The sequence below is a fragment of the Thermobifida alba genome (assembly GCF_023208015.1).
In the GTDB taxonomy this organism is placed as follows: domain Bacteria; phylum Actinomycetota; class Actinomycetes; order Streptosporangiales; family Streptosporangiaceae; genus Thermobifida; species Thermobifida alba.
This window is the reverse complement of sequence record NZ_CP051627.1, coordinates 454,724-511,326: the sequence shown is the minus strand read 5'-3', so window position 1 is coordinate 511,326 and position 56,603 is coordinate 454,724. Positions and strand designations below refer to the sequence as shown.

Annotated in this window: 58 protein-coding genes and 1 riboswitch (2 of these 59 running past the window's edge); of the genes, 17 read left to right on the top strand and 41 right to left on the bottom strand. The window is 73.7% G+C overall.

The annotated features are described in order from the left end of the window. From murD to mraZ, 8 genes are all read right to left on the bottom strand, one after another. Positions 1–365, bottom strand: partial view of a UDP-N-acetylmuramoyl-L-alanine--D-glutamate ligase gene (gene murD / locus FOF52_RS02330; protein WP_248592182.1) — the beginning only. 1,045 nt of this gene lie to the left of the window's left edge; the window shows 365 of its 1,410 coding nt (coding positions 1–365); its start codon is at positions 363–365; its stop codon lies off the left edge, out of view. A gap of 3 nt (positions 366–368) precedes the next feature. Beyond that, positions 369–1,424, bottom strand: a complete 1,056-nt coding sequence (gene mraY, locus FOF52_RS02325) for a phospho-N-acetylmuramoyl-pentapeptide-transferase (protein ID WP_248592181.1) — start codon at positions 1,422–1,424, stop codon at positions 369–371. Continuing rightward, entirely contained in the window at positions 1,421–2,833 is a 1,413-nt protein-coding gene (locus tag FOF52_RS02320; protein WP_248592180.1) for a UDP-N-acetylmuramoyl-tripeptide--D-alanyl-D-alanine ligase, read from the bottom strand. The genes mraY and FOF52_RS02320 overlap by 4 nt, the downstream gene beginning before the upstream one ends. A 394-nt stretch (positions 2,834–3,227) precedes the next feature. Then, positions 3,228–4,832 (bottom strand): UDP-N-acetylmuramoyl-L-alanyl-D-glutamate--2,6-diaminopimelate ligase, encoded by a 1,605-nt coding sequence (locus FOF52_RS02315; protein WP_248592179.1) that lies wholly within the window; start codon positions 4,830–4,832, stop codon positions 3,228–3,230. A 245-nt stretch (positions 4,833–5,077) separates the two neighbouring features. Continuing rightward, complete coding sequence (locus tag FOF52_RS02310) at positions 5,078–6,778, bottom strand: peptidoglycan D,D-transpeptidase FtsI family protein (RefSeq protein WP_482258126.1); 1,701 nt, start codon at positions 6,776–6,778, stop codon at positions 5,078–5,080. A 319-nt stretch (positions 6,779–7,097) separates the two neighbouring features. Further along, entirely contained in the window at positions 7,098–7,517 is a 420-nt protein-coding gene (gene ftsL, locus FOF52_RS02305; RefSeq protein WP_248592177.1) for a cell division protein FtsL, read from the bottom strand. Positions 7,518–7,595: 78 nt separating this feature from the next. Beyond that, positions 7,596–8,588: a 16S rRNA (cytosine(1402)-N(4))-methyltransferase RsmH gene (gene rsmH / locus FOF52_RS02300; RefSeq protein ID WP_248592176.1), complete on the bottom strand. Its 993-nt coding sequence runs from the start codon at positions 8,586–8,588 to the stop codon at positions 7,596–7,598. Between the two features lie 250 nt (positions 8,589–8,838). Beyond that, positions 8,839–9,270 (bottom strand): division/cell wall cluster transcriptional repressor MraZ, encoded by a 432-nt coding sequence (mraZ, locus tag FOF52_RS02295; RefSeq protein ID WP_248592175.1) that lies wholly within the window; start codon positions 9,268–9,270, stop codon positions 8,839–8,841. 315 nt (positions 9,271–9,585) lie between these two features. Here mraZ and FOF52_RS02290 point away from each other — a divergent pair, with 315 nt between their 5' ends. The 3 genes from FOF52_RS02290 (at position 9,586) to FOF52_RS02280 (ending at position 14,192) form a co-directional block, all read left to right on the top strand. Next, positions 9,586–10,572, top strand: coding sequence for an AAA family ATPase (locus FOF52_RS02290; RefSeq protein WP_425265519.1), 987 nt, complete (start codon positions 9,586–9,588; stop codon positions 10,570–10,572). A 78-nt stretch (positions 10,573–10,650) separates the two neighbouring features. Next, positions 10,651–11,808, top strand: a complete 1,158-nt coding sequence (locus tag FOF52_RS02285; RefSeq protein ID WP_248592174.1) for a DUF58 domain-containing protein — start codon at positions 10,651–10,653, stop codon at positions 11,806–11,808. Further along, the gene (locus FOF52_RS02280) at positions 11,805–14,192 is read left to right on the top strand and encodes a transglutaminase TgpA family protein (protein ID WP_282573799.1); all 2,388 of its coding nucleotides are present in this window, start codon (positions 11,805–11,807) and stop codon (positions 14,190–14,192) included. Before FOF52_RS02285 ends, FOF52_RS02280 begins: the two co-directional genes overlap by 4 nt. A gap of 35 nt (positions 14,193–14,227) precedes the next feature. On the opposite strand, the gene FOF52_RS02275 is transcribed toward FOF52_RS02280, so the two are convergent. From FOF52_RS02275 to FOF52_RS02225, 11 genes are all read right to left on the bottom strand, one after another. Further along, the gene (locus FOF52_RS02275; RefSeq protein ID WP_248592173.1) at positions 14,228–14,602 is read right to left on the bottom strand and encodes a DUF3040 domain-containing protein; all 375 of its coding nucleotides are present in this window, start codon (positions 14,600–14,602) and stop codon (positions 14,228–14,230) included. A 272-nt stretch (positions 14,603–14,874) separates the two neighbouring features. Continuing rightward, positions 14,875–16,149, bottom strand: a complete 1,275-nt coding sequence (locus FOF52_RS02270; RefSeq protein WP_248592172.1) for a DNA polymerase IV — start codon at positions 16,147–16,149, stop codon at positions 14,875–14,877. A 69-nt stretch (positions 16,150–16,218) separates the two neighbouring features. After that, complete coding sequence (locus FOF52_RS02265) at positions 16,219–16,977, bottom strand: methyltransferase domain-containing protein (protein WP_248592171.1); 759 nt, start codon at positions 16,975–16,977, stop codon at positions 16,219–16,221. Positions 16,978–17,017: 40 nt separating this feature from the next. After that, positions 17,018–17,431 carry a transcription antitermination factor NusB gene (gene nusB, locus FOF52_RS02260; RefSeq protein ID WP_248592170.1) on the bottom strand — a complete coding sequence of 138 codons (414 nt, stop codon included), beginning with the start codon at positions 17,429–17,431 and terminating at the stop codon, positions 17,018–17,020. Then, the gene (gene efp / locus FOF52_RS02255; RefSeq protein WP_248592169.1) at positions 17,431–17,994 is read right to left on the bottom strand and encodes an elongation factor P; all 564 of its coding nucleotides are present in this window, start codon (positions 17,992–17,994) and stop codon (positions 17,431–17,433) included. Before efp ends, nusB begins: the two co-directional genes overlap by 1 nt. 163 nt (positions 17,995–18,157) lie before the next feature. Next, positions 18,158–19,264 carry a 3-dehydroquinate synthase gene (gene aroB / locus FOF52_RS02250; RefSeq protein ID WP_248592168.1) on the bottom strand — a complete coding sequence of 369 codons (1,107 nt, stop codon included), beginning with the start codon at positions 19,262–19,264 and terminating at the stop codon, positions 18,158–18,160. A gap of 105 nt (positions 19,265–19,369) precedes the next feature. After that, complete coding sequence (locus tag FOF52_RS02245; protein ID WP_248592167.1) at positions 19,370–19,885, bottom strand: shikimate kinase; 516 nt, start codon at positions 19,883–19,885, stop codon at positions 19,370–19,372. A gap of 35 nt (positions 19,886–19,920) precedes the next feature. Continuing rightward, complete coding sequence (gene aroC / locus FOF52_RS02240; RefSeq protein WP_248592166.1) at positions 19,921–21,102, bottom strand: chorismate synthase; 1,182 nt, start codon at positions 21,100–21,102, stop codon at positions 19,921–19,923. Between the two features lie 92 nt (positions 21,103–21,194). Further along, on the bottom strand, positions 21,195–21,989 hold the full coding sequence (locus FOF52_RS02235; protein ID WP_248592165.1) for a prepilin peptidase: 795 nt from the start codon (positions 21,987–21,989) through the stop codon (positions 21,195–21,197). 104 nt (positions 21,990–22,093) lie between these two features. Then, a complete protein-coding gene (locus FOF52_RS02230; RefSeq protein ID WP_248592164.1) occupies positions 22,094–22,798 on the bottom strand; it encodes an SseB family protein in 705 nt (234 codons plus the stop codon). A gap of 72 nt (positions 22,799–22,870) precedes the next feature. Continuing rightward, positions 22,871–23,347 (bottom strand): MarR family winged helix-turn-helix transcriptional regulator, encoded by a 477-nt coding sequence (locus FOF52_RS02225; RefSeq protein ID WP_248592163.1) that lies wholly within the window; start codon positions 23,345–23,347, stop codon positions 22,871–22,873. 123 nt (positions 23,348–23,470) lie between these two features. Here FOF52_RS02225 and FOF52_RS02220 point away from each other — a divergent pair, with 123 nt between their 5' ends. From FOF52_RS02220 to FOF52_RS02205, 4 genes are all read left to right on the top strand, one after another. Beyond that, positions 23,471–24,016 (top strand): YceI family protein, encoded by a 546-nt coding sequence (locus FOF52_RS02220; protein WP_248592162.1) that lies wholly within the window; start codon positions 23,471–23,473, stop codon positions 24,014–24,016. A gap of 105 nt (positions 24,017–24,121) precedes the next feature. After that, positions 24,122–24,442, top strand: coding sequence for a DUF2470 domain-containing protein (locus tag FOF52_RS02215; protein WP_248592161.1), 321 nt, complete (start codon positions 24,122–24,124; stop codon positions 24,440–24,442). Between the two features lie 170 nt (positions 24,443–24,612). Continuing rightward, the gene (locus FOF52_RS02210) at positions 24,613–27,126 is read left to right on the top strand and encodes a protein kinase domain-containing protein (protein WP_248592160.1); all 2,514 of its coding nucleotides are present in this window, start codon (positions 24,613–24,615) and stop codon (positions 27,124–27,126) included. Between the two features lie 210 nt (positions 27,127–27,336). Further along, entirely contained in the window at positions 27,337–28,221 is an 885-nt protein-coding gene (locus FOF52_RS02205) for an aldose 1-epimerase family protein (protein ID WP_248592159.1), read from the top strand. A gap of 51 nt (positions 28,222–28,272) precedes the next feature. Here FOF52_RS02205 and FOF52_RS02200 read toward each other — a convergent pair whose 3' ends face one another. From FOF52_RS02200 to fmt, 9 genes are all read right to left on the bottom strand, one after another. Continuing rightward, positions 28,273–28,410, bottom strand: coding sequence for a hypothetical protein (locus FOF52_RS02200; protein WP_248592158.1), 138 nt, complete (start codon positions 28,408–28,410; stop codon positions 28,273–28,275). A 96-nt stretch (positions 28,411–28,506) separates the two neighbouring features. Then, positions 28,507–29,007, bottom strand: coding sequence for a PH domain-containing protein (locus FOF52_RS02195; RefSeq protein WP_248592157.1), 501 nt, complete (start codon positions 29,005–29,007; stop codon positions 28,507–28,509). A gap of 26 nt (positions 29,008–29,033) precedes the next feature. Continuing rightward, positions 29,034–29,522, bottom strand: a complete 489-nt coding sequence (gene ribH, locus FOF52_RS02190; protein ID WP_248592156.1) for a 6,7-dimethyl-8-ribityllumazine synthase — start codon at positions 29,520–29,522, stop codon at positions 29,034–29,036. A gap of 19 nt (positions 29,523–29,541) precedes the next feature. Beyond that, complete coding sequence (locus tag FOF52_RS02185; protein WP_248592155.1) at positions 29,542–30,780, bottom strand: bifunctional 3,4-dihydroxy-2-butanone-4-phosphate synthase/GTP cyclohydrolase II; 1,239 nt, start codon at positions 30,778–30,780, stop codon at positions 29,542–29,544. A 50-nt stretch (positions 30,781–30,830) separates the two neighbouring features. Further along, a complete protein-coding gene (gene pnuC, locus FOF52_RS02180) occupies positions 30,831–31,493 on the bottom strand; it encodes a nicotinamide riboside transporter PnuC (RefSeq protein ID WP_248592154.1) in 663 nt (220 codons plus the stop codon). Beyond that, positions 31,490–32,107 (bottom strand): riboflavin synthase, encoded by a 618-nt coding sequence (locus FOF52_RS02175; protein ID WP_248592153.1) that lies wholly within the window; start codon positions 32,105–32,107, stop codon positions 31,490–31,492. The genes pnuC and FOF52_RS02175 overlap by 4 nt, the downstream gene beginning before the upstream one ends. A gap of 100 nt (positions 32,108–32,207) precedes the next feature. Continuing rightward, positions 32,208–32,338, bottom strand: a riboswitch (FMN riboswitch). 155 nt (positions 32,339–32,493) lie between these two features. Beyond that, the gene (rpe, locus tag FOF52_RS02170) at positions 32,494–33,162 is read right to left on the bottom strand and encodes a ribulose-phosphate 3-epimerase (protein ID WP_248592152.1); all 669 of its coding nucleotides are present in this window, start codon (positions 33,160–33,162) and stop codon (positions 32,494–32,496) included. Between the two features lie 43 nt (positions 33,163–33,205). Next, the gene (locus FOF52_RS02165) at positions 33,206–34,639 is read right to left on the bottom strand and encodes an RsmB/NOP family class I SAM-dependent RNA methyltransferase (protein WP_248592151.1); all 1,434 of its coding nucleotides are present in this window, start codon (positions 34,637–34,639) and stop codon (positions 33,206–33,208) included. A gap of 87 nt (positions 34,640–34,726) precedes the next feature. Then, on the bottom strand, positions 34,727–35,659 hold the full coding sequence (gene fmt / locus FOF52_RS02160; protein WP_248592150.1) for a methionyl-tRNA formyltransferase: 933 nt from the start codon (positions 35,657–35,659) through the stop codon (positions 34,727–34,729). 553 nt (positions 35,660–36,212) lie between these two features. Here fmt and FOF52_RS02155 point away from each other — a divergent pair. Continuing rightward, entirely contained in the window at positions 36,213–37,559 is a 1,347-nt protein-coding gene (locus tag FOF52_RS02155) for a glycoside hydrolase family 6 protein (protein WP_248592149.1), read from the top strand. 94 nt (positions 37,560–37,653) lie between these two features. On the opposite strand, the gene FOF52_RS02150 is transcribed toward FOF52_RS02155, so the two are convergent. Then, complete coding sequence (locus FOF52_RS02150; protein WP_248592148.1) at positions 37,654–38,187, bottom strand: hypothetical protein; 534 nt, start codon at positions 38,185–38,187, stop codon at positions 37,654–37,656. A 141-nt stretch (positions 38,188–38,328) separates the two neighbouring features. Here FOF52_RS02150 and FOF52_RS02145 point away from each other — a divergent pair, with 141 nt between their 5' ends. After that, entirely contained in the window at positions 38,329–40,356 is a 2,028-nt protein-coding gene (locus FOF52_RS02145; RefSeq protein ID WP_248592147.1) for a primosomal protein N', read from the top strand. A 76-nt stretch (positions 40,357–40,432) separates the two neighbouring features. Next, positions 40,433–41,227, top strand: a complete 795-nt coding sequence (locus tag FOF52_RS02140) for a nucleotidyltransferase domain-containing protein (RefSeq protein ID WP_248592146.1) — start codon at positions 40,433–40,435, stop codon at positions 41,225–41,227. 23 nt (positions 41,228–41,250) lie between these two features. On the opposite strand, the gene FOF52_RS02135 is transcribed toward FOF52_RS02140, so the two are convergent. Then, positions 41,251–41,973 (bottom strand): SAM-dependent methyltransferase, encoded by a 723-nt coding sequence (locus FOF52_RS02135; RefSeq protein WP_248592145.1) that lies wholly within the window; start codon positions 41,971–41,973, stop codon positions 41,251–41,253. Between the two features lie 386 nt (positions 41,974–42,359). On the opposite strand from FOF52_RS02135, the gene FOF52_RS02130 reads away from it, so the two are divergent. The 7 genes from FOF52_RS02130 to FOF52_RS02100 all read left to right on the top strand — a co-directional run bounded on the left by FOF52_RS02130 (position 42,360) and on the right by FOF52_RS02100 (position 48,029). Continuing rightward, the gene (locus FOF52_RS02130; RefSeq protein ID WP_248592144.1) at positions 42,360–42,728 is read left to right on the top strand and encodes a DUF3870 domain-containing protein; all 369 of its coding nucleotides are present in this window, start codon (positions 42,360–42,362) and stop codon (positions 42,726–42,728) included. Further along, positions 42,725–43,963, top strand: coding sequence for a CaiB/BaiF CoA transferase family protein (locus FOF52_RS02125; RefSeq protein ID WP_248592143.1), 1,239 nt, complete (start codon positions 42,725–42,727; stop codon positions 43,961–43,963). Before FOF52_RS02130 ends, FOF52_RS02125 begins: the two co-directional genes overlap by 4 nt. A 69-nt stretch (positions 43,964–44,032) precedes the next feature. Continuing rightward, the gene (locus FOF52_RS02120; RefSeq protein ID WP_248592142.1) at positions 44,033–45,223 is read left to right on the top strand and encodes an acyl-CoA dehydrogenase family protein; all 1,191 of its coding nucleotides are present in this window, start codon (positions 44,033–44,035) and stop codon (positions 45,221–45,223) included. Between the two features lie 76 nt (positions 45,224–45,299). Then, positions 45,300–45,764 (top strand): nitroreductase/quinone reductase family protein, encoded by a 465-nt coding sequence (locus FOF52_RS02115; protein ID WP_248592141.1) that lies wholly within the window; start codon positions 45,300–45,302, stop codon positions 45,762–45,764. Between the two features lie 133 nt (positions 45,765–45,897). Further along, entirely contained in the window at positions 45,898–46,149 is a 252-nt protein-coding gene (locus FOF52_RS02110) for a hypothetical protein (protein WP_248592140.1), read from the top strand. Then, entirely contained in the window at positions 46,146–46,538 is a 393-nt protein-coding gene (locus FOF52_RS02105; RefSeq protein WP_248592139.1) for a type II toxin-antitoxin system VapC family toxin, read from the top strand. Before FOF52_RS02110 ends, FOF52_RS02105 begins: the two co-directional genes overlap by 4 nt. 276 nt (positions 46,539–46,814) lie before the next feature. After that, positions 46,815–48,029: a DUF418 domain-containing protein gene (locus tag FOF52_RS02100; RefSeq protein ID WP_248592138.1), complete on the top strand. Its 1,215-nt coding sequence runs from the start codon at positions 46,815–46,817 to the stop codon at positions 48,027–48,029. 132 nt (positions 48,030–48,161) lie between these two features. Here FOF52_RS02100 and FOF52_RS02095 read toward each other — a convergent pair whose 3' ends face one another. The 11 genes from FOF52_RS02095 to carB form a co-directional block, all read right to left on the bottom strand. Continuing rightward, positions 48,162–48,383 carry a type II toxin-antitoxin system RelE family toxin gene (locus FOF52_RS02095; RefSeq protein ID WP_341849820.1) on the bottom strand — a complete coding sequence of 74 codons (222 nt, stop codon included), beginning with the start codon at positions 48,381–48,383 and terminating at the stop codon, positions 48,162–48,164. Between the two features lie 51 nt (positions 48,384–48,434). Then, on the bottom strand, positions 48,435–48,698 hold the full coding sequence (locus FOF52_RS02090; protein ID WP_248592136.1) for a type II toxin-antitoxin system Phd/YefM family antitoxin: 264 nt from the start codon (positions 48,696–48,698) through the stop codon (positions 48,435–48,437). Between the two features lie 144 nt (positions 48,699–48,842). Then, positions 48,843–50,036, bottom strand: a complete 1,194-nt coding sequence (gene metK, locus FOF52_RS02085) for a methionine adenosyltransferase (protein ID WP_248592135.1) — start codon at positions 50,034–50,036, stop codon at positions 48,843–48,845. Positions 50,037–50,252: 216 nt separating this feature from the next. Beyond that, positions 50,253–51,491 carry a bifunctional phosphopantothenoylcysteine decarboxylase/phosphopantothenate--cysteine ligase CoaBC gene (gene coaBC, locus FOF52_RS02080; RefSeq protein WP_248592134.1) on the bottom strand — a complete coding sequence of 413 codons (1,239 nt, stop codon included), beginning with the start codon at positions 51,489–51,491 and terminating at the stop codon, positions 50,253–50,255. Between the two features lie 130 nt (positions 51,492–51,621). Further along, positions 51,622–51,888 carry a DNA-directed RNA polymerase subunit omega gene (gene rpoZ / locus FOF52_RS02075; protein ID WP_248592133.1) on the bottom strand — a complete coding sequence of 89 codons (267 nt, stop codon included), beginning with the start codon at positions 51,886–51,888 and terminating at the stop codon, positions 51,622–51,624. 145 nt (positions 51,889–52,033) lie between these two features. Then, positions 52,034–52,621: a guanylate kinase gene (gmk, locus tag FOF52_RS02070; RefSeq protein ID WP_248592132.1), complete on the bottom strand. Its 588-nt coding sequence runs from the start codon at positions 52,619–52,621 to the stop codon at positions 52,034–52,036. A 184-nt stretch (positions 52,622–52,805) separates the two neighbouring features. Then, the gene (mihF, locus tag FOF52_RS02065; RefSeq protein ID WP_068756992.1) at positions 52,806–53,123 is read right to left on the bottom strand and encodes an integration host factor, actinobacterial type; all 318 of its coding nucleotides are present in this window, start codon (positions 53,121–53,123) and stop codon (positions 52,806–52,808) included. 307 nt (positions 53,124–53,430) lie between these two features. Next, positions 53,431–54,132: an orotidine-5'-phosphate decarboxylase gene (gene pyrF, locus FOF52_RS02060; protein ID WP_248592131.1), complete on the bottom strand. Its 702-nt coding sequence runs from the start codon at positions 54,130–54,132 to the stop codon at positions 53,431–53,433. Between the two features lie 320 nt (positions 54,133–54,452). Further along, positions 54,453–55,406 (bottom strand): dihydroorotate dehydrogenase, encoded by a 954-nt coding sequence (locus FOF52_RS02055; protein WP_248593728.1) that lies wholly within the window; start codon positions 55,404–55,406, stop codon positions 54,453–54,455. A gap of 45 nt (positions 55,407–55,451) precedes the next feature. Next, positions 55,452–56,342 carry a dihydroorotate dehydrogenase electron transfer subunit gene (locus FOF52_RS02050; RefSeq protein ID WP_248592130.1) on the bottom strand — a complete coding sequence of 297 codons (891 nt, stop codon included), beginning with the start codon at positions 56,340–56,342 and terminating at the stop codon, positions 55,452–55,454. A gap of 174 nt (positions 56,343–56,516) precedes the next feature. After that, a protein-coding gene (gene carB / locus FOF52_RS02045) for a carbamoyl-phosphate synthase large subunit (RefSeq protein WP_248592129.1) crosses the window boundary here: on the bottom strand, positions 56,517–56,603 show its 3' end. The gene runs 3,231 nt beyond the window's last position; 87 of the gene's 3,318 nt are visible here — the last part of the coding sequence; the start codon falls outside the window, past its right edge — the gene reads right to left on this strand; its stop codon occupies positions 56,517–56,519.

Below are 56,603 nucleotides of genomic sequence, written 5' to 3'. Positions count from 1 at the left end.
TTGGTGCCGGTGACGGCCAGCCAGACCTGGTCGGCGGGCCGCAGCCGCCAGGCCAGCTCGACGTCGCCGATCACCTCGATCCCGGCGTCGGCCGCCGCGGCCAGCACGGGCGCGTCGGGCCGCCAGCCGGGGGAGGTGACCACGAGTTCGGTGCCCGCGGGCAGACCGGCCTCGCCGAGCTCCACGGTGGCGCCGAGGTCCCGCAGCCGCCGGGCGCGTTCCCGGTTCGCCTCGTCGTCGCGGCCCTCCACGACCGTGACGCGGGCTCCCCGCTCCAGCAGCGCCCGCGCGACCGGGGGCCCGGAGACCCCCAGCCCGGTCACGCAGACCCGGCGTCCGCTCAGCTCCGTCGCGGTGTCACTCATCGCTTATCGAGGCATCCATTCCAGGTAGAACAGGGCGATCGCGGCGGCCACGAACAGCCCCTGGATGATCCAGAAGCGGATCACGATGGTGGTCTCGGCCCACCCTTTCAGCTCGAAGTGGTGCTGCAGGGGGGCCATGCGGAACACCCGCTTGCCGGTGAGGCGGAACGAGCCGACCTGGATGATCACCGATGCGGTGATGAGGACGAACAGTCCGCCGATGACCAGCAGCAGCAGCTGGGTGCGCGTGGTGATGGCCAGGCCCACCAGCAGGCCGCCCAGGGCCAGGGAGCCGGTGTCGCCCATGAAGATCTTGGCGGGGGGTGCGTTGAACCAGAGGAAGGCGATGCAGCCGCCGAGCGCGGCCGCGGCCACGACGGCCAGGTCCAGGGGGTCGCGCACGGTGTAGCAGTTGGGCTCCAGCGCGTTGACGCAGCTCTGCCGCAGCTGCCAGTTGCCGATGATGACGTAGGCGACGAGGGAGAGGATGGTCGCCCCGGTGGCGAGCCCGTCGAGTCCGTCGGTGAGGTTGACCGCGTTGGAGGTGGCCACGATCAGCAGCAGCGCCCAGATGACGAACAGCCACACCGCCATGGGCGGGCCGAAGTCGCGCAGCAGCGACAGGTGGGTGGAGCCCGGCGTGTAGGTGTAGGAGTTGGGGAACATCGTGACGCCGATGGCGAAGCCCACGCCCACGATGACCTGGCCGAGCATCTTCGCGCCGCTGCGCAGGCCCAGGCTGCGGCGCTTGTAGATCTTGATGAAGTCGTCGAGGAAGCCGACGCAGCCCAGTCCGACGAACAGGAAGATCACCAGCACGCCGGAGACGGTCGGGGGCGTCATCGTCACCGCGTGCGCGCCGAAGTAGCCGACGACCGACCCGAAGATGATGGCGATGCCGCCCATGGTGGGCGTGCCCTGCTTGGTCTTGTGGCCCTGCGGGCCGTCGTCGCGGATCTCCTGCCCGAACTTGAACCGGTACAGGATCTTGATCAGCGGGGGCATGAGGGCGAAGGAGACCAGCAGGGAGATCCCCGCGGCCGCGATGATGCCGGTCATTCGGCGGCCTCCACACCGATCAGCTGCTCGGCTACCTGCTCCAGCCCGGCCACTCGTGATCCCTTCAGCATGACGATGTCCTTGGGTCTCAGACGCTCCCTGAGCACCGCGACCGCCTCGGCCACGTCGGCGACCGCCACGGTCTGCCCTGTCCAGTCGGCGACGGAGGCGGCCCCGTCCGCGATACCGGCGGCCTGCTCGCCGACGGTGACGAGGACGTCGACTCCGCTCTCGGCCGCCAGCCGCCCGACCCGCTCGTGCTCGCTCCGGTGGGCGGAGCCGAGTTCGGCCATGTGTCCCAGCACCGCGAAGGATCGGCGGCTCGCGGCCAGTGTGGCCAGCGTGCGCAGGGCCGCGCTCATGGATTCGGGGTTGGCGTTGTAGGCGTCATTGACGATGGTCACCCCGTCCGGCCGTTCGGTGACCTCCATGCGCCAGCGGCTCACCGGCCCGGCCTCGCCCAGGGCCGCGGCGATGTCGGTGGCGTCCCGGCCCAGTTCGTGCAGGACCGCGGCGACGGCCAGGGCGTTGTGCACCTGGTGGACGCCGACCAGCCGCAGCCGCACCGGGGCGGTGTCCCCGCCGACGGCGAGGGTGAAGCGGGGGCGCCCCTGTTCGTCGAGTTCGACCTCGTCGGCCCGCACGTCGGCACTCTCGGCCAGGCCGTAGCTGAGCACCCGGGCCGGGGTGCGCGCGGCCATGCCGATCACCGCGTCGTCGTCGGCGTTGAGGACGGCCACGCCGCCCTGCTCTGCCGGGGGCAGGGCCTCGACGAGTTCGCCCTTGGCCCGGACGATGGCCGCCCGGTCGCCGAACTCGCCCATGTGGGCGCTGCCGACGTTGAGCACGACCCCGATGCGCGGCGGCGCGATCCGGCACAGGTGCGCGATGTGTCCCACACCGCGCGCGGCGACCTCCAGCGCGATGAAGCGGGTGGTCTCGTCCGCGCGCAGGACGGTGAGCGGATGGCCGATCTCGTTGTTGAACGACCCCGGGGGCGCGACGGTGGGGCCGATCCGCCGCAGCACCTGGGCCAGCAGGTCCTTCGTCGTGGTCTTCCCCGACGAGCCGGTGACGCCGATGACGTCGGCGCCGGGGAGTTGTGCCACGACCGCACGCGCCAGCCTGGCCAGGGCCGCCACGACCTCGTCGTCGCCGCCCTCGACCAGCAGGTGGGGTGCGTCCACCGGGCGGGAGCACAGGACGGCTGCCGCTCCGGCCGCGACCGCGGCCTCGGCGAAGTCGTGGCCGTCGACCCGGGCGCCGCGCAGGGCGACGAACAGCGAACCGGGAGCGGCCTCCCGCGAGTCGATGACCACCGGGCCGTCAACAGTGTCCGTGGGCTGCGCCGATCCGCGTAGTCGTGATCGGGTGATCTCGGCGATCCGATCGAGCGTCAGCGCGATCAAATCCACTCCTCATGTCGGGCCCGGTCCACCACGCTCGAAGCGCCGTGATTGACAGTGAACAGCGTGCGAGAAACGGGGATGCTGTACAAAAGCCGCGAAGCGGCGTGCGGACGCCACGGTGCCGGGCTGAGATTGCCGCACCTAACCTTAGAACAAGATCGACGGCCCGGGTTGCGCTCAGACCCGAATGTGGCACGAGTGAGACCCGTTTCGGGCCCGGCGCCCGAAAACCGGGTGGTCGGGCGGTGTGCGGGGAAACGTCCGCGGCGAACCGCCGCCGAACAGGCGGTTCGGCCCGTGCCGCACCCGGCGCCGCGGCCGCCGCCCCCCGTGCTCGCGGCGCACCGGAGGGCGCCGGTCGCCGGGGGCCGCCCTCCCGGGCGCGGACGGCCGGTCAGTCCCCGTCCATCTGCCAGCGCAGCGCGTCGCGCAGCACCTCGCGGTCGTCGAACGGCAGGACGCGCTCCCCCACCTGCTGGCCGCGTTCGTGTCCCTTTCCGGCCACGACCACCACGTCGCCGGCCCCGGCGCGCTCCACCGCCAACTCGATCGCACTGCGCCGGTCGGGTTCGACCGTGATACGGGCGCGCTGCTCCACGGGAACCTTCGCCACTCCCTCCAGCATGCTGGTGACGATCGTGATCGGGTCCTCGCTGCGGGGGTTGTCGTCGGTGAGGATGACCGCGTCGGCGAGACGGGCCGCGGCCTCCCCCATGAGGGGGCGTTTGCCCCGGTCTCGGTCGCCGCCGCAGCCGACGACGATGGTCAGGCTGCCCTCGGTGACGGACCGCAGCGCGGTGAGGACCGCCTCGATCGCCCCGGGTTTGTGCGAGTAGTCGACGACGGCGGTGAAGTTCTGCCCCTCGTCGACCCGCTCCATCCGGCCGGGCACGCCCCGCGCCGCCGCGACCCCCTCCAGGGCGGTGGGCAGCGGCACCCCCGCCTCGATGAGGGCGACGATCGCGGCCATGGCGTTGGAGACGTTGAAGGGGCCGGGCAGCCGCACCGAGGCGTCCATCTCCATGCCGCCGGGGCCGACCACCCGGAACCGGCTGCCCTGCGGTTCGAGGACGACGTCGGTGGCGTACCAGTCCGCCTCGGTGTCGCCCTCGGCGGAGAACGTGGTGACCGGGATCGCGCCCTGCCCGGTGATCCTGTCGACGAGCGCCCGCCCGAACGCGTCGTCCCGGTTGACCACGGCGACCTTGGCGAACTCGGGCGTGAACAGCCGCGCCTTGGTGTCGAAGTAGTCGTTGAGGTCGGAGTGGAAGTCCAGGTGGTCCTGGGAGAGGTTGGTGAACACGGCGACGTCGTAGCGCACCCCGTCGACCCGTCCCAGCGCCAGGGCGTGGCTGGAGACCTCCATGGCGGCCCCGTCGACCTCGCGTTCGCGCATGAGGGCGAACAGGCCGTGCAGGTCCGTGGCCTCGGGGGTGGTCAGGGAGGAGTCGACGCGCTCGTCGTCCACCCGGATCTCCACGGTGCCCACCAGTCCGGTGCGCATCCCCGCGGCGCGCAGCCCCGACTCCACCAGGTAGCTGACCGTGGTCTTGCCGCTGGTGCCGGTGGTGCCGACCAGCAGCAGCTCCCCGGCCGGGTGGCCGTGGATCCAGGCGGCCACGTCCCCGAGCCGGGCGCGCGGGTCCGGGACGGTGATCACCGGCAGCCGGGTGGCCGCGGCGCGGTCGTACCCGGCGGGATCGGTGAGCACGGCCGCGGCCCCGGCCCGGGCCGCCTGTTCGGCGAACTTGGCTCCGTGGACGCGCTGTCCCGGCAGCGCCACGTACAGGTCTCCGGGGCGCACCGCGCGGGAGTCGTGCGTGACGCCGGTGACGGTGACGGAGTCGACGTCGCGGACCTGCTCGGACTCGGCGGGTTCGGCGGCCGCCGCGGTGCCCAGCGGGGGCTCGGCGGGGTCGACGCACGTGACGAAGGCGTCCGGTCCCAGCAGCGGGACGAGTTCGGAGAGCGGACGTGGCTGGACGTGTTCGGGTCGCATGACGGGTGACACCTCGTGAGGTTATCGGTTCACCGCTGGTGGAGGTCAATTTCTCCGCGGAGACGGTCGGGCCGGGACGCTTCGGTGTCCGCCCGGCCCCGTCGCGGGTGGTGGTGCGGCTGGCTCCGCGGCGGGGACGGCGGTGTCGGGCGTCGGCGGATGTCCGAAAGCATCGGGTACCACGCCGCCGCCTGGCAAGCGCATCCGACCGGTGTGTCCGGTTTCGCTCCGCGGTGCGGTCCCGCTCACTCCACCAGGCGCAGTGCGGGCGGCTCGGTCCCGGTCGGCGGCACCCGCGCCGTCTTGAGTGCGAACGACATCACGTCGGCGAAGACGGGGGTGGCCGCCTCACCGCCGTAGTACTCGTCCTCGGGGCCGTGCAGCACCACCAGGACGACCAGTTCGGGGTCGTCGACCGGGGCGAGGCCGACGAAGGAGCTGACGTAGCCGCCGCCCTCGTACCTGCCGGTGTCGGGGTTGATCCGGTTGGCGGTGCCGGTCTTGCCGCCGATCCGGTAGCCGTCGATGCGGGCCCGCTGGGCGGTGCCCATCTCCCCGGTGACGGCCTCCAGCATCAGTCTGAGGTCGGCGGCGGTCTCGGCGCTGATCACCCGTTCGCTCGCGGGGTCCGGCGCGGCCTCGAACTCGCCGTCGGCGTCCGTCGTCCCCGCCACGAGCGTGGGCTCCACCCGGACGCCGTCGTTGGCGATGGTGGCGTAGACGCTGGCCAGCTGCACGGCGTTGACCGAGACGCTGTGCCCGAAGGAGACGGACGGCAGGTCGGTGCCGGACCAGTTCCGGGGCTCGGCGAGGAGCCCCGCGTTCTCCCCGGGCAGGTCCAGGCCCGTGGGCCGGCCGATCCCGAACCGGTGCAGGTAGTCGTACATCCGCTCGGCGCCCACCTCCTCGCCGATCTTGATGGCCCCGACGTTGCTGGAGGTGGCCATGATCCCGTTGACGGTGAGCCGCTGCGGCGGGTGGGGGCTGGAGTCGCGGAAGACCCGGTCGTAGCGGGTGATGGAGTCGGGGACCAGGTAGACGGTGTCGGGGGTGGCCAGCCCTTCCTCCAGGGCCGCGGCGACGGTGACGGCCTTGACGGTGCTGCCCGGCTCGAACGCGTCGGCGACCGCGCTGTTGCGGCGCTGTTCGGCGCTGACCGAGGAGAAGTCGCTCGGATCGTAGGTGGGGTAGTTGGCCATCGCCCTGATCCGGCCCTCGCGGGTCATCACGATCACGGAGCCCGCCTCGGCGCGCAGCTCCTCGGCGCGTTCGGTGAGGGCCTGCTGGGCGTACCACTGCAGGTCCAGGTCGAGGGTGAGCCGGACGGTGCGGCCGGGGACCGGTTCCTGGACCAGTCCGCCCGCCATCGGGATCTGGGTGCCGCCGCCGCCCACCTCGACCTGCTGCTGTCCGGCCTGTCCGGCGAGGGTCGAGTCCAGCACGGCCTCCAGGCCCTCCAGGCCGTGGCCCTCCGCCCCGACGAAGCCGACCAGGTTGGCCGCGCCCGTCTCACCGGGGTAGACGCGCTTGTAGGCGCGTTCGGCCGAGACCCCGTGCAGGTCGAGCGCGTCGATCTCCTTCCACTCCTCGATCGGCACGCCCCGCTGGACGACCTCGTAGCGGCTGGGGCGGCCGTCGACCCGGGCGTCGAGCTTGGCGGCGACCTCCTCGGGGGACAGGCCGAACCGCTGGGACAGCTCCCGGATGATCTCGTCCCGCTGGTCCGCACGCACCTCGGCCGGGTCGACGAAGACGGTGCGGACCTCCACCGACATGGCGAAGGGCCGCCCCGAGGCGTCGGTGATGTCGCCGCGGACGGTGGGGATCTCGATGGTGGTCAGGCGCAGGTCGGCGGCCGCCTCGGCGTAGTCGTCGGCGTCGATGCCCTGGATCTGCACCAGCCGTGCGGCGAAGATCAGCAGCACGGTGCCGAGGATGGCGCCCATGGCCCGGATGCGCGGCTGGGGGGCCCTGCGGCGGAACCGGCGGCGCAGCGGTGAGCGGACGCCCCCGGCCGGCCGTGCTCCGCGCGCAGCCGCCGCGCCGGTTCCGTTCCCCGGTGCGGCACGGCGCCGCGCGGCCCCGGCCTGCCGGGTGGAACGCCGCGCGGCCTCCGCGGAGCGCGGCCGTTGTCCGCGCCCCCTGCGCGCCGCGGCCGACGGCCGACGCGGATCTTTGGGACTGCGGTCGCGCGGTGTGCTCAACGGTGGACGTTCCCCCCTGTGCGGTGCCCTGTCGCGGTGGTGCGGACCGGTGCCGTGCCGGTCATTCGCCCGTCCCGTCCGGGTCACCGGTGATCCGGCCGCTCTCCAGGTCGAGGAACTGGGGTTCGGCTCCGGGGCGCATGCCCAGCTCCTCGGCCGCCTCGGCGATCGCCTCGGGCGACTCGGCCTGCACGACCCGCTCCCGCAGCGCCTGCTCCTGCTGGCTGAGTTCGCGGTTCTGCTGCTGCAGCGTCGCGATCTCGAAGGTGTCCTCGGCGAGGACCGCGTGCAGCATCAGCAGGGTGACCATCGCCCCGCCGAGCAGTCCCAGGATGAGCAGCACGAACGGCAGGCGTGGTGCGGAGGTCCGGGCCGCGGCGCCGCGGCGCGCGGCACCGGGGCGCACGCCGCGCGGTCGGCGCGGCGCCGGGCGGGTCCTGCTGCGTGCGGTCGTGGTGCGTTCTTCGGTGCTGGTCTCCACTGTGGGTTCTCCCGGACGCCGTCGACGGCTCCCGGCGCGGGCCGGAAGCGCACTCGTGCTGTGTGGCGGGGCCGGCGTTCACGGCTCCCGCGTCCTCTCGGCGGCCCGCAGCCGGGCCGACGCCGCGCGGGGGTTGCGTGCGGTCTCCTGCTCGGTGGGGGCTTCGGCCCTCCGGGTGAGCAGGCGCAGTTCCGGCTGCCGGTCCGGCAGGGGCACCGGCAGTCCGGGCGGGGTGGTGTCGGTGCTCAGCTCGGCCAGGACGCGTTTGGTGATGCGGTCCTCCAGGGAGTGGTAGGACAGCACCACGACGCGTCCCCCCACGGCGAGGCGGGAGATCGCCGCGGGCAGGGCGCGTTCCAGGATGGTCAGTTCGGAGTTGACCTCGATGCGCAGGGCCTGGAAGGTCCGTTTGGCGGGGTTGCCCCCGGTGCGGCGGGCCGGTGCGGGGATGGCCTCGCGGACCAGGTCGGCGAGGACCCCGGTGGTCCGCACCGGCTCCTTGGCGCGCCGCCGCACGATGGCCTGGGCCACCCGGGAGGCGAAGCGCTCCTCGCCGTAGACCCGGAGGATCCGGGTGAGCTCGCCGGCGGAGTAGGTGTTGACGACGTCGGCCGCGGTGCGCTCCTGGGTGCGGTCCATGCGCATGTCCAGCGGGGCGTCGTAGGAGTAGGCGAAGCCCCGGTCGGCCTCGTCCAGTTGGGGCGAGGACACGCCCAGGTCGAGCAGGACGCCGTGGACCCGGTCGAGGCCGAGGCCGTCCAGGACGCGGGGGATGTCGGAGTAGACGGCGTGCGCCAGGTCGACGCGGTCGGCGAAGGGGGCGAGCCGCCGCCGGCTGCGTTCCAGTGCGGTGGTGTCGCGGTCCACGCCCACCAGGCGCAGGCCGGGGTGGGCGGCGAGCAGCGCCGCGGCGTGGCCGCCGAGGCCGAGTGTGCCGTCCACGACGACGGCGTCCGGCCGGTCCAGCGCCGGCGCGAGCAGTTCCAGGACCCGCTCCAGCATGACCGGTACGTGTGCTGGGGCGGGGTGGTCGCGGTGTCGTGGTGCGCCCTCGGACGCGTCGCCTGTCACTGGCCCCCCTGTCCTCGCCGTCCCCGTTTCCCGTGGCCGTCGCTCCCGGAGCGGGCGCGGCCGGACCTCCAGACGCGCCCGTCGGGCGCGCTTGCCCTGTGTCCCGTCGGTCACCTGGCGCCGGGGAAGATGCGCCAGCTGACCCCTGGTCGGCCACGTCTGGAGGCCTGGACCCGACAGGGATTGACGGTCGGTGACCCCTGTCACGGCCCGCGGTGCCGCCCCGCGGCGGCGCTGCGGTGCTGCGGGGTCACAGCACCCCCGGCAACACCTCCTCCGCCAGTTCCGCGAATACCTGCTCCTGTTCGGCCTCGTAGTCGGCCCAGGTCCGGGCGTCCCAGATCTCCAGGCGCGTGTTGGCCCCGATGACCACGCAGTCCCGGTCGAGCCCCGCGTAGGCGCGCAGGTTCGCCGGTATGGTCACCCGGCCCTGCCGGTCGGGGAGTTCGTCGGAGGCGCTGGCGAAGAAGACACGGCTGTAGTCGCGTACCGCCTTGGCGGTGACCGGCGCGGCGCGGAGGACCTGGGTGATGCGTTCGAACTCGCGCACCGGGAAGACGTAGAGGCAGCGCTCCTGGCCCTTCGTGACCACGAGTCCCCCCGCCAGTTCGTCGCGGTACTTCGCCGGGAGGAACATGCGTCCCTTCTCGTCGAGACGCGGCGCGTGGGTGCCGAGAAACACCGCCTCTCACCTCCCGGGCTGCCGCCATGACCTCTTCCTCCACTTGGCTCCACTGTACTCCACTTTCCTCCACCGTCAACAGCCAGGAGCGTCCCCGAGCCCCTGCCACACCGGCGAAACAGCAGTTCGGACAGGGGTGGTGGAAGGTGGAGCGGGCGCGGCGCGACGGAGGCGTCCCGGTGCGTTCCCCGCCCGCTCCGCCGCGGCGCGGGGACACGCCGGCCGGCGTGTCCCCACCCCCGTCCTTGTTTGCAAACCCCCGCTTTGGCCCTAGCCTCGTGATGGACCAGCCACGACACATGACGAGGGGGACACGTGTCGCTCGACACCCGGGTGGACGGCCCCGCCGACAGTCCCGTCGGCGTCAGCGGCCTGCTGGCCCCCGCCCACCGGATCCGGTCGGCGATCGAGACCGTGATCACGGGCAAGCCCGAGGTCGTCCGGATCGCGCTGACCGTCCTGCTGGCCGAGGGGCACCTGCTCATCGAGGACGTCCCCGGTGTCGGCAAGACCATGCTGGCCAAGGCGCTGGGACGGGCCGTCGACTGCGCGGTCAGCCGCGTGCAGTTCACCCCCGACCTGCTCCCCAGCGACATCACCGGCGTCAGCGTCTACCACCAGCAGCGGCGCGAGTTCGAGTTCCGTCCCGGGCCGGTGTTCGCCAACATCGTGCTGGGCGACGAGATCAACCGGGCCTCCCCCAAGACGCAGTCCGCGCTGCTGGAGTGCATGGAGGAGGGTCAGGTCAGCGTCGACGGCGTCACCCGGCGCCTGGAGCGGCCCTTCATGGTGATCGCCACCCAGAACCCCGTCGACACCGAGGTGGAGGGCACCTATCCGCTGCCCGAGGCGCAGCGGGACCGCTTCATGGCGCGGGTCTCCGTGGGCTACCCCGACCCCCGCGCCGAACTCGACATGATCGACGCGCACTCGGTGCGCTCCCCGCTGGACCGGCTCGCCCCGGTGACCACCGTCGCCGAGGTCAACTCGATGATCGAGCGGGTCCGCCGGGTCCACGTCGCCCCCGTGATCAAGCGCTACGCCCTGGACCTGGTCACGGCCACCCGGACCACCCCGGCCCTGCTGCTGGGCGCCTCCCCCCGCGCCACCCTGCACCTGGTGCGCGCCGCCCGCGCCTACGCCGCCCTGGACGGCCGCGACTACGTCCTGCCCGACGACCTCCAGGCGCTGGCCGTGCCGGTGCTGGCGCACCGTCTGCTGCCCGGCGCCGCGGCCCACCGGTCCCCCGCCGACGTGGTCGGCGAACTGGTGGCCGACGTCCCCATCCCCACCCACGGCTGACCTCCGAGGCGAGGAACCGGGACGGTGAACGTACTGCGATCTCTTACCCCGCGCGGCTGGGCCCTGCTGGGAGCGGGGGTGGCGATCGGTGTCGGCGCGCTGCTGCTCGGTGAGCGCGACCTGCTGCGCCTCGCGGTTCTCGTGACGACGGTCCCGCTGGTCAGCGCGGGACTGCTGGCCGTGTGCGCGCCCCGGTCCCTGGAGCACACGCGGGTGCTGTCCGCGTCGCGCATCCCCGTGGGCGCCGACTGCCGGGTGACGCTCACGCTGTCGCCCGCCGAGGCGGCGCGGCCGCTTCCGGTCGGGCCGCTGCTGGCGGAGGACCGGCTGCCGTTCGCGCTCGGCAGTCCGCCCCGCTTCTCCCTGGGGCCGCTGCGCCCCGGGGAGAAGCGGACGTTCTCCTACCGGCTGCGCTCGCACGCGCGCGGCCGCTACCCGATCGGCCCGCTGGTGCTGGTCGTCACCGACCCGCTGGGCTGCGCCCGCCTGGAGCGCCCCCTCGGCCCGGAGACGTCGCTCCTGGTGTTCCCCCGGACCGTGGAGCTTCCCGTCGTGGCACGCCTCGGCGCGACGGCCGCGGACGGACCGCGTCCCAGCCCCGTGCCCGCCGGCGTCGACGGGGGGACCACGCCGCGCCCCTACCGTCCCGGCGACGACGTGCGCCGGGTGCACTGGCGCTCCACCGCACGACGCGGCCACCTCATGGTGCGCAGCGAGGAGCAGCGGCGGCTCGACCGCAGCACCGTCCTGGTGGACCTGCGCCCGGCCGCGCACACCGCCTCCTCGGTGGAGGACGCGGTCGTCCTGGCCGCGTCGGTCGCCGTGCACCTCGCCGACCGGGGGCACCGGCTGGGCCTGCTGGGCGGGGGCGTCGGGCCGGCCGTGGAGGCGCGCCACCGCGACACGGTCCTGGAGGCGTTCGCGCTGGCCCGTCCCGTCGCGGCGCCCTCCCTGCTGGAGGACGTCGCCCGACTGTCGCGCAGCCCGGTGAGCGGCCGCGGAACGCTGGTGGCGGTGCTGGGGGCGCTCACCCCCGAGGAGTCGGCCGCCCTGGCGGCCTGCCGCAGCGGCCGGTCGGGCAGGCGGATCGCGATCCTGGTGCCGCAGGCCCCGTGGCCGGAGGAGGCACGCCGGTGGGCCGTCCACCGGCTGGCGGAGGCCGGTTGGCGGGTGCTGTGCCCCGACCGTGTCGCCGACCTGCCCGAGCTGTGGCGGAGCGCGGGGGAGGCCCGGTGAGGCCCGTCGCCCAGGCCCTCCCGGCCTGCCTGCTGTCCCTGGCCACGGCGGTCGCGGCACTGTGCGCGCTTCCTCTGCTGGGTCCGCTCTTCGCGGACGCCGACTGGTGGCGGGGACCGGCCTCGGCGGTGGTCCTCCTGGCCGTCGTGGGCGCGGCCGCGCAGTGGGTCCGCCTGCCCGCCGCGGTGGCCCCCGTCCTGCAGCTGGTCGCGCTGACCGCGGCGGTGACCGCCCGTCACGCGCCCGACGCCGCACTGCTGGGGGTCCTGCCCACGCCGGCGGCGGCGAAGCGGCTGATCGGCCTCGTCCTCGCCGGTGTCCTCGACATCCGGACCAACGTCATCCCGGTTCCCGCCACGGACGGGATCGTCCTGCTGGTGACCCTGCTGCTGGGGGTGCTCACCGTCTCCGCCCACCTGATGGCGGTGGCGCTGCGCGTGCCGGGGGTGGCCGGCGCCGCCCTGCTGTCCCTGGTCGCCGTCCCGCTGACGGTGCACCACGAGGGGGTGGGCCGGAGCGCGTTCGCCACCGCCGCCGCGGGGTTCCTGCTGCTGTTCGCCGTCGACTCGGCGGTCCGGGCGGCGGCCTGGGGGCCCCGCACGACCCCGCGGGGCGGCCGGGAGGCCCGGGGCCGGGCGGCCGTCGCGGCGGGGCTGTGGGGGCTCGGGGCCGCGGGGACCGCCGCGGTCTGCGTGGTGCTGGCCCTGCTGGTGCCCGCCCTCGTGCCCGGACTGGCCAGCGGCTCGGTGTTCTCCCTGGTCGAGCAGTTGCGGGCGGGCGGACGGACGGTGACCACGGTGGACCCGCTGACCAGTCTGCGCGGCTCCCTGTCCTCGCACGGCAACCGCCGGGTCCTGGAGTACCACACCAGCGACCCCGACCCCGAGTACCTGCGCACGCACGTGCTCGACACCTTCGACGGCGAGACCTGGACGATGTCGCCGGTCGAGGCTGCTGCGGAGGACCGGCTCAACGGGACGATCCCCCGCTCCCCGGGGCTTTCCGGCGGCTCCGCCGGCACCTCGGTGACCACGGACGTCACCGTCTCCGCCGAGGTCCGCGGCATGGACTTCCTGCCGTTGCCCTACCCCAGCAGCGACGTGCAGGTGACCGGCGAGTGGTACGTCGACCCCGACACGCTCATGGTGTTCTCCCCCGACGGGGAGGCCGCCGGACTGACCTACCGGGTGACCAGCACCGCCTCGACGCCGGACGGGGACGCCCTGCGCTCGGCCGCCTCCGCGGCGTCCCTGCGGGTCGACCAGCGCTACCTGGACCTCCCGCCGCTGTCGGCGGAGGTGGCCCGGCTGACCGAGGACATCACCGCCGACGCCGCCTCCCCCTTCGACCAGGCGCTCGCCCTGCAGGACTGGTTCACCGGCGGCGACTTCACCTACGACCTGGACCCGCCCCGGGTCCCCGGCGGCACCGACCCGCTCGCCCACTTCCTGCTGGACAGCAGGACCGGCTACTGCCAGCACTTCGCCTCGGCGATGGCCGTCATGGCCCGGCACCTGGGCATCCCCGCGCGGGTCGCGGTGGGCTACACCGCGGGCGAACACGTCGGCTCCGACCGGTGGACGGTGCGGGAGAGCGACGCCCACGCCTGGCCCGAACTGTACTTCGCGGGGTACGGCTGGCTGCGGTTCGAGCCGACCCCCGGGGCGGGCCAGCCGAACGCCGCGCCTCCCGACTACGCCGCGGCCGCGCCGGAGCGGACGCCCGCCGGGGAACCGCGGGAGACCGCCGGGCCCGAACCGTCCACCGCGCCGGAGCGGACGCCCGCCGGGGAACCGCAGGAGACCGCCGCGGGGGAGGACTCCCGGGACGGGGAGCGGTTCAGCGCCGACCCCGCCGCGGACGCGGACTCCGTCGACGGCGGGTGGGGGGCCGCCGCGTTCGCGGCCGCCGCGGCCGTGGCCGCCGCTCTCCTGGCCGTGCCCGCGCTGGTTCGGCACCTGGTCCGCGCGCTGCGGTGGCAGCGGAGCCGGGGCGCGGCCGAGTCGGCGCGGGCCGCCTGGTCGGAACTCCGCGACGACCTGGTCGACCTGGGCTGGGAGTGGAACCCGGCGCACAGTCCGCGCACCGTGGAGCGCCTGCTGCTCGCCCGGGGGCCGGTGGCCGACCGGGCCCGTGCGGCACTGCACCGGATCGTGGCTGCGGAGGAGGCGGTGCGTTACGCCCCGCACACCCCCGCCGTCCCGGACCTGGCCGAGGACTGCCGCACCGTGCGGCGGGCGCTGGCCGCGTCGTCCCCGCCGCTGTCCCGCGTCCGCGCGGTCCTGCTGCCCCGGTCGCTGTGGGCGTCGCGGCCGCGGCGCGTGGACGCACGGGGGATGCAAACGCGTGGGGGTCGCGGTGCCCACCGCGACCCCCACGCGTGACGGAAGTCAACCAGCCCGCACCCGGCGGGCCCCTCCTAGTGTTCGCCTTCCTGGCGGCGGCGCCAGCGCTCCTCGAAGCGGTCCATCATCCCGGGGCGCTGACGCTTCGGCCCCCTGTCGGCACCGACGGAGGCGCTCCCGGCGGCGCGCCGCCACCCGGACAACCCCCACAGCGCACACACCAGCATGATGACGAAACCGACGACGCTGACCGGTACCGCCTGAAAGACCATGCCTCCCAGGAGGAGGCCGATGCCGGCCACGAAGCCGAACGACGCCTTGACGAGCCGACGCTTGTAGTGGACCTGCGGGTTCGTCTGCCGCACGGTGTTGGCGAACTTCGGGTCCTCCGCATACAGCGCCCGCTCGATCTGTTCGAGCATGCGCTGCTCGTGTTCAGAGAGCGGCACGGCGCCTCCCAAAAGCAGTCCCCGGGTGGGGCAACGGGTGCTGAACAACTATCTGATGGCCAGTGATATGCCCAGAATAAGGGGACTTAGCGCTCTGTGAAAAGAAAAGATACGCGCTCTGGCCCCTTCCATCGACCACAGTACCCTCGACCACGCTGGCTTTCACCAGCCCGCCCCCTCTCCCCATCGTTCCGGGGAATCGTGTCCTCGGTCCGGCCCGCTCCGGCCGGCCCCATCACATACAACACTCGCGGAACGAAAAAGTTGCCGTATCATACGTCATCTTCGTCACAGAAAGCCAACGACGCTGGTCTGAGCGCTCCGTCCCCGAAACGGCGCACCACCTCGTCCTGGAGCTTCTCGACCGTGCGCCAGCTCGGCCCGTCCTCGTCCAGCGCCAACTGGTGGTGGACGCGGTCCGCGGGCACCAGTCCCTCCACTCTGACGCCCACCAGCCGCAGCGGGGTTCCGAGCAGCCCGGAGGCCGCGTAGAGTTCCCGGGCGACCGCGGCGATCCGCCTGGCCACGTCGGTGGGTTCGGACAGGGTCCGGGAGCGGGTGACCGTGCTGAAGTCGGCCCGGCGCAGCTTGACCCCCACCGTGCGTCCGGCCTGCCCCGCGGCGCGGAGCCGGCGCGCGACCCTCTCGGCCAGCCGCAGCAGTTCCCGGCGGATCTGCTCGGGGTCGTGGACGTCGGTGTCGAAGGTCTCCTCGGTGCTGATGCTCTTGTCGACGGTCTCGGCGGTGACCGGCCGGGGGTCGCGTCCCCACGCCAGTTCGGCGAGCTGGCTGCCCAGCGCCCGGCCCAGCTCGTGGCGGAGCGTGTCGGGCGGGGTGCGGGCGACGTCGCCGACGGTGCGCAGCCCCATGCGCCGCAGCGCCTGCTCGGTGCGCTCCCCCACCCCCCACAGCGCCCCGACGGGCAGCGGGTGCAGGAAGTCGGTGACGTGCTCGGTGGGGACCAGCAGCAGGCCGTCGGGCTTGCAGCGGGTGGAGGCGAGCTTGGCGACGAACTTGGTGGCCGCCACCCCGACCGAGCAGGTGAGCCCCTGCTCGGCGCGGACCCGGGCGCGGATGAGCTGGGCGATGTGCGTCGGACCGCCGCCCAGGCGGCGGTCCGCTCCGGCCACGTCCAGGAACGCCTCGTCGACCGAGAGCTGCTCCACCTGCGGGGTGATCGAACGCAGGAGGTCCATGACGCGGGCGGAGACGCGCCGGTAGGTGGCGCCGTCGGGCGGGAAGACCACCGCCTGGGGGCAGAGCCGCAACGCCCGTGACATGGGCATCGCCGAGTGCACGCCGTGGCGGCGGGCCGGGTAGTTGGCGGCGGCGACCACGCCGCGCGGTCCGGTGCCGCCCACGATCACCGGCCGCCCCCGGACCTCGGGGTGGCGCAGCTCCTCCACGCTGCTGAAGAAGGCGTCCATGTCGATGTGCAGCACGGTGCAGTCGGCGTCGTCGACGGGACGGCCGTCCAGCGGGACGATGCCGCGCCCGGTCAGGACGCCGCGCACGGGCTCGCCGCGTTCGAGCTGTCGACGGCTCATCGGCCCTCCTCCCCGGCACGGTGTCGGTGCTGTTCTACCAGGGAGGGTGGACAGTCCGGCCGGGGCGGGTCAGGCGGGCCGCCGCGCGAGCAGGTGCAGCTGGGTGGCGATGCCCGACAGCTCCGGGTGGACCGACGCCGCCTTCTCCAGGGCCACCAGGACCTCGGGGGTCTGCGGGTCCTCGAACACCCGGCCGGGGAGCAGGTCGCCCAGCACCCGCACCCCGCGCAGGCCGCCCGGGTCGAGTCCGGCCTCGCGGACCAGGGCGGTGAGGCGTTCGGCGGTGAGGCGGCGCGGCATCGGGTCGCCCGGACCCCAGCGCCCCTCGGGGGACTCCAGCAGCGCCAGCGCGTCGGCGAGGTGTCCGGCCAGGGCCCGGTGCAGCACCGCCGCCACGGCGTTGGCCGTCATCACGCTGACCGTTCCCCCGGGGCGGGTGACGGAGACGACGTCGCGCAGCGCGGCCAGCGGGTCGTCCACGTACTCCAGGACGTTGTGCACCAGGACCAGGTGCGCGCTGGCCTCGGGGAGCAGGTCGCCCAGGTCCCGGGTGTCGCCCTGGACCGCGTTCACCCGCACCCCGGCCTCGGCCGCCCGGCGTTCCAGGGCGGCCAGCGAGTCGGGGCTGGGGTCGACGACCGTCACGCGGTGGCCGAGTTCGGCGAGCGGTACGGCGGCACCGCCGGTGCCGCCGCCCGCGTCGACGATCTCCAGGGGAGCGGCGGACTCCTCTGCCGCCCGCGCCAACTCCGCGGTCAGCGCCTCCCAGACGACTGCGGTGCGTGCGGCGCTGGAGGCGCGCCGGGGGCCGACGGTGGAGGAGTCCACGATGCGAGTCCTTTCCCCGCCCCGCGTGCCCGGGGCGACGCTACAGCGACAGCGATGCCTTGTTCTCCATCAGGCGGGAGAGCAGGCCGTTGACGAAGACGGGCGACTCGTCGGTGGACAGTTCCTTGGCCATCGCCACCGCCTCCGCGATCGCCACCCCGTCGGGGATGTCCTCGGCCCACAGCAGCTCGTAGGCGCCGATCCGCAGGATGTTGCGGTCCACCACCGGCATGCGCTCCAGCGTCCAGCCGATGGAGTAGGTCTCCAGCAGTTCGTCGATCCGTTCGCGGTGCTCCTCCACCCCGGTGGCGAGCCGCTCGGTGAACTCGTTGATCGGCGGCTCGGCCTGCGCCCGGCGGCGCTCGACCACCTCGGCGACGGGGACACCGCGGACCTCGGCCTCGTAGAGTACTTCGACCGCACGCAGCCGGGCCTTGTGCCGTGACCCGCGCATCAGTTGACGCGGCCCAGGTATTCGCCAGTCCGGGTGTCGACCTTGACCCTGTCGCCGGTGGCGACGAACAGCGGCACCTGGATGACGGCCCCGGTCTCCAGCGTCGCGGGCTTGGTTCCGCCGGTGGAGCGGTCGCCCTGCAGGCCGGGGTCGGTCTGGGCGATGGCCATCTCGACCGCGGCGGGCAGCTCGATGTAGAGCGGGGTGCCCTCGTTGACGGCGACCGTCACGATGGCGCTCTCCAGCAGGAAGTTGGCGTTGTCCCCGACGACCTCGCGGGGGACGTAGACCTGGTCGTAGGTCTCGGTGTCCATGAAGATGTAGGAGTCGCCGTCGGCGTAGAGGTACTGCATCTCGCGCCGGTCGACGTTGGCGACCTCCACCTTGACGCCGGCGTTGAAGGTCTTGTCCACGACCTTGCCGGAGGTGACGTTCTTCAGCTTGGTGCGGACGAAAGCACCGCCCTTACCCGGCTTGACGTGCTGGAATTCAACGACGTTCCACAGCTCACCACCGTCGAGCCTGAGGGTCATGCCGTTCTTGAGGTCGTTCGTCGTCGCCACTTCGGTCGTCTCTCTCAGCCAGTAGGGCACAGTCCGATGGTCCGCGGCCGCGTTGCCCCGATGGTGCGCGGCCGCCTGGGCGGGGGTTTGCTGTCCGGCCCGCTGCGCCCGGTCGAATCCGGGCGATCGTGATGAGCTGCCGGAACCGCTCCTGCGTGTGAGTCTAGTGGGTGTCGGGCACATCCGGCGCGGCGCCACTCACCGCCCGGTACGCCTCGGCCAGCAGGGCGTCGGAGGGACCCGCCAGGATCGCGGGTTCGGCCACGTCGTCCAGGACGACGAAGCGCAGGGTCGCGCCGCGGGTCTTCTTGTCCACCCGCATCGTGTCGCGCAGGACGGGCCAGGCGTCGGCGCGGTAGCGCACCGGAAGCCCCACCGACTCCAGGATACGGCGGTGCCGCAGCACGGCGGCCTCGTCGACGCGGCCGTCCAGGCGGGCCAGTTCGGCGGCGAAGACCATGCCGACGGAGATCGCGTAGCCGTGCCGGAAGGTGTAGTTCTCGGCGCGCTCGATGGCGTGGCCGAGGGTGTGGCCGTAGTTGAGGATCTCGCGGCGGCCGCTCTCCCGCAGGTCGGAGGAGACCACGTCGGCCTTGACCGCGACGGCGCGCTCGACGAGCTCGCGGGTGTGCTTGCCGTCGGGCCGGGCGGCGGCCTCGGGGTCGGCCTCCACCAGGTCCAGGATGACCGGGTCCGCGATGAACCCGGCCTTGATGATCTCGGCGAGGCCTCCGATGTAGTCCGCGCGCGGCAGGGAGGGCAGCGTGTCGAGGTCGCACAGCACCCCGGCGGGCGGGTGGAACGCGCCGACGAGGTTCTTGCCCTCGGCGGTGTTGATGCCGGTCTTGCCGCCGACCGCGGCGTCGACCATGCCGAGCAGGGTGGTGGGCACCAGGACCGCGCGCACCCCGCGCAGCCAGGTCGCCGCGACGAACCCGGCCAGGTCGGTGGTGGCGCCGCCGCCGACGCCCACGACCACGTCGGTGCGGGTGAAGGCGGCCTGGCCCAGCCGCGCCCACAGCTGCGCGGCCACCGACACGTCCTTGACGGCCTCCCCGTCGGGGACGGGCAGCGGGTGGACCTCGTAGCCGGCCGCGCGCAGCGTCTCGCACACCGGCCGGGCGAGCTCCTCAAGGCCGCGGGGGTGGACGACCGCGACCCTCTGGGCCCCCTCCCCCACCAGGGCGGGCAGCTCCGTCAGGACGCCGGTGCCCACGACCACGTCGTAGGGCGCGGAGGTGCCTCCGACTCCGATGCGGGTGACCGTCATGTCTGCTCCAGTCGTTGACGTACGCCTTCACCGGGTCCCCGGGAACCGGCGGGGCCGGGCCGCCTCCCGTGGCGGACGGCCGCGGTGCCCCGGGGCGCCCCGGGGTCAGTCACCGCTGTCCCGCAGCTCCCGCGCGATCCGCTCGGCGGCCTCCTCGGGGGAGTACTCGCTGGTGGACACGGTGACCGTGGCCAGGCTCTCGTAGATGGGCAGGCGCTCCTTGAGCAGCGCCTTCAGGCGGGCGCGCGGGTTGCCGAGCAGCAGGGGCCGGGCGGTGTCCAGGCCCACCCGGCGGGCCGCGTCGGCGAACTCCACCTCCAGGTAGACGACGCGGTGCCCGGCGAGGTCGGCGCGGGTGCGCTCGTCCAGGATCGCCCCGCCGCCCAGGGCCACCACTCCGGTGGCCCCGGCCAGGGCCTCGGCCACGGCCTGGCGTTCCATCGCCCGGAACGTCTCCTCGCCGTCCTCGACGAAGATGTCGCCGATGGGTTTGCCCGCGCGCCGTTCGACCTCGGCGTCGGTGTCGACCAGGTCGACGCCGAGCCGTTCGGCGAGTATGCGGCCCACGGTCGACTTGCCCGATCCGGGCGAGCCGATCAGCACCGCGACGGGTCTGCTCATCGGGGTACTCCTCTGCCTCCCAGGGGCGGGTGCGGTCACCGGACGGTCAGCGAGTCCAGGTAGCCGCGCAGGTTCCGGGCGGTCTCGGCGACCGAGTCCCCGCCGAACTTCTCCAGGGCCGCCTCGGCCAGGACCAGGGCGAGCATGGACTCGGCGACCACGCCCGCGGCCGGCACCGCGGTGACGTCGCTGCGCTGGTGGTGGGCCTGGGCGGGTTCGCCGGTGGTCACGTCGATGGTGTCCAGGGCGCGGGGCACGGTGGCGATGGGTTTCATCGCCGCGCGCACGCGCAGCGGGTCGCCGGTGCTCATGCCGCCTTCGACGCCGCCCGCGCGGTTGCTGCGGCGGCGCACCCCGTCGGCGCCGGGCTCGATCTCGTCGTGGGCGGCCGAGCCGCGCCGTGCCGCGGTGCGGAAGCCGTCGCCGAACTCCACGCCCTTGATCGCCTGGATGCCCATGAGGGCCCCGGCCACCCGCGCGTCGAGGCGGCGGTCCCAGTGGACGTGGCTGCCCAGGCCGGGCGGCAGCCCGTAGGCGAGGACCTCGACCACTCCGCCGAGGGTGTCGCCGGTCTTGCGGGTGTCGTCGACCTCGGCGACCATGCGGGCGCTGGTCTCGGGGTCGAAGCAGCGGACCGGGTCGGCGTCCACGCGGGCCAGGTCGTCCGGTCCCGGGGCGGGCGCGTCGTCGGGCACCGAGACGCTGCCCATCGCCACGACGTGGCTGACGATCTCGACGCCCAGCGCCTGGCGGAGGAACTGGCGGGCGACCTCGCCGAGGGCGACGCGGGCGGCGGTCTCCCGGGCGCTGGCGCGCTCCAGGACGGGGCGGGCCTCGTCGTAGCCGTACTTCTGCATGCCGACGAGGTCGGCGTGGCCGGGACGGGGACGGGTCAGGGGGGCGTTGCGCGCCACGCCCTCCAGTTCTTCGGCGGGCACCGGGTCGGGAGCCATGACCTTCTCCCACTTGGGCCACTCGGTGTTGCCCACCTCGATGGCCACCGGGCCGCCCAGGGTGCGGCCGTGCCGGATGCCTCCGACGATGGAGACCTCGTCCTTCTCGAATTTCATGCGGGCGCCCCGGCCGTACCCGGCGCGACGACGGAGCAACGCGGCGGCGATGTCGTCTGAGGTGACGGACACGCCGGCCGGTAGGCCCTCCACGATCGCGACGAGTGCCGGTCCGTGGGACTCCCCAGCGGTCAGCCAGCGCAACATGGTTCCGATCTTTTCACGTCCCGCACCCAACGGCGACATCGGTCTCACTCCTTGGCCGCTCCCCTCCGCGACCAGGCCGGGAGGGGCCGGCCCTAGCCGAGGAGGAGCGGGAGCGGGTCGCCCAGGAGGAGCACGGCCAGCGCGCCGCCGACCATGAACGGTCCGAAGGGGAGCTGGGTCTTGCGTCCGGCGCGTCCCAGCAGGACGAGGACCAGGCCCACGCACGCGGAGAGCAGGAAGGCGGCGAAGGCCCCGCTGACCGCGGGCCCCGGGCCGGCCCAGCCCAGGTAGAGGCCGACCAGGCCGGAGAGTTTGACGTCGCCCCAGCCCATGCCGGCCGGGTAGACGAACCACAACAGCCAGTAGAAGGCCCACAGGGCGGCCATGCCGGCGAGCGCGCCGAGGAACGCGGACCGGCCGTGGGGGACGGTGAGGGCGGCGGCGCCCAGCAGCGCCAGCGCCACCGGGTAGGCGGGCCGGACCAGCGCGTCGGGCAGGCGTTTGACGCGCAGGTCGACGGCGGAGAGCAGGGTCCCCCACAGGGCGAGGAAGGCCAGGGCCGCGATCTCGGCGGCGGGGCGCTGGGCCGCGCCGAGTCCGACCGCCGCGAACGCCGCCGCGGCGGCGAGCACGACGGGCCCCGGGGCCCGCACCGGTTCGCCGCCGGGGCCGCGGCCGGTGAGTACGAGCCGCCACGGCAGCGGCGACCAGCGCGCCCACGGCACGACCCGGCCCGAGCGGGGCAGGGTGGGCGGGGGCGGACCGGGGTCGTCGGGGTCGTCGCCGGGGTCGTGGGCGGCGAACAGCACGACGACACGGCCGGCGTGGTGGGCCAGGAGAGCGCCGAGGGGGGCCAGTGCCAGGGCGAGCAGCGGAGCGGAGGGCATGTCCGGCATTCTGCCGTCGGCCGCGTCCGCCGCGGTGGTGGGACCGGTCGGCTGTGGACGGCCTCCGCCCCGGCGCGGGGCCGGTCACGGGGCCGGGGCCCGCCTCACCTGTCGCGGCGGGCGCGGACCACGGCGCTCAGTTCCACCCCGCCGGGCAGGATGACGGCCAGTTCGGTGGCCAGCCGCTCGGCCACGTTGCGGATGGCCTCGTCGTCGCGCCGCTCCAGTTCCAGCCGGATGCCGATGTCGGCGCGCTCGGAGTCGTGGATGCGGACCCGTTCGATGCCGAACTCGGTGTGGGTGATGCGGTAGATCAGCGCGAGGACCTGCGGGTCGTCCTTGGGGGCGGGGACCATGCCGTGCTCCGCGATGGCGCTCAGGAAGCGGCCCTGGATCGCGTAGGTCACGGGCCCGGCCACGTCCACGACGACGGCGTCGGCGTTGTCCTCGAAGGCGGCGCGGCAGGCGTCCTGGGTGGTGACCGGGATCGGCCGGGCGTCCTCCCGCCAGCGTTTGACGGTGTCCACCGAGGTGAAGGCGAGGACTCCGCGCCGTCCGTCCTTGCCGATCAGTACGGGCATCGCGACCTCGCTGCGCTTCTCGCGGACGAGCCCGTCGGGGTCCCTGGCGGTCTTGACCGGCCGGGCCACGACCGGGACCAGCAGTCGCGCCCTGCGCAGCGTCTCCAGGACCTGGCGGTCCCCGACCCTGCCTCTGGCGTAGGCGTCGAGTTTTTCGCGCACCCTGGGGTCAGCGCTGCCGTCGTCGTTCTGGAACTGCTGCGCGCCGATGATGGTAGGTCCAGCCACATGCGTGACTCTACTGCGTGAACGGGGGGCGGCCCACCGCACTCCCCGGTCGGGACCCCCGTGTCTTCGGGGTCACTTCGCGGAGGATTCGCGCAGTCCGCGCTCCAGAACCGCCATGATGGCGCCGAACTCGGCGACCTGGGTGTCGGTGAGCCGGTCGAACACGTACTCGCGAACCTGGGCGACGTGCCCGGGCGCGGCGGCGCGCAGCACCTCGGCCCCCTTGTCGGTGAGCACCGCCCAGAAGCCGCGCCGGTCCTCCACGCAGTCCTCCCGGCGCACGTACCCGTCCCGTTCCAGGCGGGCCACCTGGTGGGACAGGCGGCTCTTGGAGACGATCACCGTGTCGGCGAGGGAACGCATGCGCATCCGCTGCCCCTCCGCCTCGGACAGGTGCACCAGGATCGCGTACTCCACGAGGGTGAGGCCGTCCCTGCGTTGCAGGTCCCGGTCGAGGCGCTCCTGGAGCAGGGAGTTGACCGCGAGGAAGCTTCGCCAGATGCGCTGTTCCTCCTCGCTCAGCCAGTTGACCGCGTTCATGGCGGCCATCGTACTTGCGTCCTCTCGCCTCGGGCACTAAATTCTTTCCTGGGAAGATTATTCTGGCGATGTTGTTGTATGTTAAACGACAACGGACGCCGTCCACCACACCCGACTCCCAGGAGGACACCCATGACCGAACAGCAGCTCCCCGCGGGCACCTGGACCATCGACGCCGCCCACTCCGAGGTCGGCTTCAGCGTGCGCCACATGATGGTCAGCAGGGTGCGGGGGCGTTTCGAGAAGTTCGACGCCACGCTGACCGTGCCGGAGGACCCGTTCCAGTCCTCGGTGACCGCCACCATCGACGCCAGCTCCATCGACACCAACAACGCGCAGCGCGACGAGCACGTCCGCTCCGCCGACTTCTTCGACGTCGCCAACCACCCGGAGTTCACCTTCGTCTCCACCGGGCTGAGCCAGAAGGGCGAGGACTTCGTCCTGACCGGCGACCTGACCATCAAGGGCAACACCCGGCCGGTGGAGCTGGCCCTGGAGTTCAACGGCTCCACGATCGACCCCTACGGCCTCAGGCGCGCGGGCTTCCACGCCGAGACCGAGATCAGCCGCAAGGAGTTCGGCGTGGACATCCACATGCCGATGGAGAGCGGCGGCGTGGTCGTCGGCGACAAGATCAAGATCGAGATCGACGCCGAGTTCACCCTCCAGCAGGACTGATCCCCCTCGGGACACCGCCGCCCCGCGGGGCTGCCGCTATCGTGATGGGGCCGCCGACCAGCAGCGTCGGCGGCCCCGTCCGTCCGCGCACGAAAGGGTTCCAGCGTGTCCGCCAACCCGTTCTCCCCCGAGGTCGTCGCCGCCGTCACCGGGCACATGAACGCCGACCACCCCGAGGACACCCTGCTCATCGTCCGGGCCCTCGGCGGCCGGCCCGAGGCGACCGCGGCACGGATGACCGGCCTGGACGGCACGGCGGGCGAGTACTCCGCCACCGTCGCCGGCCGCGAGGTCGTCGTGCGCATCCCGTGGTCGCAGCCGATCACCGAGCGCGCGCAGATCCGCGCCGAGGTGGTGCGGCTGTACCGGCAGGCCTGCGAGCGCCTGGGCGTGCCCCCGCGCGGGGAGGAGGGCGCGCAGCCCTAGGCCCCGCCGCCCGGCGGCACGAAATCCGCTCCGGACGCATCCGCGGCGCGCTCCACCGCGTCCAACAGAGTGACCCGGGCCCGCGGCCACCGGCACCGCCCCCGCGGGTCCCCTACCCTGGTGCAAGAGGCCGACCACCGGCCCGACCGTCCCTGGAGCGTCGCTTCCCGATGGCAGTTCCCGAACCCTCCGACCCCGACTCGCCCACCCGCAGGATCGACGCGGTCGAGCCGACCGCCCGGATCAGCGCCCCCGACCCCGGGGCGACCCGCAGGCTCACCGCGCTGCTGCGCCCCGGCGCGACCCGGCGGCTCGACACCGCCCCCGGGCGCACCGCGGTGCTGGGCGCGCCCGCGCGCCGCCGGGGAGCGCTGGGCCGCCTCGCCTGGCGGGTCCTGGAGGGCCCGGCCAGCGAGGTCGAGTACCGCATCCCCGCCGAGCTGCGCGAACGCTACACGGTCCAGGAGTACGTCGGCGCGGGCGGCGAGGCCGTGGTCTACCGGGCCGTGCCCGCGGGCGAGGAGGGGCGGGGCCACCAGCTCGCGCTCAAGCTGTACCGGGCGGGCCACGACCTCAACCGGGACCTCCTGGACCGGCTGCGCGCCCTGGGCACGGCCGGCCCGCACGTGCCCGCCATCCACGGCTACGGGTACGCGCGCACCCCCTGGGGCGAGGAGATCGCCTGGGAGGCCCAGGAGTACTTCGCGCTGGGCTCCCTGCGCACGCTCATCGACCAGGCCCCGCTCCCCGAGGAGCGCGCCCGCGCGGTCGTCGAGGCCGTCGCCGACTGCCTGCGGCACTGGCAGGAGTCGCTGAACTACAACCACACCGACGTCAAACCGGAGAACCTGCTGATCCGCTCCCTGGATCCGCCGGTGTTCGCGCTGACCGACTTCGGCGGGGCGGTCCGCGCCACCATGAGCCAGGTCTACGGCGGCCAGGCCGTCACCGAGGCCTACGCCGCCCCCGAGGTCGTCGAGGGCCGCCGCGAGGCGCCGGCGGCGTGGTGGTCGCTGGGCGTCATCGCCCACGAGCTCGTCACCGGGCGGCGCCCCCCGCGCAGCGGCAACTGGCTGACCGCCCGCAACACCGAGGTGGACGTCTCCGCCGTCGCCGACGGGCACTGGCGGCTGCTGGTCCGCGGCCTGCTCACCCCCGACCCCAAGGCCCGCTGGGGCGACGCCCAGGTGCGCCGGTGGCTGCGCGGCGAACGCCCCACCGTGACCCGGCCGCGCCGGCACCGGCCGATCACCTTCGAGGGCATGTCCCACGAGGACCCGCCCAGCCTCGCCTTCGACCTGATGGACCGCTTCGACAAGGGGGCGGTCTGGTTGCAGCGCCGCCACCAGGAACTGCGGACCTGGCTGGCCCGCGAGGTCCACGACCTCACCTTCGACCACGCTCCCCTGGAGCGGGTCCGCGACCACCCCGAGCGGGCGCACGCCGCGATCAGCGCACTGGCCGCCCAGTACGTGCCCGGGCTGCCGCCGCGCTACCGCGGCCACCAGGTCAGCGCCGAGGGGGTGCTGGAACTGGCCCGGGGCGAGAGCACCCGGCAGGCCGTGCTGCGCGAGGCGATCGAGTTCGGCGCCCTGGAGTCGGCGGCCCGGCACTGGTGCGAGCACCCCCGGTGCCGCAGCCAGGAGACCCGGCGCTGCCAGCTGCTGGAACTGGTCCACCACGAGGTGCCGCTCATCATGCGCCAGGTGCGGACCACCGTGGCGGGCCTGGCCCGGACTCCCGGTTTCACCGAGCCCGAGGAGCACGACTGGGACGCGGCCTGGGCGCGCGCCACCGAGCTCGTCCTGGACCCCGAGGCGACGGGACGCTACCGGCGGCTGCTGCTGGCGCAGTCGTGGCTGCCCGGCCGGCGCAGCGACGCCGCCCGCGCCCGGTGGTGGGCCGAGCAGCGCACCACGGCGCTGCGCGGCGACCGCACCGCGCGCGGCACCCGGGCGGCCCTGGTCGCGGCGGTGCTCCTGCTGCCCGGGGCGGTCCAGGCGGGGGCCGCGCAGCGCGCCCGCGCGCGGGCTGCGGCACGCGAGCGGCGGCGGCAGCGCTGGGACCGCTTCACGGCCTCGGCCGAGACCAGGTGGTCGGCCGCCCGGAGCCGGGTGGCGCAGCAGTGGGAGAAGCGCCGCGCCACCGCGGACCCGCGGGCCTGGGCCTCCCCGGAGGCCCGGGAGGAGCGGCGCCGCCGCCGCGAGGCGCGCCGGGTGCAGCGCGGCATGGAGCAGGTGCAGCGGGCCATGACGGCGGGCCGCTGCCGCCGGTTCGCCCGCCCCGCCGCACTCGCGGGCTTCCTGGACGGCGCCGGGCTGTGGCTGTGGGAGTCCCAGGGCGGGCTGTTCAGCACGCAGGAGTGGGTGGTGACCGCGTTCGGCTGGGCGGAGGCGGTCCGGGACAACGGGCTGGTCGGCCTGGTGGCCCAGGCCTGCTCCGCGCTGCTGGGGCTGCTGCCCGCCGGGATCGGCCTGGTGTGGTGGTTCCCGGTGCTGCTGGGGGTGCTGCTGCTCGCCCTGGGCCGGACGGCGGCCAACACGCACCGCAGGGCCCGCACCCGGCTGGTCGCCTACCGCCTGGCGGTGGCCGCCAGCGCGCTGGTGGTGGTCCGCGTCCTCGCCCACGGACTGTTCTTCCTGTTCATGGGGGTTCTGATGCCCTCCGCGATGCTGGTCGGCTGATTCCGGCACCCGTTCCTCGGCCCGGTACGCCGAAGAAGAATTAACCAAACTCTTAGAAACGCGATGCACCAGGCCAGAAGCGCAGCGTGACCAACCTCCCTCTGCCGCGGCGGTTTCCGGGAAGCGGAAAAGGGTTATATTCGCAAACGGTTTGCCAACCCCACAAACGGAGAACGGCGGCAGAAAATGACCGAGGGTTCCCATTCCACCATGACGTTGGAGGCGGGAAAGTACCGGGCCACAGTCGACTCGCTCGGCGCGGCGCTGCGCACGCTGCACTGGGGCGAACGGGACCTCGTGTGGGGGTACCCCGAGGGTCCTCCGCAGTTGGCGCAGGGACAGGTCCTCATCCCGTGGCCGAACCGGATCGACCACGGCCGGTACTCCTTCGACGGGGTCGAGTACCAACTGGAGATCACCGAGCCCGCACTGGACAACGCGATCCACGGGCTGACCAGCGCCCTGCCGTGGCAGCCGAGCCGGACCACGGCCGACTCGGTCCGCTTCGGCCTCGCCTTCGAGGGCGCCCCCGGCTACCCGTTCCGGATGGAGTTCTGGGTGGACTACGCGCTCGACCCCGAACTGGGGCTGAGCGTGCGGATCGGGGCGCGCAACACGGGCGACCGGCCTGCGCCCTACGGCCACGGCAGTCACAACTACCTCACCCTGGGACTGCCGGTGGACGAGGTCACGCTGCAGCTTCCGGCCTCCGAGTGGCTGCCCGCCGACGAGCGGATGATCCCCGTCGGCCCGGTCCGCTCCGTGGCCGGCACCGACTACGACTTCCGCACGCCGCGGCGGGTGGGCCCGACCGTCCTGGACACCGCCTTCACCGGTCTGAGCGGCGACGGGACCGGCCGCTCCTGGACGGTGCTGAGCGCGGGGGAGGCCGCGGTGGGCCTGTGGGCCGACGACAGCTACCGGTGGCTGCAGGTGTTCTCCGCCGACTACCCCGGTCCGGAGCGCCGCCGCCACCTGGCGGTGGAGCCGATGACCTGCCCGCCCAACGCGTTCGCCACCGGAACCGACCTGATCGTGCTGGAGCCGGGTCAGAGCGTCGAGTCGTCCTTCGGCATCACCTCCGCCCCGGAGTGACCGCGGCACGGCGGCGCGCCCGCGGTCCCGGGGCCGGCCTCGGGTGAGGCCTCAGGTGAGGATCGAGACCAGCGCCAGGACGACGACGGTCAGCCAGAGCAGCGTGATCACGATCCGGTCGATTCGGCCCTGGTGGCGGTATTTCCTTCCCCAGTTCTTGACGCCCATGCTCCTAGGACGCTCACGCACCGGAGAAGGTTCTCCGCCCAGCCGTGTTTTGACCTTTTCGCGCTGAAGTTTGAAGGATTCCTACCTCGCGGGGGGACGGCCGGCGCCGCGTCGGCCTCAGTCCCGTCCCGGTTCCACCGCCTCGCCGCGCTCGCGCAGGTGGCGCCGGAACTCGTCGAGGTTGGCCCGGGCCAGGTCCCCGTCGCTGCTCTGGATGGCCATCACCGCCAGCGTGGAACCGTCGGCCAGGTCGATGCTGGGCCAGGGCTCCCCCACCGGCATGCGCGCGTCGATGATCTCCGGCCAGACCAGCACGTGGGTGCGGATGGAGTTGACCACCGTCACCCGCTCCTCGGTCAGCTCCAGGCGGGGACGGGCCAGGAAGCGCAGCCCGCCCCCGATCGCCACGCCCAGCAGGAGGAGGAAGACCCGGTCCTGCAGGCCCCAGCCCTCGGGCATGATGACCGCAAGAGCCGCCATGGTGGCCATGATGAGCACGGCGAGGCCGTAGGCGACGAAACGGATGTTGCGCGGCCGGAAGGTCACCGGCAACGCCTGCGGGGCCCGCCGCCTCGAACCGTCCACCCTGTCCTCGTCTCCCACGTCCCGTGTCGGCACGCCTGGTTTCCCCTCTTCCCGTGGCCTCAGACCGGCTGTGCTCCCCGCGCGCGCAGTCCGCGCAGCACCAGGGCGGTGTCCAGGGCCGCGACGACGGCCTCCCACCCCTTGTCCTCGCTGCTGCCGGGCAGGCCCGCGCGGTCGAGCGCCTGCTCCAGGGTGTCACAGGTCAGCACGCCGTTGCCCACGGGGACCGCCGTACGCAGCGCCGTCTCGGTCAGCCCCTGGGTGAGGGACTGGCACACGTAGTCGAAGTGCGGGGTGCCGCCGCGGACGACCGCCCCCAGCGCCACGACGGCGTCGTGGCCGCGGGCCAGTTCCTGGGCGACGACGGGGATCTCCACGGCCCCCGCCACGCGCACGACCGTGGGCCCGGTCACGCCGCACTCCGCGGCCGCGGCCAGCGCCCGCTCCAGCATCGGCTCGACCACCTCGGCGTTCCACCGGGTGGCGACCACCCCGAGGGTCAGCCCCCGGGCGTCCACCGTGTACTCGGGCCGTCCGGCTCCGCTCATCTTCTCCTCACCACCACGCTCAGGAGGCCAGACCGGGCAGGTCGTGGCCCATGCGGTCACGTTTGGTGCGCAGGTAGCGCAGGTTGTCGGGGGTGATGTTGGCGGGCATCGGAATCCGCTCGACCACCACGACCCCGTGGTCGGCCAGTCCTCCGGCCTTCTGCGGGTTGTTGCTGAGCAGCCGCACCGACCGCACCCCCAGGTCGGCCAGGACCTGTGCGCCGGTGCCGAACTCGCGGGCGTCGGCGGGCAGCCCCAGCCTCAGGTTGGCGTCCACGGTGTCGGCGCCCTCGTCCTGAAGCTGGTAGGCGCGCAGCTTGTGCAGCAGGCCGATGCCGCGCCCCTCGTGGCCGCGCTGGTAGACGATGACGCCGCTGCCCGCCTCGGCGATGCGCGCCATGGCCGCGTCCAACTGGTCGCCGCAGTCGCAGCGGTGCGAGCCGAAGGCGTCGCCGGTGAGGCACTCGGAGTGCAGGCGGACGAGCACCTCCTGTCCGTCGCCGAGGTCGCCGTGGACCAGGGCGACGTGCTCGGAGTCGTCCACCGTGGAGCGGTAGCCGACCGCACGCCACTCCCCGTAGCGGTTGGGGATGCGGGTCTCCACGACGCGTTCGACGAGCGTCTCGGTGCGGCGGCGGTACTCCACCAGCTGCTCCACGGAGACCAGGCGCAGCCCGTGCTCGTCGGCGAACTCGCGCAGCCGGGGCAGTCGGGCCATGCTGCCGTCGTCGTTGACGATCTCGGCGATCACCCCCGCCGGGCGGCGCCCGGCCAGCCGGGCCAGGTCCACGGCGGCCTCGGTGTGCCCGCGCCGCACCAGCACGCCTCCGGGGCGGTAGCGCAGCGGGAAGACGTGGCCCGGGCGGGTGAAGTCGCCCGGGACGCTCGCGGCATCGGCGAGCAGTCGGACGGTGCGGGAGCGATCGGCCGCGGAGATGCCGGTGTGCACGCCGGTGCGGGCGTCCACGGTCACGGTGTAGGCGGTGTGCAGGCTGTCCTCGTTGCGCGGCGTCATCAGCGGCAGGTTGAGCCGGTCCAGGTCCTCGCCGAGCATCGGGACGCACACCACCCCGGAGGTGTGGCGGACCGTGAAGGCCATGAGTTCGGGGGTGGCCGCGTCGGCGGCGAAGACGAGGTCTCCCTCGTTCTCCCGGTCGGCGTCGTCCACGACGACGACGGGGCGTCCCCCGGCGATGTCCTTGATCGCCTCCTCGATGTCGTCCAACGGGACCGGGGCGGGCTCTGTGGTGCGGTTCACGGAAAGACTCCTCAGGTGCGGCGGTGCGGGCTGGGGGTGGTCGCGGCGGTTCAGGCGGGTGCTTCCAGCAGGGCCGCCTCGCGGTCCCGGCGGAGCCGGTAGTGGCGCGTCCAGTCGCGGAGCCCCGTGACGGCGAGCACGAAGAAGACTCCGTAGACGATGCCGCTGACCCACAGGCCGGACATCAGGGTGATGGGGATGCCCACCATGTCCACGACGATCCACACCACCCAGAAGTCGACGAGGCCGCGGCTTTGGGCGTACATCGCGACCGCGCTGCCGACGAAGATGAAGGCGTCCAGCCACGGGGCCCAGGACCAGCCGGTGACGGTGAAGAACCAGCCGACCGCGACGGTCCCCGCGGTCAGGGCGGCGACCAGGCGGAGCCGTTCGGCTCCGGTGGCGGGGCGCACCGGCAGGTCGCCGTCCCCGCGCATGCCGCTCGCCCAGCGGTACCAGCCGTAGGCGGCCAGGGCCGCGATGATCACCTGCTTGAGCGCGTTGCCGACGAGGTGGGCGTCGACCGAGACCGCGAACAGCAGGAAGGTCCCGGTGAGCTGCACCGGCCAGGTCCAGATGGTGCGGCGGATCGCCAGCGCCACGGTGGCCAGGGCGGCGAGGTTGCCGACCAGGTCGGCCCAGCGCACGTGCTCGCCGAACAGGGTGAACCCGGCGTAGGCCCACTCCAGCCACGCCGCTCCCGAACCGTTCACCGGGCACCGCCCACGCGCTCGCCCAGCAGGCTCTCGACGTACTTGGCCACGATGTCGACCTCAAGGTTGACCCGTGTGCCCGCCGCGGCGAAGCCGAGGGTGGTCTCCCGCAGGGTGGTGGGGATCAGGCTCACGGTGAAGGAGTCGTCGGTGCGCGCCGCGACGGTGAGGCTGACCCCGTCCACGGCGATGGAGCCCTTCTCCACGACGTAGCGGGACAGGTGCGGCGGAAGCGAGAAGGTGACGGTCTCCCAGTCCGTGCCGGGGACCCGTTCGGTGACGACGCCGGTGCCGTCCACGTGGCCCTGCACGATGTGGCCGCCCAGCCGCGCCGAGACCTTGGCCGCGCGCTCCAGGTTCACCGGGGACCCGGCGGTGAGGGCGCCCAGGTTGGAGCGGTCCAGGGTCTCCTTCATGACGTCGGCGCCGAACCGGCCGCCGTCCAGTTCGGTGACGGTCAGGCACACCCCGTTGACCGCGATGGAGTCGCCGGGTGAGGCGTCCGAGGTGACCTCGGGACCGTGGACGACGAGCCGGACCGCGTCGGTCGCGTCCCCGCCCACCGGGACGGTGTCGACGATGGTGCCGAGTTCCTCGACGATTCCGGTGAACATGCGAGAGCCTTCCCCCAAGCCTGGTCAGGCTCCGGGGTAAGGCGACGTCAGTCACCACTGGACCGCGGCGGGACGCCGCAGCGGGCGCCGCACTGATCCGACACGTACTACCTCCCATCCGGACTTTCACCGTCGGTACCGGAATTCCACCGGTTCAACCAGCCGATGGCTTCGGCCGGGTCGCGGACTGTCACCGCCGGTTCGGACTTTCACCGACCCCGGAGCACGCGTTCGTACTTTCGCCAACAAGTGTGCCACGAGGGGGTATTCCGCCACCAGACCGGGGTCCGGTCACCGGGGCGGGGCCATGCGGCGGCAGCCGACCGGCGCGGACCGGTCGGCTGGGCGGAGGGGAGGGCGGGGAGGTGCCGCGCGGCGGGCGGCGGCTAGTGCCGGGCGGCCCGTTCCGCCAGCTCCCGCAGCTTGTCCACGGCCGCCGCCGGGTCCTTCTCCCCGTAGACCGCGGACCCCGCCACGAAGACGTCGGCCCCGGCTTCGGCGCACCGCTCGATCGTCTCGGCGCTCACCCCGCCGTCCACCTGGAGCCACACCGCGGCGTCGGCGTTGCGGATGAGCTCACGGGCACGGCGGATCTTGGGCAGCACCAGGTCGAGGAACTTCTGGCCGCCGAACCCCGGCTCGACCGACATCACCAGCAGCATGTCGATCTCGCCCAGCAGGTCCGCGTACGCGTCGACCGGGGTGGCGGGGTTGAGGGCCAGCCCCGCCCGGGCCCCGGCCGCGCGGATCGTACGCAGCGTGCGCACCGGGGCCTTGGCCGCCTCGGCGTGGATGGTGACGCTCTGCGCGCCCACCTCGGCGTAGGCCGGCGCCCACCGGTCCGGGTCCTCGATCATCAGGTGGCAGTCCAGCGGCAGCGACGCCGCCTTGAGCAGGGACTCCACGATCGGCAGGCCCAGGGTGAGGTTGGGCACGAAATGGTTGTCCATGACGTCGACGTGCAGCCAGTCGGCGGAACCGGCGACCGCTTCGGCCTCGTCGGCCAGGTGCGCGAAGTCGGCGGAGAGGATGCTGGGTGAGATCTGGATTGCCACGGAAGAAGAGTGTATTGGGGCTGGCCGCGCGGGTCGGACCGGCTCAGCGTTTGCGGATCAGGGCCAGGAACATCGCGTCGGTCCCGTTCCGGTGCGGCCAGAACTGCACGAAGCGGTCGACCGCGACGCCGGGCACTTCGGGCAGGTGGCGCGCGGCGTCGAGGAGCTCGGCGTCGTCCCGCCCGGCCAGGACCCCGGTGACCACGCCGCGGGTCTCGGCCAGGTGGGGTGAGCAGGTGACGTAGCCGACCACTCCGCCGGGGCGCGCCGCGTCCAGCGCCCGTTCCAGCAGGGCGCGCTGCAGCGGGACGAGTTCGGTGAGGTCGTCGGGGGTGCGCCGCCAGCGCGCCTCGGGACGGCGGCGCAGTGCGCCCAGCCCGGTGCACGGGGCGTCCACCAGGACCCGGTCGAAGACGCCGTCGCGCCACGGCGGCCGGGTGGAGTCGGCCACGACCACGCGGGCGGAGTCGCCGACCGAGCGGTGCACCGCGCGGGCGACCAGTCCGGCGCGTGCGGGCTGCACCTCGGCGGCCAGCAGGTGTCCGCCGCGTTCTCCGACGAGCCCGGCCAGGAGGGCCGCCTTGCCTCCGGGGCCGGCGCACATGTCGAGCCACCGCCCGTCCGCCCCGTCGACGGGGACGCGGCTCAACGCCAGGGCGACCAGTTGGCTGGCCTCGTCCTGCACCGCCGCGCGCCCCTGCCGGACCGTCTGCAGCGCGCCCGGGTCGCCCTCGGGCAGGACCGCCGCGTACGGCGAGTAGCGCGCGGGGGCGGCGCCCTCGTCGGCCAGGTCCGCGACCGTGGCACGGCCGGGCTTGGCGAGCAGGGTCACCAGCGGGCGCTCGTTGTGCGCGGCGAGCAGCCGCTCGGTCTCGGCCAGGCCGCCCGCGGGCTCCTCCCCCAGGGCCTCGGCGAGCGCCTGGACCACCCAGCGGGGGTGGCTGTGGGTCACCGCGAGGTGTCCCACGGGGTCGGTCCGCCGGTCGGGGGCCAGGGCGGACAGCCACTCCTCCAGGCCGCGGGCGCTGACCTTGCGCAGCACGGCGTTGACGAACCGGGAGCGGTGGTGGCCGACGACCCGGCGCGCCAGGTCGACGGTGGTGCTGACCGCGGCGTGCTGGGGCACGTCCATGGACAGCAGCTGGTGCGCGCCCATCCGCAGCAGCGGCAGGACCTCGGCGTCCACGGAGCGCAGCGAGCGGTCCACGCAGGCGTCCAGGACGGCGTCGTAGGACCCCTGGCGGCGCAGTGTGCCGTAGGTCAGTTCGGTGGCCAGCGCGGCGTCGCGCCCGGTGATCCCGCGCTCCCGGAGGAGGACCGGGAGCAGCAGGTTGGCGTAGGCGTCGCGGCTCTGCACCGCGTTCAGCACGTCGTAGGCGGCGCGGCGGGCCGGGTCGCGGGGGCGGCGGGGCTGCGGTACGGGGCCGCCGCGTCCGCGTCGGGTGGAGCGGTACGGGGATCGGGATCTCTCGGTCACGGTTGAGCCGCCTCGCGCCTGGTCGTGTCTGCACTGTTCACTGTGGTGGGCCCCACATCAACGAGGGTATCCCTCCGCACCGGTCCCTCACTGCTCCCCGAGGCGCTCGCCGTCGCCGGGGCGGACGCCGCGCGCCCAGTCCGCGGCGGGCATGGGCTTCTTGCCCTGCGGTTGCACGTCGCCGAGCCGCACCGGGTGGGTGGCGGTGCCGACCAGGACCTCCCTGCGGGTGACCGCGAGCTGTCCGGGGGGCAGGGCGGGGGTGTCGGCGCACACCCGGACCGGGCCGAGTTTGAGGCGGGCGCCGCGGAAGAGGGTCCACGCGCCGGGCGCGGGGGTGCAGGCGCGGACGAGCCGGTCGACGTGCAGGGCGGGGGCGGTGAAGTCGACGCGCGCGTCCTCGGGGGTGAGCTTGGGGGCGTAGGTGACGCCCTCGGTACTCTGCGGACGGGGGGCGAGTTCGCCCCTGGCGATGCCGTCCAGGGTGCGCACGAGCAGTTCGGCGCCCGAGTGCGCCAGGCGTTCCAGCAGCTCCCCGCTGGTGTCATGGGGGCCGATGGGTTCGGTGACCGTGCCGTAGACCGGTCCGGAGTCCAGTTCCGGTTCGATGCGGAAGGTGGTGGCCCCGGTGATGTCGTCGCCGTGCAGGACGGCGTGCTGCACGGGGGCGGCCCCGCGCCAGGCGGGAAGCAGCGAGAAGTGCAGGTTGACCCAGCCGTGCCGGGGGATGTCGAGCGCTTCTTGGCGCAGCAGCGCGCCGTAGGCCACGACCGGGCAGCAGTCGGGGGCGATGGCCCGCAGCCGGTCGAGGAAGTCGGGGTCGTCGGCCCGGGCGGGTTTGAGGACCTCGATCCCGGCCTCGGCGGCCCGGCGCGCCACCGGGCTGGCCGAGACCCGCCGGCCCCGCCCCGCGGTCGCGTCGGGCCGGGTGACGACCGCGGCCACCTCGTGCCCGGAGGCGAGCAGCGCGTCCAGGGACGGCACGGCCACCTCGGGCGTGCCCGCGAAGACCAGTCTCATGGAGGACCCCCACTTGTCCGCGATGTCGGCCGCGGCCTGCTCCGCCGCCGCGGCGCGGTCCCGCCGTTGCCGCGGTCCCGCCGTGGTCCAAGAGTATTGACCTCCGCGGGAGCGGCGGCCGCGGTCCGACACGCTGGGGACGGCGGGGCGCGTCCCGTCCCGGGGTGCCGGGCTCCGCGGTCACGCCGAGTGGTTTTCCGCGGGGGTGCGCGGAGTTCTCCTACCTCCGACCACTTCCCGGTTTTCTCCACGGCGGAGTGTTTTTCTCCGCTTCCACCTGCGGCCCCGTTTCCGGAAAACGATCCACCCGTATCATCAGACGTCTGAAACCCCTGGCCACAGTGCGTACCCGGCGCTTTGTCACTTTTATGACTTTTCCTGGAAATCTTGGAATTTCCTGGGAGGACAAAACTCCGGCGGGGACGACATCCGGTCTTTACACAACGCTCACCAATGGTTATCGTCCGAGACGGAAAACGATCTGGGAGCGCTCCCAATCGGTGCGGTCCCCTCGTGTCCCTCCGGAGCCCTCGTGCCCGTTAGGAGCCCCGACATGTCCCCCAAGTCCCTTCGCGCGCTGCTCGGCGCCGCCGCGGCGGCCGTGCTCAGCGCGGCGGCGCTGGCCTTCCCGGCCCAGGCCGCGGCGAACGACTCCCCGTTCTACGTCAATCCCAACATGGCGTCCGCCGAGTGGGTGCGCAACAACCCCAACGACCCGCGCACGCCCGCGATCCGCGACCGCATCGCCACCGTGCCGCAGGCGACCTGGTTCGCCCACCACAACCCCGGCCAGATCACCGGCCAGGTGGACTCGCTGGTCAGCGCGGCCGCCTCCGCCGGCAAGATCCCGATCCTGGTGGTCTACAACGCCCCCGGCCGCGACTGCGGCAACCACAGCAGCGGCGGGGCGCCCAGCCACAGCGCCTACCGGGCCTGGGTCGACGAGTTCGCCGCCGGCCTGAAGAACCGCCCCGCCTACATCATCGTCGAGCCCGACCTGATCTCGCTGATGTCCAGCTGCATGGAGTCGACGCAGCAGGAGGTGCTGCAGACGCTGGCGTACGCGGGCAAGGCGCTCAAGGCCGGTTCCTCCCAGGCGCGGGTCTACTTCGACGCCGGCCACTCCGCCTGGCACTCGCCCGCGCAGATGGCCTCCTGGCTCAACCAGGCCGACATCTCCAACAGCGCGCACGGCATCGCCACCAACACCTCCAACTACCGCTGGACCGCCGACGAGGTCGCCTACGCCAAGGCGGTGATCGCGGCCACCGGCAACTCCTCGCTGCGCGCCGTGGTCGACACCAGCCGCAACGGCAACGGCCCCGACGGCAGCGAGTGGTGCGACCCGAGCGGGCGCGCCGTCGGCACCCCCAGCACGACCAACACCGGCGACCCCATGATCGACGCCTTCCTGTGGGTGAAGCTGCCGGGTGAGGCCGACGGCTGCATCGCCAACGCCGGCCAGTTCGTCCCCCAGGCCGCCTACGAGATGGCCATCGCGGCGGGCTACACGCCCGGCCCCAACCCGGACCCCGACCCGACCCCCGACCCCGACCCGACCCCCGACCCCGACCCGACCCCCGACCCGACCCCCGGCCCGGGCGGGGCCTGCACGGCGACTTACTCGATCTCCAACGAGTGGAACGACGGCTTCCAGGCGACCGTGACGGTCACCGCGAACCAGGCCATCAACGGCTGGACCGTGACCTGGACCTTCGCCAACGGCCAGAGCATCTCCAACTCCTGGAACGCCACGGTGTCCTCCAGCGGCTCCACCGTGACCGCGCGTGACGTCGGCTACAACGGATCGCTGGGCGCCGGCGCCTCCACCGAGTTCGGCTTCGTCGCCTCCAAGAGCGGCGCCAACAGCGTGCCGTCCCTCACCTGCACCGCTGCCTGACCCCTCCCGGTGGTGCACCGACGGCCCGGGCCTGGGGCCCGGGCCGTCCCCTTTTCCCGCTCCGCCGCCCCGGAGCGCCCGCGGCCGGCGCCGCTCAGACCAGCAGGCCGACCGCCGCCCACAGGGCGAAGCACAGCAGGGCCGCGCCCGCGCCCGCCCCGGTCACCAGGCTGGTCGGCAGCCTCCGCCGCGCGGCGAGCAGCGGCGCGGCGACCGCCCACGCCGTCAGCAGCACCGCGAGGGCGTACAGCGCGGGGTTGTCCAGCACCGGGGCCAGCGGGACGAAGTGCACCCCGACCACCAGGCAGACCCACGGCGCGGTCCAGTCGGACCGGCCCAGGAGCAGCAGGACGACCGCGCCGACGGCCGCGACCCCGAACTCGACGCCCACGACGACGAGGTAGGTCCGGTAGCCCTCCGGGTCGTCGAGGACCGATCCGGAGGTCCAGTGCAGGCCCGCGACCGTGCCCGCCGCGAGCGCGAGGAGCATCCCGCCCACCGCGCCGGCCGCCAGCGGGAGCCGCCAGCGGGCGGGGGGACGCTCCTGCGCCCAGCCGAACCAGGCAGAGGCGAAGAAACCCAGCACGGCCGCCGTCATCGCGCCGTCGCGCAGCAGCAGATCGCTCACGGTGCTCCTCATTTCGGGGGGTGGTGACCAGAAGCGGTACCTCCCCCGGAAGACCGCCCGCCAACCGCGCGGCGTCCGCGCGGACCGCCGGCGCCGCCGCCCGGTCCACCCGCGCCGACGGCTCTGATAGACAGAAAAGCCATGTCCGACCAGACAGATCCCGGGGAGGCGGCCCTCTTCGAGGTCCCCCGCACCAGGAAGCGCCCGCGCCCGCGCAGGCCCGCCGCCGCGCTGTCCGTGGCACGGGTCGCCGTGGACACCCCGCTGCCGCACCTGGACCGCCCCTTCGACTACCGGGTGCCCGAGTCCCTGGACGAGTCCGCCGTGCCCGGCTGCCGGGTCCGGGTCCGCTTCAACGGCCAGACCCTGGACGGCTTCCTGCTGGAGCGGGTCGAGGAGTCCGAGTTCCCCGGCCGCCTGGCCTACCTGCACCAGGTGGTCTCCCCCGAACCGGTGCTCACCCCCGAGATCGCCGCCCTGGCCCGCGCCGTGGCCGACCACTACGCGGGCACGCTCAGCGACGTGCTGCGGCTGGCCGTGCCGCCGCGGCACGCCCGGGTGGAGAAGGAGGCCCCGGCCTCCCCCGCCGCGCCGCCCGAGCCCCCCGCTCCTCCCACCGACGCCGGCCCCTGGTCCGACTACCCCGCCGGACGGGCGTTCCTGGCCGCGCTGGACGCCGACCGGGCGCCGCGCGCGGTGTGGACCGCGCTGCCGGGGCCGCAGTGGCGCGACGCGATCGCGGTGGCCGCGCACACCGTCCTGGCCGCGGGCCGCGGCGTGCTCGTCGTGGCGCCCGACGGCCGGGACGTGGCCCGCCTGGACGCCGCCCTGACCGAACGGCTCGGCGCGGGCCACCACGTGGCGCTGACCGCCGAGCTCGGCCCCGCCGAGCGCTACCGGCGCTGGCTGTCGGTGCTGCGCGGCCACGTCCGGGCCGTGGTGGGCACCCGCGCCGCGATGTTCGCGCCGGTGCGCGACCTGGGCCTGGTGGTGCTCTGGGACGACGGCGACGACGTGCACAGCGACCCGCACGCGCCCTACCCGCACGCCCGCACCGTGCTGTCGCTGCGCGCCCACCGCGGCCGGGCCGCGGCGCTGCTCGGCTCCCACACCCGGACCGTGGAGGGCGCCCTGCTGGTCGAGTCCGGGTGGGCGCACCCGATCGTCGCCGACCGGGGCCTGGTGCGGCGCCGCGCCCCCCTGGTCCGTGCGGCGGGCGACGACGCCGAACTCGCCCGGGACGAGGCGGCGCGCTCGGCCCGGCTGCCGAGCCTGGCGCTGCGGGTGGCCCGGGAGGCCGCACGCAGCGGCCCGGTGCTGTTCCAGGTCCCCCGCCGCGGCTACCTGGACGCGCTGGCCTGCGCACGCTGCCGCACGCCCGCGCGCTGCGCGGCCTGCCGGGGGCCGCTGGCGCTGCGCAGCGCGCACGCCATGCCGTACTGCCGCTGGTGCGGGCACATCGCCGGGGACTGGCGCTGCCCCTCCTGCGAGTTCCCCCGGCTGCGCGCGACCGTGGTCGGCGCCCGCCGCACCGCCGAGGAGCTGGGCCGGGCCTTCCCCGCGCTGCCGGTGCGCACCTCGGGGCGCGAGGAGGTGCTCGCCGAGGTCCCCGCCGCCCCGGCGCTGGTGGTGGCCACCCCCGGAGCCGAGCCGGCCGTGGCCGGAGGGTACGCGGCGGCGGTGCTGCTGGACGGCTGGGCGCTGCTGGGGCGGGCCGACCTGCGGGCCGCCGAGGAGGCGCTGCGCCGCTGGTGCAACGCGGCCGCGCTGGTGCGGCCGGCCGAGGAGGGCGGGCAGGTCGTGGTGCTGGCCGACGCGGCGCTCCCCGCGGTCCAGGCGCTCATCCGGTGGAACCCGGCCGCCTTCGCCGAACGGGAGCTGGCCGAGCGGCGGGAGCTCGGCTTCCCGCCCGCCGTGACGATGGCCTCCGTCACCGGGGAGGCCGCGCGGGTCCGGGAGTTCCTCGACCAGGTCGCCCTGCCGCCCTCGGCGGAGCTGCTGGGCCCGGTCCCCGTCGGCGGCGACGACACCGAACGCGCCCTGCTGCGCGTGCGGCGGGACGCCGCCCGGGAGCTGTCCGCGGCGCTCAAGGCGGCGGGCGCGGCCCGCAGCGCCCGCCGGGAGGACAAGTCGGTCCAGGTGCGCATGGACCCGCTGGACGTGCTCTGACCGGCGGGGAAAACCGGTGGCCGCCCGTGCCGCGCCCGGTTAGGGTCGGAGCGCTCCCCACCCCCTGGGAGGTTCCGTGAAGCACTCCGCTCCCGAGTTCGCCGCGGTGGCCGAACGCCACACCGTCCTGCGCTGCCAGGTCGGCTCCGGGGTGCACGGCATCGCCGTGCCCGGCCAGGACGACCGCGACGAGATGGGCGTCTGCGTCGAACCGCCCGAGTACGTCATCGGGCTGCGCCCCTTCGAGCAGTACATCTTCCGCACCCAGCCCGAGGGGGTCCGGTCCGGCCCCGGCGACCTGGACCTCACCGTCTACTCCCTGCGGAAGTGGACCCGGCTCGCGCTGGACGGCAACCCCACGGTCCTGCTGCCGCTGTTCGTGCCCGACTCCGAGATCGTCCGCATCGACGGGCCGGGACGGGAACTGCGGGCCAACGCCCACCGCTTCGTCTCCCGCACGGCCGGCCGCCGGTTCCTGGGCTACCTGCGTGCCCAGCGGGACCGGATGCTGGGGCGGCGCGGCGGCCGGCACACCAACCGCCCCGAACTCGTCGAGACGTACGGTTTCGACGTCAAGTTCGCCGCCCACATGGTCCGGTTGGGCGTGCAGGGGGTGGAACTGCTGGAGACCGGGCGCATCACCCTGCCGATGCCGCAGCCGTGGCGGACCTGGCTGCGCGGCCTGCGTCAGGGGCGGCACAGCCGCCAGGAGGCGCTGGAGGCGGCCGAGGAGCACGAGCGGCGCCTGGTCGACCTGGTCGAACGGGCCGACCTGCCGGAGGCGGCCGACCGCGCCTGGGCCGACGCCTGGCTGGTGGACGTCTACCGCGAGGCGTGGCGCGGCCGCGCACCGTCGGCCGCCGTCCGCTGAGCTGACCGCGCACCGGCGCGCGGTCAGCGGCGCCGGGCCAGCCCCGCCAGGACGCCCACCCCGTCGGCCGCGACCTCCTCGTCCGGGTAGGGCCACCAGGCGAGGTCGGCCACTCCCGGCTCCAGCAGGCAGAACGGCTCGAACAGCGCGGCGGCCAGCGCGCGGGCGTAGGGGTCGGCCGGGTTGGCGGGGCGTTGGCGGAGCACCAGGTGGCTGCCGGGGGCGAGCACGTCGTGCAGCACGTGGACGACGTCGCGGACGGCGAGGTCCGCCGGCAGCTGGTCGGCGTCGACCAGCACCGCCGCGGGCTCCCCCAGGTCGACGAGGCCGCGCAGGCTGAGTTGGGCGGCCAGGTCCTCGGGGCGGGGCCGTTCGAGCCACAGCGCGGCGGGCTGGGACGCCGACGCCCGCGGGTGCAGCGGCACCGCTGTTCCGGTGTCGATCCGCACGACGCGGGCGTCGGGAAGGCGTTCGGTGACGATGCCGTGGACTCCTGCGGAGTGCGGCACCCGGGACCCGAAGTCGATGTACTGCCGTATCCTCAGGTCGGCCACGAGGTAGCCGAGACAGCGCGCGAGGAAGCGGGCCTCGGCCTCGACGAGGCGGGCGGTCCGGGCGCTCTCCTCGGCGCACGCGGCCGCACGCGCGCCCGGGCGGTGGTCGTCCATGCGGATCACCCGCGGCGCGGGCACCTCCGGGGAGCGGGGCTCGTCGTCGACGGGCAGCGCCTGCCGCTGTTCGATCACGATTGCGTTCCCCCAACCGTCGGCCGGTGAGGACGCGGCCGACGAAGCGGGTGGCTCGACCCCGCACTCGTCCACCGTGACCTCGGTCACTGACCTCTGATGTTAGCGTCTCCGCAGAAATTCCCCCATCGGGTCATTCTCACTTTCTTCCCACCGCTCCCTTGCCTGCCCGTCTCCCCTTTTCTCCGGACCCGGGGGGCCGGATCCCCCGAAAGCGGGGTCTCTTGACAGTGCTCCGATCCCCGTTGGCATACTTGGGAGCGCCTGCCCTCTCGCCGAGGACGCCACCGAGAAGCCCCGCACCACTTCCCGCCGACGTCCTGCCCAGGCGCGAGACTCCAGCGCGAGAGTTTCGTGTGCCATCCGTCGAAGAGAGGGCCTGTTCCGTGCTTGAGGAAGCACGCCGCCTGCTGGACAACCCCGACGTCGTCCTCATCTCGGGCTACGCCCGGCTGCCCGACACCGTGGCAGGGCGCCACCAGTACGAGCGGCTCGGCGTGGTCCTGGCCGTGGAGCGCTCCACCGGCCGGGTCGTGGCCGCCGACACCACCCTGATCACCGAGCTGGCCAGGGAGTTCTTCCGGGCTCTGGTCGAGGGCCTGTCGATCTACGACGACCTGGCCGAGATGGTGCGCCGGGTGCAGACCCGCTACGCCGGGCAGTCCGGCGCGGCCCTGAACACCGCGCTGCGCCGCTGCCTGGAGGCCGGCCTGCAGCTGCGCGACGCCCCGCGGCCGGAGGGGGAGCGGCCGTGACCCCCGCCTCCGCCGACGCCCCCGCCGCCCCGCTGTCGGGCGTCCTCGTCGCCGACCTGTCCCGGGTGCTGGCCGGCCCCTACGCCACGATGCTGCTCGCGGACATGGGCGCGGACGTGGTCAAGGTGGAGCACCCCGACCGCGGGGACGACACCCGGGCCTGGGGGCCGCCGTGGGCCGGCGACCAGGCCGCCTACTACCTGGCACTGAACCGGGGCAAACGGAGCCTGGCCGTCGACGTCAAGGACCCCGACGGCCTGGCCGCGGTGCGCGCGCTGTGCGCGCGGGCCGACGTGGTGGTGCAGAACTTCCGGCCGGGCACGGCCGAGCGGCTGGGCCTGGGGTACGCCGACGTCGCCGCGGACAACCCCGGGGTCGTCTACTGCTCCATCAGCGGGTTCGGCCCCGGCCACACCCGGCCCGACCGGCCCGGCTTCGACGTGGTCGTGCAGGGCGAGAGCGGACTGATGAGCACCACCGGCGAACCGGACGGGGGCCCGACCAAGATCGGCATCCCGCTGGCCGACGTGCTCACCGGGCTCAACGTCGCCGCGGCGGTCTGCGGCGCCCTGGTCCGGCGCACCGCCACCGGGCAGGGCGGCCACGTGCGGGTGTCGCTGCTCAACTCGGCGCTGTCCGGCCTGGTGCAACTGGGCCAGTCCGCGCTGGTCACCGGGGTCGAACCGGAGCGGGTCGGGCACGCGCACGCCGCCATCGTGCCCTACCAGACCTTCCCCACCGCCGACGGGGACCTCATCATCGCCGCCGGCAACGACGCGCTGTACCGGAAGCTGTGCGCGGTGCTGGGCCGCCCCGACCTCGCCGAGGACCCGCGGTTCTGCCGCAACGCCGACCGGGTCGCCCACCGCGCGGTCCTGGTCGCCGAGATCACCGAGGCGCTGTCCGCCCGCGGCGCCGAGGAGTGGAGCGCGCTGCTGACCGAGGCCGGGGTCCCGGTGGGCAAGGTGCGCGGCGTGCTGGAGGCGATCCGCACCGCCGACGCCTCCGGGGACGAGGCGACCATGACCGTCGACCACCCCGTCCTGGGCGCCCTGGAACTGGTCCGACCGGGCTTCCGGTTCGCCGGCCCCGCCCCCGGGCCCGACCCGGAGGTGCTGCCTCCCCCGCTGCTGGGGCAGCACTCCGTCGAGGTGCTGCGGGAGCTGGGCCTGTCCGCCGAGCGGATCGAGGCCCTCCTGGAACGCGGCGCCGCCGCCCAGCACCCGGTCCGCTGACGCGCGCCGCGGCGCGCCGCCGGTCCGCCGTTTCTGTCCCGTCCGATCCCGTCGAGGAGTTGAGCTGCGATGAGCACCCACCCCACGCCTCCCGCCCCTGATCCGCTGGACTTCCTGGCCGTGGACGCCTCGCTCAGCGCCGAGGAGGCCGCCGTCCGCGACACCGTGCGCGACTTCGGCCGCCGGGAACTGCTGCCGCACGTCGCCGAGTGGTTCGAGGCCGGCACCCTTCCCGACCCGCGCGGCCTGGCCCGGCAGGTCGGCCGGCTCGGCCTGCTCGGCATGCACCTGGAGGGCTACGGGTGCGCCGGGGCCAACGCGGTCTCCTACGGGCTGGCCTGCCGCGAACTGGAGGCCGTCGACTCCGGACTGCGCAGTTTCGTCTCGGTGCAGGGCTCGCTCGCGATGACCGCGATCCACCGGTACGGCTCACCGGAGCAGAAGAACGAGTGGCTGCCCCGGATGGCCGCCGGCGAGGCCATCGGCTGCTTCGGGCTGACCGAACCGGACTCGGGCAGCGATCCGGGGTCGATGCGCACCCGCGCCCGCCGGGACGGCTCCGACTGGGTGCTGGACGGCGCGAAACTGTGGATCACCAACGGCTCCATCGCCGACGTGGCCGTGGTGTGGGCCGGCACCGAGGAGGGCGTCCGGGGCTTCGTGGTCCCCACCGACACCCCCGGTTTCACCGCCACCGTGATCCGGCGCAAACTGTCGCTGCGCGCCTCGGTCACCTCCGCGCTCTCCTTCGACGGGCTGAGGCTGCCCGAGTCGGCGCGGCTGCCGCTGGCCGAAGGGCTGGGCGCGCCGCTGTCCTGCCTCACCGAGGCCCGCTTCGGCATCGTGTGGGGCGCGGCGGGCGCGGCCCGCGCCTGCTACGAGGCGGCGCTGGACTACGCCTCCTCCCGGGAGCAGTTCGGCAGGCCCATCGCCGCGTTCCAGCTCACCCAGCGCAAACTCGCCGAGATGGTGGTGGACGTCAACCAGGCCGCGCTCACCGCGCTGCACCTGGGGCGGCTCAAGGACGCCGGGGCCTGCCACCACCACCAGGTGAGCTTCGGCAAGCTCGCCAACGTGGCCGCGGCCCAGCGGGTGGCCGCCGCGGCGCGGTCCCTGCACGGCGCCAACGGCATCACCCTGGACTACCCGGTGCTGCGGCACATGCTGAACCTGGAGACGGTCGCCACCTACGAGGGCACCGAGGAGATCCACGCGCTCAGCCTCGGCCAGGCGGTCACCGGGATCTCCGCGTTCCGCTGAGCGGCCGCCCGGGTATGCCCCAGGCGCGAGGACTCCGCCCACCCCCCACAATGGGGGTGTGAGAGGAAGGGGTGCGATGGAGCACGGGACGAAGCGTTTCACGATGACCCGGGCGCGGCGCGTCCTCAACGCCGTTCTCGGCGGGGCGATCGCCTACGGTCTGGGCACCCGGGACCTGCACCTGCTGACGACCAGGGGGGCCAGGACCGGGTTCCTGCGCACCGTTCCGGTGAGCCTGGTGGAGAACACCGACGGCCGCTTCCTGGTGGCCCCCTACGGCGAGGTCGGCTGGGTGCGCAACATCCGCAAGGACGGCTACGCGACGCTGCGCCGGGGCGGCTGGATCGAACTGGTCAGTGTGGTGGAGGTCGGCCCCGAGCGCGCCGCCCCGGTGCTGCGCGAGTACCTGGACAACCCGCGCATCCTCGTGGTCGGCCCCTACTTCCGGGCCCGTCCGGACTCCTCCCTGGAGGAGTTCGAACGCGAGGCCGCGCTCCACCCGGTCTTCGAGATCGTGCGCAGCACCGTGGTCCGGATCTGACGTTTTCCCACGTTTTCCCCCCGAACGGACAGCCGGCGACCAGCGGCTGTCCGTTTTGCCCGCCGTTTTCGGGCGGGTACGTAAAAAAGTCGAACGTTTCGAACGCCCACAAGGCGGGGCCGGAGGTGGAATCGTGGACGACATGATCACATCAGAGACACTGTCGCTCCCCCGGGAGACGGTCGAGGCTGTTCGCCGCAATGCCGAAGCCGCCCGCATGAGTGTTCAGGACTATGTGCGCTCCCTCGTCGAGACCGACTCCCGGAGCCGCTCCGACGCGCCGTCCTTCAACGACCGTCTCCTGGACGAGCACCGCGCCCGTATCACCAGCGCCCTCACCAATGACGACATCCTGGAAGCACGGCAGGAAGGGCGGCCCGAGTGATCGTCGTCGACGCCTCCGTCCTGGTCCACGCACTCACCAACAAAGAGGAGTTGGGGAAGAAGGCGAAGGAGCGAATGGCTGGGCAGCGGCTGTATGCTCCTGACGTCGTCAGCCTTGAGGTGACGCACACTCTGCGCAACCTCGTCCTCGGCAAGAAGATCGTCCTGGGTGATGCCGAACTCGCACGGCAGACGTTCGGCGCGCTGCTTCTGGAACGGGTTCCGCACTGGCCCTACATGGGGCGCATCTGGGAACTGCGGGACAACTACTCCGTCTACGACGCCGCCTACATCTCCTTGGCGGAAAGCCTCGGGGCGACGTTGGTGACGTCGGATGCCCGCCTCTCCCGTGGACGGGGAGCACGCTGCGAGATCGACCTCGTGGCCTGAGTCCGCCCCGCGGCGGCGCGCGTCCCGCACACCGTCGCGCCCTGCCGGGCCCTCCCGAAGCGCCGCACCGCTTCCTCCTGTGCCACGGCGGCCCGGGGCCGCACGGCTCCGGGCCGCCGCCGTCTCCCCGTCCTCCCGTCCGTACCGCGGCCCGAGCGGTCCCCGGCGTGTCCTCCGAAAGGAGTACGCGGTCTCGTTCCTCCGCCCGACGCGCCCCCACCCGTGTTTCCGGGAGCATCGGTGGCGTCGACCGACCACGGGAGGAACCGCAGTCGCATGGACACGACCGAACGCCGCCCGGCCGCTCCCTCGGGCCTCTCCCCCGCCCCGGCGCGTCTGCCCCTGCTGGACGTGCTGCGCGGGACGGCGATCCTGGGCACGCTCGCCACCAACGTGTGGCTGTTCACCTCACCTCTGGGGGAGGCCGCGCCGCTCGTCGACGCGCAGGCCCTGACCACCGTCTCCGCCTCGGCCTCCGTCAGCGGCGTGGTGGAGAGCGTCTTCCGCTTCCTGGCCAACGGCAAGTTCCTCGCCCTGCTGGCCATCCTGTTCGGCGCGGGGCTGGCCCTCCAGCACCGCGCCGCGACGCGGCGGGGGCGGCGCTGGCCCGGGACCTACCTCGGACGGGCCCTGTTCCTGCTGGTGGAGGGCGCCCTCCACTTCACCCTGGTGTTCGCCTGGGACGTGCTCATGGGCTACGCGGTGACCGGCCTGGTCGTGGCCTGGCTGCTCACCCGCTCCCGGCGGGCGCGTTCCGCCGTGCTGTGGTCGGCGGCCGTGCTGCACGTGCTGTGGATGTCGCTGCTCACCTGGGCGCTGGCCGCAGTCCCGCAGGGGGCGCCGGACCCGCGCGAGGCGGCCGGCCTCACCGCGCTGTACACCGCCGGGGGCTACCCGGAGCAGGTGCTGTTCCGGGTGGACAACGCCCTGGCACTGCGGATCGAGCCGATCGTCACCTTCGCGCTGCTGGTCGCGCTGTTCCTCGTCGGGGTGCGGCTGATGCGCGCCGGAGCGTTCTCCCCCGGCGCGGCGGGACGCCGGATGCGCGTGCGGATGGCCTGCTGGGGCCTGGGGGCGGGGCTGCCGCTGAACCTCGCCACCTCCCTGGGCGGTGCGGACCTGTTCCTGCTCGACCGCTACGTCGCCGCTCCCGTGGTGGCGGTGGGCTACATCGGCCTGGTCGGGCTGCTGGTGGACCGCCTGCCGAGGTTCGGGGTGCTCACCGCGGCCGTGTCCGCCCTGGGCCGCACCGCGATGAGCGGCTACGTCCTCCAGAACGTGCTGTGCTCGCTGCTGTGCTACGGCTTCGGGCTGGGCCTGGCCGCCCGCATGAGCGGTTCGGGGCCGTGGTGGGTGCTGGGCCTGTGGGCCGGGGTCAGCCTGTTCCTGCTGGTCGGCTCGTCGCTGTGGCTGCGCCGGTTCCGGCACGGGCCGCTGGAGCAGGTACAGAAGTCCGTGCTGGCGTTCACCGGCGGTGCCTCCCGCCGCTGAACGCGCCCACGGCGGGGCCCGCGGACCGGGGTCAGGCGCCCACCGCGGACTTCAGCGCCTCGACGCGGTCGGCCGGGCAGCGGAGCGGTGTCCTTTTTCGGTCACGGGTGCCCCGGAAGCGTCGGCAGCACCTCAGAACGCCCGGTCCACCTCACGGCGGTGGGCAACCCGTAGCGCCAGCACGACGAGTTCACCGTCGTCCACGCTGTAGACGACCCGGTACTCGCCGACTCGGATCCGCCATATTCCCGGACAGCCGCTCAACTGGCGGCATCCGCTCGGCCTCGGCTCCCGGGCCAGAGCGAGGACCGCGGCATGGACCCTGCGTGCCACCGCCCTGTCCAGTCTCGACAGTTCTTTCTTTGGCCGCCCGGGGATCGTACTCGACCCGGTAGCTCTTCGGGCTCACAGTCCCAGGTCCCTGCCCACGTCCTCGGCTGAGACCGACCGGACCCGACCCTCGCGGATGTCGTCCAGGCGTTCCTGGGCTGTCCGCCCGTCCTCCCGGTCCAGAAGTTCCTCGTATGCTTCGACGAGTTCGGCCGGGACGATGGCTGCGGCACGTTCTCGTCCGCGCCCCCGGGTGACGTAGGTGATCTCTCCGCCGAAGGCCGCCCGGTTCACCGCGTCGGAGAAGTGGTCGCGGGCCTGGCTGACGGTCAACTCCACAAGCTCAACGGACGTGCCGCCATTGTGCGCCAGGTTCGCCAACGTGGCGCACAAGAACAGCGGATGTCTTTCTCCGGTGAACGGCGGGGCCCCGGCGCCTGCGCGCCGGGGCCCCGCCGTGTCGGCCGTGCCCGCGGACCGGGGTCAGGCGCCCACCGCGGACTTCAGCGCCTCGACGCGGTCGGTGCGCTCCCAGGTGAACTCGGGCTCCTCGCGGCCGAAGTGGCCGTAGGCGGCGGTCTTGGAGTAGATGGGACGCAGCAGGTCCAGGTCGCGGATGATCGCGGCGGGGCGCAGGTCGAAGACCTCCAGCACGGCCTTCTCGATCCGCTCCGGGGCGACCTGCTCGGTGCCGAAGGTCTCCAGGAAGACGCCGACCGGCTGGGCCTTGCCGATCGCGTAGGCGACCTGGACCTCGACGCGCTCGGCCAGCCCGGCGGCGACGACGTTCTTGGCGACCCAGCGGGTGGCGTAGGCGGCGGAGCGGTCGACCTTGGACGGGTCCTTGCCGGAGAAGGCGCCGCCGCCGTGGCGGGCGTAGCCGCCGTAGGTGTCGACGATGATCTTGCGTCCGGTCAGGCCGGCGTCGCCCATCGGACCGCCGATCTCGAACCGTCCGGTGGGGTTGACCAGCAGCCGGTAGTTGTCGGCTTCGAGGCCGTAGTCGGCCACGACCGGGGCGATCACGTGCTCCTTGATGTCGGGCGTGAGCAGCTCGCGCAGGTCGATGTCGGGGGCGTGCTGGCTGGAGACCACGACGGTGTCCAGCCGGACCGGGGTCTGCCCGTCGTACTCCACGGTGACCTGGGTCTTGCCGTCGGGCCGCAGGTAGGGGATGGTGCCGTCGCGACGCACCGCCGACAGCCGCTGGGCCAGCGCGTGGGCGAGCTTGATCGGCAGCGGCATCAGCTCGGGGGTCTCGCTGTTGGCGTAGCCGAACATCAGCCCCTGGTCGCCCGCGCCCTGGCGGTCGAGGTCGTCGAAGGTCTCGTTCTCCCGGGCCTCGTAGGCGGTGTCGACGCCCTGGGCGATGTCGGGCGACTGCGCGCCGATGGACACCGAGACGCCGCAGGAGGAGCCGTCGAAGCCCTTGGCCGAGGAGTCGTAGCCGATCTCCAGGATCTTCTCGCGGATGATGGTGGGGATGTCGACGTAGGTGGACGTGGTCACCTCGCCGGCGACGTGCACCTGACCGGTCGTGATGAGGGTCTCCACCGCGACCCGGCTGCGGGGGTCATCCTTGAGCATCGAGTCGAGGATCGCGTCGCTGATCTGGTCGGCGATCTTGTCGGGGTGGCCTTCGGTGACCGACTCGGAAGTGAAAAGTCGACGGGACACGGTGTGAGACTCCTTGCAGCGGCTGCTGGCTGACAGTTGCCGTGCCGGTCGGCACCGGGGCGTCACGGGGGCGTCCCGGCCGTCCCCGACCGGCGGGGGTGGTTTTCCTGGTCCACTGTAGTGGGGATCGACACACGCCGGACCGGCTGCTGTGTCAGGTTCGGGGGCCGTGGCGCGGGACCCGGTCTCCTGCCGTGCCCCGCGCGGGGCACGGTGCTACTGTCCGGCTCCGGTGTCCCGGCCCGTCGGGGCGAGGCGTTCGGCCACGAGGTCCCAGACCCGGTCGGCGAGGTCCTCCTTGGGGCCGCGCGGGATCTCCACGGCCAGTCCGTCCGGGCCGAGCACCACCGCCTGGTTGTCCGGGGTGCCGAACGCCATGTCCTCGCCGACCTGGTTGACCACGAGCAGGTCGCAGCCCTTGCGGCGGAGCTTGTCGCGGCCGTGCTCCAGCACGTTGTCGGTCTCGGCGGCGAAGCCCACGACGACCTGGCCCGCGCGGGCGCGGTCGCGGCTGAGCTCGGCGAGGATGTCGGGGTTCTCCACGAGGCTGATCGGGGCGGGCCGGGCGCCGGTCTTCTTGATCTTCCCGGCGGCCACCGTGTCGGGGCGGAAGTCGGCGACGGCCGCCGCCATGACCACCGCGTCGGCATCGGCGGCGGCCGCCAGGACCGCCTCGCGCAGTTCCAGGGCCGAGGTCACCGGGACCACGTCGGCCCCGGCGGGGGCGGGCAGCGCCACGTTCGCGGAGACGAGGGTGACGCGGGCGCCGCGGGCCACGGCGGTGGCGGCCAGCGCGTAGCCCTGCATCCCGGTCGACCGGTTGCCCAGGAAGCGGACCGGGTCGAGGGCTTCGCGGGTGCCGCCCGCGGAGACCACCACGTGCCGTCCGGCCAGGTCGGCGGTGAGGGAGCCGCGGGCGAGCACGCGGCGGGCCACGTCGAACAGTTCGGCGGGCTCGGGCAGCCGCCCCTTGCCGGTGTCGGCCCCGGTGAGCCGTCCGGAGGCGGGCTCCAGCACGATCGCCCCCCGGGAGCGGAGTGTGGCGACGTTGTGCCGGGTGGCCGGGTGCTCCCACATCTCGGTGTGCATGGCGGGGGCGAACACGACCGGGCAGCGCGCGGTGAGCAGGGTGTTGGTGAGCAGGTCGTCGGCCATGCCGTGGGCGGCGCGGGCCAGCAGGTCGGCGGTGGCGGGGGCGACGAACACCAGGTCGGCCTGCTGTCCGAGGCGTACGTGCGGCACCTCGTGCACCGACTGCCACACGTCGGTGGCGACGGGCTGGCCGGACAGGGCGGCCCAGGTGGGCTCGCCCACGAAACGCAGGGCGTCGCGGGTGGGGACCACCCGGACGTGGTGGCCCGACTCGGTGAGACGGCGCAACAGTTCACAGATCTTGTAGGCGGCGATCCCGCCGCCCACGCCGAGAACGACCCGGGGTGCGCGCTGACCCGTCATCGGCGGCACCGTCCCTTCCCTCGCTGTTCGCTTTCCGGCTTCCCGCCGACCGCGACCTTATCCACCGCGGGCCCGGTGCGCTCGGGCGGGGTGGGGTCTGCGGCCGCGGGGAGCCGGCAGCTCGGGACCGCTACGCCTGTTCCTGCGACTCGGCGGTCAGCAGTCCTTCCCTGATCTCGCGCAGCGCGATGGACAGGGACTTCTCCTGGACCTGGGTCTCCACGAGCGGGCCCACGTACTCCAGCAGCCCCTCGCCCAGCTGGGCGTAGTAGGCGTTGATCTGCCGGGCCCGCTTGGCGGCCATGGTGACGAGGCTGTACTTGCTGTCGACGACCTCAAGGAGTTCGTCGATCGGCGGGTTGGTGATGCCTTCGGCAACGGGCGGTGTACCAGCCAAGGTGCCTAACCCCTAGACGGTCGGTCGGCTCCGCGTCGGGCGCGGCGCCGTGGGATGCGGATGGAATGACGTCGGGGCGCGGCGCCGTCGGCGCGGACCGGTGTCCGGCTCGTCCGGGCGGGACGCCCCGGGGTGCGCCTGGTCGCTATGCGGACGGCGCAACCATCAAACGTAGCAGCTCGTCGCAGACCTCGTGCACCGACGTGTTGACCAGTGTGACGTCGAACTCCTTCTCGGCGGCGAGCTCGACGCGGGCGGTGTCCAGGCGGCGCTGCACGACCTCGGGGGACTCGGTGCCGCGTCCGGTGAGCCTGCGGACCAGTTCCTCCCAGGACGGCGGGGCGAGGAAGACCAGGAACGCCTCGGGCATGTTGGCGCGCACCTGCCGGGCGCCGTTCAGTTCGATCTCCAGCAGCACGGGCTGGCCGGCCTCCAGGCGCTCCAGCACCGGTTCGCGGGGGGTGCCGTAGCGGTGGCCCGCGAACTCGGCCCACTCCAGCAGCTCCTTCTCGGCGACGAGCCGGTCGAACTCGGCGTCGTCGACGAAGTGGTACTCCACCCCGTCGGTCTCGCCGGGGCGCGGGGCCCGCGTGGTGACCGACACCGAGAGCCACACCTCGGGGTGGCGGCGTCGCAGTTCCTTGACGACGGTGCTCTTGCCCACCCCGGAGGGTCCGGACAGGACCGTGAGGCGTTTCGGCTGGCCGATACCGGCTCCGGACTCGACAGGCACTGGTTCCTCGGCTCCCGGTTCCCGCTGCGGACGGGCTGGACGGTGGTTCGCGGTCGCGGCTCGGTGCCGCGGTGGGTCTTTTTATACCAGCTCAACGGGGACCGGCTCGTCGGCGCCCGGGGCGCCGACGAGCCGGTCCGCGAAGGGGCGGCGCGCGTTTCGGGCGCGCCGGAGCACACCTGAACTACTGACCGCCGAACTCGCTCTCCAGCGCGGCGCGCTGGTTGGCGCCCAGGCCGCGGACACGCCGCGACTCGGCGATGTTGAGCCGCTCCATGATCTGCTTGGCCCGGACCTTGCCGACACCGGGAAGCGACTCAAGCAGGGCGGAGACCTTCATCTTGCCGATGACCTCGTCGCTCTGGCCGAGCTTGAGGACCTCGGTCAGCGAGATACCGCCGTGCTTGAGGCGGTGCTTGACCTCCGCGCGCTCTTTTCTGGCCTTCGCGGCCTTCTCAAGAGCCGCGGCGCGCTGTTCAGGAGTGAGGGGAGGAAGGGCCACGCCGGGTCACCTCGGTTTTCTCTTAGTTTTCAGAGGGCGGACGCCTGCGCAAGTTAGTAGGTTCCGCCCCTCTTCGGCAACGCAAAGGCGCTTTTCACGCGCTATTTCCTTCAAGGAACTACGGTGAGTGAGCATTCAACTCCGGAGAGTCGTCGATTTTCGGGTTTTCACCCTGCTTGACAATCCGGACAGAGCACCGAAACCCCCCGACAGCGATGACGTGAGGTTGACCACACCTGCGCCGACATTCCGGTTTTCGGACGAAGAAATCGGAAACCAATGGAAGACCGTAACAGGTTCCGGCCGGTCAGGAGGGGGAGGCCCCGGCCCTGCGGAGCGCGGCGCCGAGCGCCGCCGCGGCCGCCCCGGGGTCGGGCGCACGGGTGATGGGGCGCCCGATGACCAACAGGTCGGCGCCGGCCGCCAGCGCCGCCTCCGGCGTCGCGACCCGCGCCTGGTCGCCCTGGTCCGCCCCCGCCGGACGCACCCCGGGGGTGATCAGCGTGACCTCCGGGCCGACCTCGGAGCGCAGCGCGGCCACCTCGTGCGGGGAGCACACCAGGGCCCGCGCTCCCGCCCCGACCGCGAGCACCGCGAGGCGGCGCACCGCGTCGGAGGCCGGACCGCGCACGCCCACGGTGTCCAGCGCCGCCTCGTCCAGCGACGTCAGGACCGTGACGGCGGCGATGCGCGTGTCGGGAGCCGCCTCCACCGCCGCGCGGATCATGTCGGCCCCGCCCGAGGCGTGCACGGTCAGGAAAGCGGGCCCGAGCCGCGCCACGGCGCGGGCCGCGCCCGCGACCGTGGCGGGGATGTCGTGCAGTTTCAGGTCGAGGAACAGCTCCACCCCGCGGGCGCCCCGGACGGTCTCCACCACCTCGGGGCCGTAGCGCAGGTACAGCTCCAGCCCCACCTTGAGCGTGCTGACATGGGGGGCGACCGCAGCGGCCCAGCGGGCTGCGGTCTCGATGTCCGGTGCGTCGATCGCGACGGCGATGGGTGCGGCCACGATGGCCCTCCTTCGTGTCATGGTTGGTCGGATCGTGCCCCGCCGTACCGGCGGGGCACCGGAGACGGTCCGCCGCTGTCCGCGACGCCCCGCCGTCCCCGTGGGCTCCCCCCGTGCGGGCCGGTCGGCCCCGCCGCGGGAAACCCGCTGTCTGCGCGTCCCGCAGGAGCCGACAGGCCAGACAGGGGCACAGAACACGCTCAAACCGCCACAAGCGCCCCATCTTCCCGTTCACCGGGAAAACGGTCACCACGCAGGCCCGAACCGGCACCGGGCGCCTCAGCGCGTTCTCCGCCCGCCGCCCCGCGCCGCGGCCCGCCTCACTCCGCGGCCGCGCCCGGCGCCCCCGCGGTGTGGTGGGCCGCGCCGATCAGCGCGTCGACCCGCTCCACCCCCCGGTCCACCAGCTCCCGCTCCAGCTCCCGCAGGACCCGCAGGCACGCCGAGGGGTCGTGGAAGAGGGCGCTGCCCACAGCCACGGCACTGGCCCCGGCCAGCAGGAACTCCATCACGTCCGCACCGGTGCGCACCCCGCCCATCCCGACGATGGGCACCTCGGGCAGCGCCGCGTGCACCTGGTAGACGCAGGCCACGGCGATCGGCCGGATCGCGGGCCCGGACAGGCCGCCCATGCCGCCCGCCACCGCCGGGCGCCGGGTGTCGACGTCGACGACCATCCCTCGCACCGTGTTGATCATGGCCAGTCCGTCCGCGCCCGCCGCCACGCACTCCCCGGCCAACCCCACCAGGTCGGCGACGTCCGCGGGAAGCTTGGCGAACACCGGGATGTCGGCCCGCGCCGCCTCCCGCACCGCCGCCACCACCCGGGCCGCCGCCGCGGCGTCCGCGGCGAAGTGCCGGCCCCCGCGCGCCGGATCGGGGCTGGACAGGTTCACCTCGATCATGGTCACCCCGGGCGCCTCCGACAGCCGCCGGGCCAGCAGGGCGTACTCGTCCACGCCGCCCCCCGCCACCGACACCGCCGCGCGGGCCCCGCGGGACAGCAGCCACGGCAGGTCCCGTTGCAGGAACACGTCGATCCCCGGCCCCTGGAGACCGACCGCGCTGAGCACCCCGCTGGGCGTCTCCGCGATACGCGGCGCGGGCCGCCCCGCCCGCGGCTCCACCGTGACCGACTTGGTCACCACCGCCCCGATCCGCGAGATGTCGCAGAACCTCGCCAGCTCTCGCCCGGACCCGGCGCACCCCGCCGCGGTCATCACCGGATTGGCCAGCTCCCACTCGCCCAGCCTGACCCGCAGGTCGGGAATCATCGCCGCCCCCTCCGTCACCGTCTCCGCGCCCGCCGCCACCACCGCTCATCCGGCCTCGCGGGCCCGGTCCTCCCCTCCCCGCGCCTTCCATCCCGGGGCGCCCAGGGCGTCGAAGGGGACCGTTCCGACGTCGTCGAACCGCACCCGCTCCCCCCGGAACACCGGCCCGTCCACGCAGGCGCGCGCCATGCGGGTGATGCCGTCCTCCCCCACCACCGGGACCACGCACGACATGCAGATCCCCGTGCCGCAGGCCATGGTCTCCTCCACCGAGACCTGGACCGGGATGCCGTAGCGCATCGCCATCGCGGTGACCTCGCGCAGCATCGGCATCGGCCCGCACGCGTACACCACGTCCGAGCAGGCCTCGTCGATCACCCGGGCGAGGACGTCGGTGACCCGGCCCCTCGTGCCGAGCGAGCCGTCGTCGGTGGTGAAGGTCGCGCTCTCGGCGATCCGCCGCGCGGTGAGCGCGCTGAACACCCGCGACGCCGTGGCCCCGCCCAGCACGAAGTCCACCCGGCAGCCCCGCCGCCGCAGCGCGTGCGCCAGCGGGAACAGCGGGGCGCTGCCGGAGCCGCCGCCGACCAGGACGCAGTTGACCGGGTCCCGCGGCAGCGGGAACGGCCGCCCCAGCGGGCCGATGACGTCCAGCAGGTCCCGGGAGCGCCGCTCGGCCAGCCAGGCGGTGCCCCTGCCGCGCACCGCGAACAGGAACTCCACGGTTCCGCCGTAGTCGGGCTTGACCTCGTGGATGGCGAACACCCGCCGGGTGAGCATGGCGGAGTGCTCGCCGCCGACGGCCACGGCGATGAACTGCCCCGAGCGGAACCGCTCCGCGATGCCCGGAGCGACCACCGTGATGGCGTGGTAGGCGTCCACCTGCCGCACCGTCAGTACCGGGCTGCTCATCTGCACCGGCCGCACGTCACTCACTGAGAGGGTCCCCTCCGGTCTCCGCCACCGCTTCGAGCGCCTGCCGGGCCTCGTGCGACGGGCCGCGAGGGGCCCGCGAAGAGGAACTCCGCTCCCCGGACGCTCGCTGCACCATTGTTCCGCAACCGGACGCGGTCCGGGGACGGTCCGCGCGGACCGTCCCCGGACCGGGGCTCACCCCGCCGTGCCCTGCCGTGTGGCGGCCAGCAGCGCGCGGGAGTGCTCCTGCAGGGAGCGCACCTCGATACTGCCGTTGACCAG

What these genes read in the sequence shown, in the direction of transcription:
- mraY (WP_248592181.1), bottom strand. Translation starts at nt 1,424, where the DNA reads ATGACCGGCATCATCGCGGCCGCGGGGATCTCCCTGCTGGTCTCCTTC.
- FOF52_RS02315 (WP_248592179.1), bottom strand. Translation starts at nt 4,832, where the DNA reads ATGCGACCCGAACACGTCCAGCCACGTCCGCTCTCCGAACTCGTCCCG.
- FOF52_RS02310 (WP_482258126.1), bottom strand. Translation starts at nt 6,778, where the DNA reads ATGGGCGCCATCCTCGGCACCGTGCTGCTGATCTTCGCCGCACGGCTG.
- FOF52_RS02270 (WP_248592172.1), bottom strand. Translation starts at nt 16,149, where the DNA reads ATGAGCCGTCGACAGCTCGAACGCGGCGAGCCCGTGCGCGGCGTCCTG.
- nusB (WP_248592170.1), bottom strand. Translation starts at nt 17,431, where the DNA reads ATGCGCGGGTCACGGCACAAGGCCCGGCTGCGTGCGGTCGAAGTACTC.
- aroB (WP_248592168.1), bottom strand. Translation starts at nt 19,264, where the DNA reads ATGACGGTCACCCGCATCGGAGTCGGAGGCACCTCCGCGCCCTACGAC.
- FOF52_RS02245 (WP_248592167.1), bottom strand. Translation starts at nt 19,885, where the DNA reads ATGAGCAGACCCGTCGCGGTGCTGATCGGCTCGCCCGGATCGGGCAAG.
- aroC (WP_248592166.1), bottom strand. Translation starts at nt 21,102, where the DNA reads ATGTTGCGCTGGCTGACCGCTGGGGAGTCCCACGGACCGGCACTCGTC.
- FOF52_RS02235 (WP_248592165.1), bottom strand. Translation starts at nt 21,989, where the DNA reads ATGCCCTCCGCTCCGCTGCTCGCCCTGGCACTGGCCCCCCTCGGCGCT.
- FOF52_RS02225 (WP_248592163.1), bottom strand. Translation starts at nt 23,347, where the DNA reads ATGGCCGCCATGAACGCGGTCAACTGGCTGAGCGAGGAGGAACAGCGC.
- FOF52_RS02220 (WP_248592162.1), top strand. Translation starts at nt 23,471, where the DNA reads ATGACCGAACAGCAGCTCCCCGCGGGCACCTGGACCATCGACGCCGCC.
- FOF52_RS02210 (WP_248592160.1), top strand. Translation starts at nt 24,613, where the DNA reads ATGGCAGTTCCCGAACCCTCCGACCCCGACTCGCCCACCCGCAGGATC.
- FOF52_RS02205 (WP_248592159.1), top strand. Translation starts at nt 27,337, where the DNA reads ATGACGTTGGAGGCGGGAAAGTACCGGGCCACAGTCGACTCGCTCGGC.
- ribH (WP_248592156.1), bottom strand. Translation starts at nt 29,522, where the DNA reads ATGAGCGGAGCCGGACGGCCCGAGTACACGGTGGACGCCCGGGGGCTG.
- FOF52_RS02175 (WP_248592153.1), bottom strand. Translation starts at nt 32,107, where the DNA reads ATGTTCACCGGAATCGTCGAGGAACTCGGCACCATCGTCGACACCGTC.
- fmt (WP_248592150.1), bottom strand. Translation starts at nt 35,659, where the DNA reads ATGAGACTGGTCTTCGCGGGCACGCCCGAGGTGGCCGTGCCGTCCCTG.
- FOF52_RS02155 (WP_248592149.1), top strand. Translation starts at nt 36,213, where the DNA reads ATGTCCCCCAAGTCCCTTCGCGCGCTGCTCGGCGCCGCCGCGGCGGCC.
- FOF52_RS02145 (WP_248592147.1), top strand. Translation starts at nt 38,329, where the DNA reads ATGTCCGACCAGACAGATCCCGGGGAGGCGGCCCTCTTCGAGGTCCCC.
- FOF52_RS02120 (WP_248592142.1), top strand. Translation starts at nt 44,033, where the DNA reads ATGAGCACCCACCCCACGCCTCCCGCCCCTGATCCGCTGGACTTCCTG.
- FOF52_RS02115 (WP_248592141.1), top strand. Translation starts at nt 45,300, where the DNA reads ATGGAGCACGGGACGAAGCGTTTCACGATGACCCGGGCGCGGCGCGTC.
- FOF52_RS02100 (WP_248592138.1), top strand. Translation starts at nt 46,815, where the DNA reads ATGGACACGACCGAACGCCGCCCGGCCGCTCCCTCGGGCCTCTCCCCC.
- coaBC (WP_248592134.1), bottom strand. Translation starts at nt 51,491, where the DNA reads ATGACGGGTCAGCGCGCACCCCGGGTCGTTCTCGGCGTGGGCGGCGGG.
- FOF52_RS02055 (WP_248593728.1), bottom strand. Translation starts at nt 55,406, where the DNA reads ATGATTCCCGACCTGCGGGTCAGGCTGGGCGAGTGGGAGCTGGCCAAT.